Source organism: Rhodopseudomonas pseudopalustris (assembly GCF_900110435.1).
Classification (GTDB): domain Bacteria; phylum Pseudomonadota; class Alphaproteobacteria; order Rhizobiales; family Xanthobacteraceae; genus Rhodopseudomonas; species Rhodopseudomonas pseudopalustris.
The window spans coordinates 1-57,272 of the sequence record NZ_FODT01000006.1 but is presented as its reverse complement, the minus strand read 5'-3'; the positions used below and the strand labels follow the sequence as shown (position 1 = coordinate 57,272).

Sequence of the window (57,272 nt, the reverse complement as noted above, 5' to 3'; positions counted from 1 at the left end):
GTCTCGGCGATGTCGATATGCGCGCCGCCATTGGCACCATTGGCCGGCTTCGCGCCGTTGGTCTGCGCCGCGGCAGCCGGGGACGACGCAAGTCCGGCCATCAGCCCGGCGAAGCCGTTCGCGGCCGGCGCGTTCGAGCTTGCCGCGAGTTCGCTCATGCCGCGCGCGATGGCGTCGAGCGAGGTCTCCCGCGACTTGACCGATTCTTCGTACTGGTGCTGCAGCGCCTCGAGTTCGACGCGGTGGCTTTCGTCCAGCGCGCGGACGTCGAAGCCGCCGAGATATTGCAGCGTGCGCCAATATTTGCGCCGCTCCTCGACCAGCGCGATCACCGACTCGCCGACCGCGAGCTTGACCAGCTTCTTGTCGCCGTCGGTGCCGTAGATGAACGGCGTCTTGCCGGCGCGGGCGTCCGCGTCCAGCGCGACGTATTCATCGACCGGGAGGCCGTCGGCGTCCTTCTTCAGCGGCTTGAACTGCTTGCGGAAGCGGACTTCGCTGTAGGCGAAATCGGCCGGCGTCACCTTGGCCTTGAGCAATTGGGTCGCGCCGTTGTCGTCGACATATTCGATCGACTGCGACGCCCAATCCTGGTCGGGCTCGGGGTTGCCGTCGAGCGAGAACCAGTTGTCGAGCTTGTTGCCCTTGCGCGGATCGTGGACGAACACCGGATTCATCCGGCTCTCCACCGCCTTGCGGGCCTGGCGGTTGGCGACCGCGTCGCCGATGCCGTGCTCGGCCTGGCAGGGGGTGTAGACGTCGAGCACCGCCGGCGAGGAGGTGTGGTTGAGGAACTCCATCACGTTCTTCAGGAAGTGACCCTGCAGCGCGGTCGCGGTCTGCACCACGAACACGTTGGGATGGAACGAGGCGATCAGGCCGAGTTCCTTGCGGGCTTCCTGTTTGCCGTGATTGGCGATGCCGAACCGCGACAGGTCGGAGTCCTGGCCGGTCAAGCTCGCGGTCGAGGTCTGGCCGCCCGTGTTGGAGTACGCGCCGGTGTTCAGCACCACGACCTTGATCGGGGTCTTGGTCGACAACAGCCGCGACAGCGCGCCGAAGCCGATGTCGTAAGTGGCGCCGTCGCCGCCCATGCTCAGCACGGTCGGCAGCAGGCTGCGTTCGTCGGGCGTGAACTGGCCCCATCCGAAGTAGCGGAAGTAACCGTCGTGCTTGGCCGGATCGTAGGCGTCCGCCAATTCCAGTCTGGCGACACGCAGCGCGCGGAAGTCGTCGGAGGCCTGCGCGGTGAGGCCTTCGAAGATGCCTTTCGCGACCGCCGGGGTGTCCTGGAACAGGCTATTCACCCACGGATCGGTGTAGGGGTTGAACGGGAACGTCGAGGCGTAGACGCTCGAACAGCCGGTGGCGTTGGCGATCACCATGCCGGACGGGCCGTTGCCGGTCGGGCCGCTCTCATAGAGATACAGCCGCTTTTCCAGCGTCTTCAGCGTCGCGTCGATCCGCGCGGCGCGCGCCGGGTCGGAGGCGACCTGCGCCCGCTTGGCGGTCAGTTGATCGATGAGACCTTCCAGTTCGCGGGTGTGCTCCTTGCGCCGCTTGTCGTGGATCGCGTGGTTGGTCGAGGTGACCAGACGGATCGCTGTGACTTCGCCACAGCCGCGGCAGGCGCCGTGGCCGCCGGTGGTCGCGTAGTAATTGGCGCGGTCGAGCATCAGCCGTTTGGTTTCGCCGTCGGGCTTGGTCGCGCTTTCAGTGAACCGGGCCGGGGTGTTCGGCGTGCGGCTGAGGAATTCGAACCGGGCCTGCAACTGCTCCAGCAACGGTTCGTCCTGCTCGCGATCGACCAGCGCGCCGGGGCCGCAGACGTCGATGCATTCGAGACAGCCCGAGCACTTCCACGGGTCGACGCTGACCGAATACAGACCGCCGGTGCCCGGCTGGCTCTTTTCCATCGCGTCGAAGAACGGCCGCGTCCGCGACACCGGATACACCGACAGCGCCGCCGACAGCTTGCCGAAATTGCGCTTCAGCGTGGCGTTGCCGACGTCGAGCGCGTCGGCCGCCTGCGTCACGACCTCGTGGAACGGCTTGTCGTCCTTGCCGCTGCGATAGACCTCACGGATCGCCTCGCTCAGGCTCGGCACCTGGCCGCGCAGCGCTTCCTGCTGCGCGGGCGCGATGTCGAGTTGCTGGATCGCGGTGCCGAGCAGTTCATGGATATCGTGCACGGCGTTGGGGATCGCGGCGTCCGGGCAGACCAGCGCGCATTCCATGCAGCCGGTGCAGAGATCGGCCTTGAACTCCGGCACGTTGCGGCGGAACAGGCCCTTGTCCTTCGCGGCGGCGGAGCCCGCCGGCATGAACATGCCGATGCCGGGCAGCACTGGCGCGTCCGCAATGGTGCCGTCGCGGAACGGGCCGGCGAGCACGTCGTCGTAATACTGCGGATCGAGGAAACCCGACGCCGAAGCCGGCGAGGCGGCGCGGCACATCGAGGCCGAGATCGAGGCGTCGGCCTTCTTCTTCGGCGCGGCCTTGATGGCGTCCTCGCTGAACTCCGGCGCGTCGTAGTCGATCTTGTGCGTCGCCTCCAGACCCTCGCGGATCACCGCCATATTGCCTTCGACGATGTCGCCACCCTTGGCGCCGAACTTCTTGGCGATCTGCTGGCGGATCTTGTTCAGCATCGCGTCCTGCGAGGCGTCGGCCACCACGCGGTCGACATTGCCGCACACCGCGCCGATGAAGGCGATGCCCATCATCCGGGTTTCGAGTTCGGCGGTCGGCGCGTGGCGCTTGGCCACCGCGAAGGCGTCGATCAGATAGAACTTGATCTTCTTGTCGCGGATGGTGGCGCGCGCCTTGGCCGGCAGATCACGCCACACTTCCAGCGGTGACAGATTGGTCTGCAGGATGAAGGTGCCGCCTTCGATCAGGCTGCGCAGCGGGTTGGTGTGCACGAACACCTTGTGGTCAGGCGAGATCACGATTTCGACGTCTTCCAGCTCGGCGTTGGTGATCTTCACCGGCTCCGGCGACAGCGTGATATAATAGTTGGTCGGCGCGCCGCTCTTTTCCGAGCCGTATTTCGGCGCCGACTTCGAGTGCATGTCGAGCGCGCCGGCGAGGATGTCGGTCAAGAGCTTGCCGGAAGCGATGGTGCCGTAGCCGCCGATCGAGTGAAAGCGGATGCGGAACGCCGACGGCGGCAGCAGGTTCGGGTTGGTGCCGGTCTGCAGCGCCATGAATTCCGTTTCCGGATAGGCCGCCTTCAACCGGTTCTGCAGCGCCGCCATCCGCGGCGAGGCGTTCTCGGTGAAGAACCTGGTGCCGAGATACACGAACGGCGCGCTGTCGGGCTTCTCCATATTGGCGTAGCAGGCGATCAGGTCGCGCGGCTGCAGATCGTGGCCGCCGAGGCCGAAGATCGCGGTGGTGATCTTCGGCAGCTTGTCGAGCGCCGGGATGCCGGCATGACGCACGCCGGCGTCGCCGTTCTCGCGCGCCTTGCACAGCGCCTGCGTCACCAGGCTGGTGAGCGCGGTGACGTCCGAACGTTCGAGGATGGTGACCGCCTTCTTGCCCTTCAGCGCGGCGACCAGTTCGGCCTCCGGGAACGGCTGCAGCATCTTGACCGAGATCACGCCGACCTTCTTGCCCTGCGAGCGCAAGTAAGCCGCGACCGCCTCGGCGTCGTCGGTGACCGAACCGAGGCCGACCATCACGGTCTCGGCGTCGTCGCACATATAGGTCATCACCGGCTTGTATTCGCGGCCGGTCAGGCTGGCGTATTCGTCCATCGCCTCCCTGACGAAGCGCGGCACCGCGTTGACGAAGTGGGTGCGGTGGTCAACCGCGCCGGCCTGGAAGTCCGGCTGGTTCTGCACGCCGCCGGTGAGGCCCGGATTGTCGATGTCGACCAGCGCCGGCACCAGCTGCCTTGTGCCCTTTTCGGGCGCGTTGATCCACTGCCGCTTCCATTGCGCGCGGAGTTCTTCCGGCACGAATTGCAGCGTCGCGTCGATCAGCCGGGCGTCGCCGTCGGTTTCGATCGCGTCGGCATTGGCGTCGAGATGCGCCTTCAGCGCCGCGAGGTCGGCCGGCACGAAGTCGGCATCGTGCCGCGCCAGATATTGCTTGAGCTGGAACACACGGCCCTTGGCGCCGAACAGCATGTCCTGCGCCACCGTCGGGCACTTGATGCGGCCGGCCGGGTCGCCGAGGAAGTCGCGCAGCAATTCGGGTTCGGGCATCAGCGCTTCGCTGAGCATGTGCGAGGTGGCGAAGCCGTCCATCGCGTTCGCGACCGGGATCAGCGAGGTCGCTGCGACCTTATAGGAGATCGCGGCGAGGTCGGCCGCTTCCTGCGGATTGGAGCCGAACAGGATGGTGTAGCCCGACGACAGCAGCGCATAGACATCATCATGGCCGGCCATCACGTTCAGCGAATGCTTCGACACCACGCGCGCGGCGACCTGCAGCACGAAGCCGCCGACCTTCTTGCCGACGGTGACGTAATGCGACTCCAGCCCGTACAGGATGCCCTGGCTCGACGAAGCGTTGGAGATGAACTTGCCGCCGGTCAGCGCCGCGCCGAGCGCGCCGGACTGCGCTGAGTGCTCGCCCTCGGGCTCGAAGAAGAACGGATGCTTGCCCCAGACATTGCAGCCTCCCGAGGAGCGGAACGCCTCGTAGATTTCGGAGATCTCGGTCGAGGGCGTGATCGGGTAGCCGATGACGCCGCCGCAGACATGACCCATCACCTGCGCGACCGCGCCGTTGCCGTGAATGACAGAGGGAATGCCGGGATATTTTGCGTTCATGGGTCGTTCCATTTCCATTGACTGTTGGCGCAGCGATGCCGCCGCGCGGCCGCGTCTGAGAAAAGCGTTTCCGGGCCGCGGCGGCTGCGCTGGCAGCGGACGGCAAACCTTGTCTCGATCTTCAGAAGTGGCTTCCGACGGTGGTCAGGATCCCAGGGTCGGTAAAGCCGTAGCCATGTGTGCGGTGCACTAGCATGCGAGCCACACCCTCGATTTGATGCGCATCAAAGGAGAAGATTATGCTTCTTTTGGGTAATAAAATTGCGATCAGCCTAGATGCAAGGCAGTTGCAGGTGTCGGGGTGCGGATGTGGCCAAACTGGATGTTGCAGTGCATCCAAAGGTCCAAATTGCTCGAAAAGCGTCGCTTCGCTATATAATCGTCTATACGACGAGGCTGTCTGTTGGACGACCTAGTCGGCTGTTTCTTCAGAACAGGGTCGAAAGTCTAGCGGATGGTCGATGACCTTTGACTCCCAATGTGAAGTGGCCGCGCTGGTCTATGACCGCGGCGATGATCCGGACGGCGTCCTGCAGGCGTTCGCGGCCGATCTCAATGCAAGGGGTTACCGCTCGGTCGGGCTGGTGCAATTCGGGCATCGGCAGGCCGACGCGCCGCGCTTGTCGGCGAGGCTGGTCCACAACGGCGAGGAACTGCCGCTGTATCAGGACCTCGGCTTGCAGGCGACCGGTTGCGCGCTCGATCCCGGCCGCTTGCTCGACGCCGGCGCGCGCGTGGCCCGCGCCATGGAGCAGGGCGCGGATCTTCTGATCATCAATCGCTTCGGCCAGCACGAGAGCGAAGGTCAGGGGTTGTTGTATCTGATCGTCCAGGCGCTGAGCGCAGATATTCCGCTGGTGATCGCGGTGCCGAGCCATCGCTTCGACGCCTGGATCAGATTCGCCGACGGCATGAGCGTGCGGCTGCGCTGCGATCGGCAGGCGTTGGATGTGTGGTGGTCGACGCTGCACGGCCGCGGGCGCCGCGCGGCCCGCGCTCCCGCGACGATGTGCGAAGTCTATAAATAGAGACGCGCCTGTTTCATCGACAATCGCGGAGTCGTCGGTAGTCCGCGCAGCGTCGCCCCATGCATCCATGCAACAGAACTGTTCGGCGCCGGCGTGTTCGGACGGTGACGTACCGGGATGCCGTCTCTCCAGAGATTCGGGTAGCTAACTACCTCGTCATTGCTTCCGATCAAATCTAAAACCCTTCTAACTTACTGATCCTAAAAAACAAAATCTTTGACCGCGTGCCGGCCTCAGTTGCAATTAGTTCCTGGAATTGATTGCGCTGACGATTTCGGGGGGCGGATGTTGTTGCAGTTGGTCGTGGCGCGCGTTCGCCACGCAGGATTTCGTTTCGGGATCGCGATCGGCGCATTGGCGCTTGGCTCGGTTCTATCTAGCAGCGCGGACGCCGGCGACTCGCCGTCATGGCTGTCCACGGCCTCGACCTCGTCGAACAGCGCTGCCGTGCGGGCCATCAAGCCGCGAGCCGAGCTGCTCGACGCGAAGGCTCAGAGCGACGGCGTGGATACCGAGCACATCTTCGGCTTCAGCATGGGCTCCGACATCGGCAAGAAAGGCGAGATCGAACTCGAGATCGAGAATGTCGGCCGCTTCAGCAAGCGATTTGGCTCGTATACCGGCGTCGGCGTGTTGTCTCAGGTCAAGTTCGTCCTGACCGACTCATTTCGTGTAGCGCCGGGCGTCAGTTTCAGTTCCACCCATGTCAGCGGCGTGCCGGACATGATCGACAACCGTCGCACGGCATTGGCGGGTGCATCGTTGGAATTCCGCTACAGGCTGCTCGATCGCGATGTCATGCCGTTCGGCCTGACACTGCACGCCGCGCCGGGGTGGAATCGGGTCGACGAACTGACCGGCTTCGACATCCAAACCTATGGCAGCGAATTTGCCGCGCTGATGGATAAGGAACTGATCCACAACGCGTTGTTCGCGACCGTCAATGTCTGGTTCTCCGGCGGCGCATCGCGCGCACTCAGCAACCAATGGAGTCGTGATTCGGAACTCGCGGTGAACGGTGCGCTGTCCTACAAGGTCGGCCCGGATCTGATCCTCGGCGTCGAGGCGCGCTACGTGCGGGCCTATGAGGGGCTCGGTCTCGACCGCTTCGTCGGTGACGCGGTGTATCTCGGCCCGACCTTCGCGATGCACCTCTCGCACAATTTCGGTGTTTCAGGCACCTGGAGCACGCAGGTCGCGGGCAGGGCGAGTTGCGAAACGCTGCATCTCGACCTCCAGGATTTCGAGCGCCACCAGGCAATGCTGCGCTTCAACTACTTGTTCTGACAGGCAGCTCCGGTCGGCGCGGCGCGCACGCGGCGTCGACGGATCATCGTCGTCAGTCGCCGATGGCGACGAGCACGTCCGAAGCCTTGATCACCGCGGTCGCCGCCTGGCCCTTGGCGAGCTTGAGCTCGTCGACCGCTTCGTTGGTGATCGCTGCGGTAACCACCGCACCAGCGCCGATGTCGATCCGGACATGCGACGTGGTCGCGCCTTTCTGAATGTCGATGATGGTGCCCTTGAGCTGATTGCGGGCGCTGATCTTCATAGCCGAATCTCCTGGTTGCAGATGGTCCCGATCGGGGGTAGCGTTATATATATCCGCTATACAACCACAGGCGAGCCCGTCTTTATGCCGATAGAGGCCACGGTCACCTTAACGCGGAAGGACATTTCCGGCGTCGGCCGAGATCGCATCCGGCTGCTGCAGGCGGTGGCGCGCGAAGGCAGCATCACCGCCGGCGCGAAAGCGGCGGGCCTCAGCTACAAGGCGGCCTGGGATGCGCTCGACGCGATGACCAACGTGTTCGGGCGGCCGCTGCTGGAAACCAGGACCGGCGGCAAGTCCGGGGGCGGCGCGGTGCTGACGCCGACCGGCGTGCGCGTGATCGAGGCGTTCGGCCGACTCGAAGCCGAGATGGCGCGGGTGTTCCGCAGCCTCGAACCGGACCTCGCCGGCACCGGCATTTCCCCGATCAACCTCGTCTCCGGATTCTTCATGAAAACCAGCGCCCGCAACGCCCTTCGCGGCGCGATCACCGATATCAAGTCGGACACGCTGAGCGCCGAAATCGCGGTTGCGGTGTCGACCGACACCACGATCTACGCGCTGCTCACCAGCGAGAGCGTGCGCAGCCTCGGTCTGGTGGTCGGGCGCGACGTGATCGTGCTGATCAAGGCGCCGTTCGTGCTGATCTCGCCGGGCAGCGAGGCGCCGCTGGTGTCGGCGCGCAATTGCGTGCGCGGCGTGGTCCGGCGTAGCGACGTCTCCGCGGTCAACGCCGAGATCGTGCTCGACATCGGCGGCGGCAAGACACTCGCCGCCTCGATCACCGCGCGCAGCGCCGAAGACATGAAGCTTTCCCCCGGCGATCCGGCCTGCGCGTTGTTCGACGCCGCGCATGTCATCGTCGCCATCGATTGACCCCAAGGAGTATCGACGTGAGGACCATCAACATGCTGCGGCTCGTCGCAAAACTCACCGTGCCCGTCGCTCTCGTCGCCTGCCTTTCGGCAGGCCAGGCCTTCGCGGCGTCCGCCACGGTCGCGGTCGCGGCCAATTTCACCGAACCGGTCAAGGAGATCGCCGCGGCCTTCAAGGCCAAGACCGGTCACGAACTGGTGCTGTCGTTCGGTTCGAGCGGCCAGTTCTACACCCAGATCACTCAGGATGCGCCGTTCGAGGTGTTCCTGTCGGCCGACTCCGCGCGTCCGAAAAAGCTCGAGGACGATGGGCTCGTCGTGAAGGGCAGCATCTTCACCTATGCGATCGGCAAGCTCGTGCTGTGGAGCAAGGCGCCCGGCGTGGTGAAGGGCGAGGAAACGCTGAAAGAAGCGAAGTTCGCCAAGGTTTCGATCTGCAATCCGGTCGCCGCGCCCTATGGCGCTGCCGCTGTGGAGACGATGCAGGCGCTGAAGCTCTATGACGATCTCAAGCCGAAGCTGGTCGAGGGCGCCAACATCACCCAGGCCTTCCAGTTCGTGCAGACCGGCAATGCCGAAGTCGGCTTCGTCGCGCTGTCGCAGGTCATCAACGACAAGGAAGGCTCGCGCTGGATGGTGCCGCAGAATCTCTACAAGCCGATCACCCAGGACGCGGTGCTGCTGAAGAAGGGCGAGGCCAACGAGGCCGCGAAGGCGTTCATCGACTTCTTGAAGGGACCGCAGTCGCGGGCGATCATCGAGAAGTTCGGTTATGAACTCGCCGCGCCCGCCAAGGCGAGCTGAGCCTTGAGTCCGCGGTTAGTGCGGTCGCTCGCGGTGGCCCCGTTGCTATGATGTCCGGACTTCCGCCCGACATCTGGCAGCCGGTCAGTCTCACCATCGAATTGGCGGTGATCACCACGGTGATCCTGCTGATCGTGGGAACGCCGGTGGCGTGGTGGCTGTCGCGCTCGAAAGCGCCCTGGAAAGAGGGCGTCGCCGCTGTGGTGGCGATGCCTCTGGTGCTGCCGCCGACCGTGCTCGGCTTCTATCTGCTGGTGCTGATGGGGCCGGACGGTCCGGGCGGCGCGCTCGCTAGCCTGTGGGGCGGGCGGACGCTCGCCTTCACCTTCGGCGGACTGGTGTTCGGTTCGGTGATCTATTCGATGCCGTTCGTGGTGCAGCCGATCCGCAACGCCTTCGATGCGATCGGCGACCGGCCTCTCGAAGTCGCGGCGACGCTGCGCGCCTCGCCGATGAAGGCGTTCTGGACGGTGGCGATGCCATTGGCGCGGCCGGGCTTTCTCGCCGGCGCGGTGCTCGGCTTCGCCCACACCGTCGGCGAATTCGGCATCGTGCTGATGATCGGCGGCAACATTCCCGGTAGCACCAAAGTGCTGTCGGTCGCGATCTACGACTATGTCGAGACCTCGCAATGGCGCGAGGCCAACATCCTCGCCGGCGGCATGGCCGCGTTCGCCTTCGTCGTGATCCTGACCATGATGATTCTTGAAAAGCGCACCGCACGGCTCAGGGGATGAGAGCGATCTTCCCGCGCATGATTCGTGGCGAATTCCGCGGCCGGCTCGGCGGCTTCGCCCTCGATGCGTCGTTCAGTGTTCCGGCGACCGGCATCACCGGCCTGTTCGGCCCGAGCGGCTGCGGCAAGTCCACGGTGCTGCGCTGCCTTGCTGGACTGCAGCATCTGCCGGGCAGCCTGTGCGATGTCGACGGCGACGTCTGGCAGGACGACTCCACCTTTCTGAAGCCGCATCAGCGGCCGATCGGCTACGTCTTCCAGGAAGCAAGCCTGTTCCAGCATCTGTCGGTGAAGGCCAACCTGGTTTACGGCGCGCCGCGCGGCGACGCCGGCGGGGCGGCCGGCGTGATCGCGTTCGACGAAGTGATCGAACTGCTCGGGCTGGCGCGGTTGCTCGATCGCGCGCCGCGCAATCTGTCCGGTGGCGAGCGGCAGCGCGTCGCGATCGGCCGCGCGCTGCTGTCGCAACCCAAATTGCTGCTGATGGACGAGCCGCTGTCGGCGCTCGACCGGCTGACCAAGGACGAGATCCTGCCGTTCCTGGAGCGGCTTCATGCCCGGCTGTCGCTGCCGGTGATCTATGTCAGCCACGACATCACCGAAATCGAGCGGCTCGCCGATCATCTGATCCTGATGCGGGCAGGCCATGTGATCGGCGTCGGGCCGCTGTCCGATCTGCAGAGCGATCCGGCGCTGCCGCTTGCGACCGCGCGCGACGCCGCGGTGAATTTCGCCGCCATCGCCGAGGCGTATGATGCGAATTATGGGCTGCTGACGCTGCGGGTCGATGGTGGCCGCCTGCTGGTGCCGTCGGGGCCGGTCGAGCCCGGCGCGCGCCGGCGGATCAGGATCGCGGCGGGCGATGTCAGCCTCGCGCGCGAGGCGCCGCGCGCGACCTCGATCCTCAATGCGTTGTCCGCCCGGATCGTCTCGACCTCGCCGGTCGGTCCGAACGAAATGCTGGTCGTGATGGGGCTCGGTCCAAACGGCAATGGCGCGCGGCTGCTGGCGCGGGTGACGCGGCGTTCGTGGGATCAGTTGCAGCTCGCCGAGGGCATCGAGGTGTTCGCGCAGGTCAAGGGCGTGGCCCTGGCGTCGGAGCGGGGCGTGAGCGAGGCGACGAAGTAATTTCGGCCGCCATCGCGCGGCGGCTGCATCCGCCGTTCGGCACGGACTTCGCATAGTCCTCAATTCACTGAGACGGCGTCTCGGTCAGCTACGCGATTACCAATCGTGTCTGATCAACGACGCCCTGTGTCTGGTCGTGTTGAAGGGGATTCGACAATGTCGTTTGAAAGCAACCAATCGATCGCGATCGCTGCGGTGCGTGGCGGTCCCGGCACGCCGGCCGCCGACGTGCTGACCGCCTTCGCGCTCCGCCGCAAGGCCGAGGGCGTCGTCATCGTCGGCGTGATCGTGCCGCCGGAAGAGACCGGGCTCCGCCAACACGGCGCAGGACATGGCGCAGGACACGGCGAGAGTCATGGGGAAGGTCACGGCGGCGGCCATGACGGCTGCGAGTGTCGCAGCGAGTTGCTCGACATCGCCACCGGCGATCGCTACGCGATGCATCAGAATCTCGGATCGGGATCGCAGGCCTGCAATCTCAATTCGTCGTCGCTGGCCCTGGCGGCCGGCGCGGTCGAGCGCGCGATCGCGGGGAATCCCGAACTGGTGGTGCTGAGCCGGTTCGGCGGGCAGGAGGCGCAGCACGGTGGTTTGATGTCGGCGTTTCAGGCGGCGGTGGCGGCCGGCGTGCCGGTCGCCTGTGTGGTCACGCCGAAGGCCGAAGTCGTGTGGCAGGATTTCGCACAGGGCCTATCGATCTCGTTGCCGCCGGACGCCGAGGCGCTGGAAGCGTGGTGGCGCGGTCACGCCCGCGGCCGGAACGCTGCGTGATCCGACCATTTCGCGCTCGTCTGGGCGCGATGCCACAGTTGGAACGGCGTCCCCGTGGCGGTGTCGTACATCCCGTCGTTCAGGCGCACCGCGGCGGCTTCGACATTCGCCAGGCCGATCCAAGCGCGGTGGCATTCATACGCCCGCGCCGCCACGCGCGGCGTGGCGGTGCTCAGCATCGCCTCGACCGCCGCGCCGGGATCAAGCGTCCGTCCGGTCTGGCGCTGCGTGCCGAGCAGCAGCCCGGCGATCCCGGCAATCAGCGCGGCCGCGTAGTTCGCGCCGCGACGGCTGTCGATGCCGCCTTGCGGCGCTGCGCCGATCAGATTGGCGCCCGGCACAGCAATGCCGATCTCGTGCAGGCTGGCGTCGCCGCCGTCGATCAGCCGGCCGTGCTGGTCGATTGCGCCGACCGGGAGAAGATTGGTCGCGCCGCAACGGCGCAGCAGGCTGCCGCAACCGTCACGGCCGGCGCCGGCGACGATCAGCGCGTTGTCCGCGTTGCACCGTGCGACTGCATCAAGCAGTTCTGCGGTTGGCTGCCGCGGTCCACCGAACAGGCCGCCGCTGATCTGGATGATATGGGCGCCGTGATCGAGCGCGATCGTGATCGCCTGCGCCAGTTCCGCCTGAGAACAGTCGAGCCGATCGTCGCTGAAGATCGGTGCGATCAATCCGCGGCACAGCGGAGCGACGCCTTCGACCGAACTGCACGGCTGGCCGAAGATCAGGCTGGCAATATGCGTCCCCTGCGCGGTCGCGCGTCCGTCGGAACCCTCAGCCGCCGCGGTGTCGAGCGGGACCAGCCGCGCGCCACGAAAGCAATCATGGGTCCGATCAACCGGTCCATCCAGCACAGCGATGTTGATCTGCGAATCGCCACCGCCCAACGCGAACAGAACTTCCTTCTGGAAATCCGCTCCTGCTACCCTTACCATTTCACCCCGCCCGCACTCACGCCGCCGTTCATTATGCGAGGCACCCGCATATGGTTGCGATTCAGCCCACAACCGGCGGCCTTCCAATTGCGTTCCGCGAATTTCTTCCTGCGGAACGCCAGCTCGACATTTTCCTTATCGCACCCACGTTCGTCTGCTTATCGCGCCGTATCGGGCGTGAAAATCACGTGATAGACACGTGAAAAATGCTATTCTGAGTTGAAGTCGGGTGATCGAGGATATGAAGGCGACGTCAGCGCGTTTCATTCTCAATTTGCTGGGCCCCTTCGGACTGGTCGCGCCGAGCGGGGATCGCATCGAGATTTCCAGCAAGAAGGGTACCGCGGTCATCGCGATCCTTGCGATGTCGCGCGACGGCGAACGCGCGCGCGGCTGGCTGCAGGAACGGCTATGGGGCAGCCGAGGTCATGCCGAAGCAGCGGGAAGCCTGCGCCGCGAACTCTCCAATCTTCGAAAGCTCCTCAACGTCGGCGGCGCCAGCCTGCTGGTCAGCGACCGCGATCGCATTGGTCTGCGGCTCGATTTGATCGAGGTCGATGCGCTCGCTCCGAACGCCGACCCGAAAATTGCGGGCGAGTTTCTCGAAGGCCTCGATATCACCGGCGAAGCGGGCTTTCGCGACTGGCTGCGCGAGCAGCGCGCGACGCTGTTGCGCGGATCACGCGCGCCGTCGCTCCCCGGGCTGCCGGGCGCGCTGCCGAGACACATTCTCGATACCAGCCAGCCGCCGGTCGGCTTCAGCGGCAATCAGGCGATCGCGGTGCTGCCGTTCACCAATGTTACCGGTGACGAGGCGCTGGACTATCTCGCCGAGGGCATCAGCGAAGAGCTGATCGTCGGGCTGTCCCGGATCCGCTGGCTGCCGGTGATCGCGCGCAGTTCGAGCTTTTCCTTTGCGGACACGATCGACCGCAAGGTGATCGGGCAGCGGCTCGGCGCGCATTATCTGATCGAGGGGCATCTCTACCGCGCCTATGATTCCTTCGGCGTCTCCGCCAGCCTGTCGGAGGCAATGACCGGCTACGCAATCTGGTCGCGGCGCTTCACGCTGCAATCACCCGCGATGCGCGGTGAACTCGAGCAGTTCGTCAACGAACTGGTGGCGCAGCTCGAGACCAAGATCGAGCACGCCGAGCAGATTCGCATCCGTAACAAGCGTCAGGACACGCTCGGCGTCAGCGATCTGATCTGGCGCGGGCGCTGGCATCTCAACCGGCTGACCCGCGCCGATTCCGAGATGGCGCAGAAACTTTTCGCTGACGCGCTCGCGCTCGATCCCAAATCGCCGGAGGCGCTGATCCAGACGACCTCGGCGCTGGCCTGGTCGATCTGGGCCGGACGGCAGCCGCAAGAGCAGGTCCTGCGGATGCGCAAGCTGGCGCAGCAGGCCAGCCTGGCCGATCCCGACGACGGCCGCGGCTTCATGCTCGCCGGCATCGCCGAGATGTGGCTGCGCCATCCGCAGGAGGCGAAGAATTTGCTGCAACACGCGATCGCGCTCAATCCGAGCCTGGCGTTGGCACATGCGCAGCTCGGCGGTTGCTACAATCTCGCCGGGGAGCCGGCGAGGGCGATCGATCATCTCCGGGCGTCGATGCGGCTCAGCCTGAACGACCCGAACATCTTCTACGCGCTCGGCGAGATGGCGCTCGCCTACACCATGCTCGGGCGCTGGGCCGAGGCGGCCGAACATGCGTCGCTGTCGCTCGCCCGGCGCCCGGCCTATTGGTACGCGCACGTCCTGAAGATCAACGCGCTCGTGCGCAGCGACAATTTCGCCGCAGCCCGCGTCGCGGCCGATGAACTACTTGCTGTCAAGCCGAATTTTTCCAGGCATTACATCGATTGGCTGCCGTTTGTTGAGCGAACATGGATTGACCATTTCGTGGAAGGCCTGAAAATGGTCCCGGGCCGCGATGCGGACTGGCTGGAGCGCGACAGTCAGGAGAGCCCCGCGCAATTTCTGCCGAACTGATCGGCGAACCGATTTTTTATGTCTTTGTTTGAGGTGACCGATGTTCACGCTCAAGTACTATGACGCGATCAAGAAGGCCCAGTCCGACGCAGCCTCCGCTCCTCCGCCGCCGCTCGTTCCGTTCGATCTCGACGATCTCGGCGCCGACACCACGCTGAAGCGCTGGAGCACCACGGCGTTCAGCTATGTGTTGCGCGGCGCGCTGTATCTGTTCAGGGAATTCTGGCCGAACCCGCAATTCGGACGCCTCGTGATCGTCACCCGCGAAACCGACGTCCGCGAGGTGCTGGCGCAGCCCGGTGTTTTCGAGGTGCCCTACGGGCCGGAGATGACCGAACTCGCCGGCGGCACCAATTTCGTGCTCGGCCTCGAAGGTCCGGAGCATGACCGGCAGAACGCCATCATCCGCAGCGTGCTGCGCCCGACCGATCTCGATCGCATCAAGAATCTCGCCCGCCATTACGCGCAGATCCTGATCGACGGCTCCGGCGGCCGGATCGACGTGATGAAGGACCTGATGACGCGGGTCGCCACCGAGACCTGCTGCGGTTATTTCGGCCTCGCTCCGGAGGACCCGGACGCATTCGCCGAATGGGCGATGTCGATCTCGGCACTGCTGTTCGCCGATCCGTTCGGAAACGCCGCCACCCGTCGCCTTGCGCTGAACGGCGCGGCGCAGGTCCGCGAAGTGATCGATCGCGCGATCGCGCGCGCAAAGGCGGCGCCGGAGACCGACACCGTGGTCGGCCGGCTGGTTGCTCAATCCAGCGACGGCGCCGTGACCGAAGGCGAGATCCGCGCCATTCTGGTCGGGCTCGTCACCGGTTTCATCCCGACCAACACGCTCGCCGCCGGCAAGATTCTCGAAGAGCTGCTGCGCCGGCCCAAGGTGTGGGCGGAAGCGATCGACTGCGCCGGCCGTGACGACAGCGCCGGCCTCGAAGCGATCCTGCTCGAAGCCGGCAGGCTCAATCCCGCTCTGGCGCCGGGGCAGTGGCGCTACGCGACGAAAGACGGCGTCATCGCCCACAACACCTCGCGGCAGCGCAAGGTTCGCGCCGGCTCGGTGCTGATGGTGGCGACGATGTCGGCGCTGCGCGACAAGCGGGCGTTCGTGTCCCCGGGATCGTTCCGCGCCGACCGGCCGAACCCATCGAGCCTGATGTTCGGCGACGGTGTTCATGCCTGCCTCGGGATGCATGTCGCGATCGCGCAGATCACCGAAGTTTTCCGCGTGCTGCTGAGGCAGCCGAATTTGCGCACGGCCTCCGACAGATCGGGCGCGATCGGCTGGGTCGGTCCGTTCCCGCGCCGGCTCGACATGGAGTTCGAGCCGAAGATCGCGCCGCAGACGCAGAACATGATCGTGATCTGCGCGCCGGTTCGTCCCGACACCGATCTCGACGCCCTGCGCGCGCAGATCACCGCGCTCGGCAATCCGGCGCGGCCGGACGTCGTCGCGGCATTGCAGGCGACAGGACTGATCCACTTCGCCTCGATGACGCTGATCGACGCCGGCACGCCGGATCAGCCCGCGCCGCATCTGTTGCTCGAACTCAATGTCGACGGCTCGCCGGAGAGTGCGATCCGCGCCGTCGTGAACGAGGCGGGCGAATGGCTGGCGCCGATCTTCGCGCACGCCGACGAACGCGCCGGCGCCGCGCTCGGCGATATCCTCCGCCGCAACATGCTCGATCTGCAGACGAAGCCATGGGGCGCGATCGGGTTGAACTTCAACGGCACGCCGGAATTCGCCGTCGCCGACATTGTGCGGCAGCGCGAGCTCGCGCGTTTCACCCAGGACGCGCTCGAGGCGTATCTCGAGAACCATGCCGGCCTCGGCAGCCGCGCGATGGTCGCGCTCGGCTATGTCCGCAAGCTGATCCGGCAGGATCCCGCGCTGAAGCGGATCATCGACCAATCGCCGGACTCGACCCGCAAGGCCCGGCTGCAGGCGTTGTTCACGCGCGGCGCTGCATTCACCGACTATCTGATCCGGCCGAGCCGGCGGCGTTTGCAGATCTCCGACTGGGTCCCGCGCTCCGGCGCCGAGTCGCTGCTGGCGATGTTCAACTCGACCACGTTCCGGTGGATTGGCGCGATCGTCATCGGCCTCGTGCTGATCGCGAGCCAGGCGATCTATTTTGCGATCGAGCCGTATTCCGACGCGACCTATATCGGCCGCATCGCGCTGGCGGTGGTCGGCGGTTTGCTGCTGGTGGCGCTGAAGCTCGCCTCGTTGGCCGGCCTGTTCCTGCTGGTGTTGCGTTATTACGAAAACGGCGACGTTCCCGACGACAGCGATCCCGACATCGCCAGGGTTCGCGAGATCGCCGCCAGCGAAAACCATCCCGGCTTCGTGCAGAACCACATCACCGCCGTCACTGCGCTGAAGCCCGGCGCGTTTCGCAAGCTGACGCTTGCGCTGTCGCTGTGGGGTATCAAGGAGCTGGTGACGAATTTCTACCGGCCCGGCTTCGTGCTCAACATGGGCACCATCCACAAGGCCAAATGGTTCAGGCCGCCCGGCGCCGACAAGCTGATCTTCCTCGCCAATTACGATGGAAGCTGGGAGAGCTATCTCGAAGATTTCGTGATGAAGGCCCATGCCGGCCAGTCGGCGGCGTGGAGTAATGGCGTCGGCTTTCCGCGCACCCGCTTCCTGATCTACGACGGCGCGCAGGACGGCGACCGCTTCAAGCGCTGGGTGCGGCGGCAGCAGGTGCCGACGCAGTTCTGGTTCAACCGCTATCCGCGCCTCACTACCGACGAGATCCGCCGCAACGCGCTGATCCATGACGGGCTGGTCCGCGCCTCGACCGACAGCGCGGCGCAGGCGTGGCTCGACTGCTTCGGTTCGATGACGCGCCCGGTCGACGCGATCGAGACGCCGGAGGTGCAGTCGCTGGTGTTCCGCGGGATGGGCCAGCTCGCCTACACGGCGACCGCGCTGCTGCGGCTTCCCGCCGACAAAGCGGCTAGCAAAACATGGCTGCGCGCGATCATGCCGGAAGCGGGGCTGCTGCCGGATTCATCCGGCGATGCGCCGCGACCGGCGGTGGGCGCGGTCACGTTCGGCGATCGTCCGTTCGCCGGCGGCGATGCGCCGCATCATGTCGCGACCTTCGTCGCCTTCTCGGCGTCAGGGCTTGCGAGGCTCGGGATGTCGCGGTCCAACGCCAATGACGGGCTGACGACGTTTCCGACGGCGTTCAACATCGGTATGGCAAATCGCGCCAACATCCTGCGCGACACCGGCGCTTCTGCGCCGGAGCGGTGGGACTGGGTCGACGCCGCGCTCGACGGCCGCGACGACGTCGCCGCCGCTGACGCCGCGTTGTTCGTCTATGGCCGCTCGGCGGAGGACTGCCGCGCTGCGCTCGACAATCACGCCGCGCTGCTCGGCGGCTCCGACGCGCTGCTCTACGTGGTCGAGACCCGACCCGCCACGGTCGAAACCGAGGACGGGCCGAAGACCTCGCTCGACTACGAACATTTCGGTTTCGTCGATGGCATCTCGCAGCCGGTGATCCGCGGCACCCAGCGCTTCGCCAAGGGCGTGGCTGCGCGCGACATCGTCGAGCCGGGCGAATTCATCCTCGGCTATCGCAACAACCAGGGCTACTTTCCGCCGAGCGCGACGGTGCGGAGCAGCTCGGATCCCGCCGATCATCTGCCGATCCTGCCCGACGCGCTGCCGGGTCGCTTCCCGAAGTTCTGCTCGGACACGCCGGCGAAACCGGTGCGCGATTTCGGCCGCAACGGCACCTTCCTGGCGATCCGCCACTTCGTGCAGGATGTCGACGGCTTCCGCAGCTTCACCGAGGCGAAGGCCGCCGAGCTCGGCAGATATCGCGATCTCGCCGCGGTGATCGGCGAGGAACCGACCGCCGAATGGGTCGCGGCGAAGATGATGGGCCGCTGGCGCAACGGCGTGCCGCTGGTCGATCAGCCGAATTCGAAGACGTTCAACAATCGCCGCGGCCCGTCGCGCGACGACGTCGACCGCGCCTATGATCGCGACAATGATTTCAGCTACGGCCAGGATGATCCGCAGGGGCTGCACTGTCCGTTCGGCGCGCATATCCGCCGCGCCAATCCGCGCGACAGCCTGCAGCCCGACGATCCGATGCAGCAGCAATTGACCGCGCGTCACCGGCTGCTGCGCCGTGGCCGCTCGTTCGAAAGCCAGCAGGGCGATGCAGGCAGACCGGAAAAGGGCCTGCTGTTCGTCGCGGTCTGCGCCGACGTCGAACGTCAGTTCGAGCTGGTGCAGCAATCCTGGGTGTCGTCGCCGTCGTTCCACGGCCTCAGCGACGAGCCGGATCCGATCATTTCGGCGACGCCGGACGATCCGGCCGAGCAGCGGGTGTTCACCATCCCGACCGCCGCCGGTCCGCTGACGCTGCATGGCATCCAGAGCTACGTCACGGTGAAAGGCGGCGGCTACTTCTTCATGCCGAGCCGCTCGGCGCTGCAATATCTGATCGATCTGGAGTGACGTGCTGCGCGGAGCGGAGCGCAACAAGGAAGCATGATGTAGCAATACCACAACGGTCATCGCCCGGCTTGACCGGGCGACCCAGTATTCCAGAGCGTTCATGCTCGGCCACAGCATGAGCATACTTGAAGGCGGCCTCGGAACTTGCCGGCGCTCTGGAGTACTGGATTCCCGCTGTTGCGGGGGTGACAGCTGTGCTGGCGGCCCGACGTTCCTGACGTCGGGCCGCCAATGCGAGCAGATCAGGCTCGCGCGTGAGCCCGTTACATCGCGATGATCGCGATGTCCGTCACGGCGCCGCTGACGCCGCTGATCTTCGCGGCTTCGGTCGCCTTGCCGGTCGCCAGGTCGACGCTGTACAGCGTATCGCCCACCATCAGCCAGGCCTCGTTCTTGCCTGCGCCGTCGGACCAGATGTCGAACGCGACGCCGTCCGCCTTGATGCCGAGCTTGCCGATCGCGCCGAGCACGCCGTCATTCGGCGGCGCCTGTTTGATCAGGCCGCCGATCGAGCCGTCGATGTTGAACAACGTAGTCTCCTTCGCGCCCTTCACCGAATTGGTGTAGGCGCCGGCGACGATGTTCGGCTTCTCGCCCTTGTGCATGTCGGCGTCGGCATATTTGTGATCGCCGTCCTTGGTGACCTTGCCGTCGTCGACATTGGCGCGCAGATTGGTGCCGTCGGCGCCCATCACGCGCAGCCGATCCGCCATCGGGTTGAAGTCGACGGTCGCGGCGACGCCCTTGGCGAGCGTGGTATCGAGCTTCGACTTCACGGTGGCCTTGCCGTCCATCGCGATCGTCACCACGCTGCCGTCATCGACCAGCCCGTACAGCAGGCCGTCGGCCGGGCGCACGTCGATGCCGACCAGCGAACCGGAGATGCCGGTTACCTTGACCGAACCGGTCGCTCTTTTTTGCGTTGTATCGACCATCGCGATGGTGTCGCCGCCGATCAGCGCCGCAACCTGCGCGGCATTGGCGGCGGCGGACGACAGCAGCAGAGCCGCCGAAGCGGACAAGATCGCACGTAGTGTCATGGAAGAGTTCCCTCTGTTTCCGGATCCTCATCGGGATCACACAGCGGGTACCGGCGGCGGGGGCCGAACGGATGCACGCGTCGAGAGGATTTTTTCGATCCGACATGCATCCAAATGCCGCACTACGCGGGTAGGCTAACTATGCAAGGGCATAGAGATGACCGGACAAGGGACCGTGGCGACCGACGTGCGCAATCCGGCTGTCGTCGATGACGGACGCGAGCAGCAATTGAGCGCGGCCCTGGCGCGATGCGCGCGCGGCGATCGCGCCGCGCTGCAGATCATCTACGACGCCGAAGCGCCGAGGATGATCGGCGTCGCGCGCCGCATTTTGTTCCGTCAGGATCTTGCCGAGGAGGCGGTCCACGACGCCTTCATCCGGATCTGGCGCGGCGCGGCCGGCTTCGATCCGCAACGCGGCAGCGCCCGCGGCTGGCTCTACGCCGTGGTGCGCAACCGCGCGCTGAGCATTCACCGCGATGAACATCGCTACGACGCTGCCGACGAGACCGCGCTTGATCCGGACGCCGAGGCGCCGCTCTTGCGGATGCCGGAGCAGAGCGCGCTGCGCCGTTGTCTCGAGCGGATCGAGCGACCGCGGCGCGACGTCGTGGTCCTGGCCTATGCGCACGGCATGAGCCACGGCGAACTGGCCGGGCGGTTGAAGGTTCCGCTCGGCACGGTGAAGAGCTGGGTCCGGCGCAGTCTGTTCGCGTTGCAGGAGTGCATGGGATGAGCGGGTCCGACGCCGACGATGCGCTGGCTGCGGATTTCGTGATCGGCCTCCTGGAGGGCGCGGAGCTTGCTGCCGCCGAACAGCGCCTCGCGACCGACGACGGTTTCGCCAAGGCCGTCAACGCATGGCGCGAACGCCTCGCCGAATTCGACGCCACTGCCGAGCTGATGCAGCCGCGCCCCGGGCTGTGGCAGCGCATCGCAGCGTCGACGCAGAGTATGCCGGCCGATCCGCGGCCCGCCGCGCGGCCTAGGGCGGTCGGCCCGCGGCTGTGGGACAACATCCGGTTCTGGCGTGTCGCGGGAATGAGCGGCGCCGTCGCCGCCGCATTGGCCGTGGTGATGATCGTCGGCGCGTTGACGACGACGCGCCAACTCCGCAACGAGATGGCCGCCTTGGCGGAGCGCAAGCCGGTCTATGTCGCGGTGCTGGTCGACGATCAGACCAAAGAGGCCGGCGCGATCGTCAACACCTTCGCGAATGGCCGGGTCGAGCTGATTCCGCTGCGCGCGATCGATGTGCCCGCCGGTCGCACGCTGCAGATCTGGACGCTGTGGGATCGCTCGGTCGGTCCGAAATCGATCGGTCTCACCGACCAGCCGCGAGCGCTGCAGCTCGATCTGAAATCGTTGCCCGAAACCGTGCAGGATCAGCTGTTCGAAATCACCCTGGAGCCCCAAGGCGGTTCGCCAATCGGCCGGCCGACCGGCCCGATCCTGTTCAAGGGCAATGCCGCGCGGGCGCTGTAGGTTCTCTCGGAAAGCTGGTCGCTGCGGTGCGCCCGGAAAAACGCTCCGCGCCCGAACCGTCTTCGCAACTCGCGCCTCGTCATCCTTCGAGGCTCGCCCAAGCGGGCGAGCACCCCGGATCAAGTCCGGGGCAGGCTCTCAGGATGACGCTCGTGAGATAGTTGGCCGTCCGGCAAGCCGCTGCGACAACGACGACGGCCCAGCTCAGCTCAGATCTGCTGGGCGACCTGCTCGAGGCCCATCGCGCGGGCGAGCTTGCGGACTTCCTGCTTCTGGTCTTCGCGGAGCTGGAACAGCAGCGGCATCGCGGCGTATTTCAGCTGCTGCACTTCGGCGCTGTCGGGATCGATCGGCGGCGGGCCGCTATCTGCGACGCGCGTCGCGTGCAGTTTGCGGCCGATCGCGCGCAGCGCCTGCTCGACCGAGGGCCAGAAATACTCCTGCGACGACGACAGGTTGAGGCGGCCCTTGATCTGGGTGATCTGCACATCGCTGAGCAGCGCGGGCGGCTTCGGCTTGGCGGCAGGCTTGGGCTTTTGCGCCGGTGCGGTCGCGATCACCGGGGGAAGCTTGGTCACGGGCGCCGAATTGACGGCCCGGTCGGCCTGATCGGGCATTGCGCCGACCGCGAGGCCACCGACGTCGTCGGTGGCATAAGCGAGCTGCACCGGCTGTTGCGACGCGGCGGGCTCCTCGGCGGCAAGCTGTTGGCCGTCGTCCTGCGCCGGGGCGGCGTCTTCCGTCGCCGATTGCGCGTCGGTCGATGCGGTTGCTGCAGAGGTCCGCGCCAGCCTGTCCGCCTTGCTCTCCCGGTTGGCGACCGGACCCTCGACCGCCGCCATGGCGAAAGCCGGGCCGGCAGCCGGCACGCTCTCGCGCGCCAGAATCGTTGCGGCGGATGCGCCCGCGATCAGGACGCATACCAGGGCCAGAAGGGTCGCTGCTTTCGTCAAGCTGATCTCCGTCGCGGTGACGAACGACTGTCCGTCTCGCCTACAAATGCAGAAGAAATATGGCCCGGCACCGGAACGGGTGTCGGTTGCGGCCGCGCGTGGTCGGCGCAGCGGCGAGTTCCGCAGTGAATTCAGGGGTGTCGGGGCTCAGGCGGCGACGTCGAGTTCGTAGGCTTCCTGGATGTCCGAGACGATCTCGGAGGCTTCCCAAAGCGCGTCGGGCGCCACCGACTGGATGGTGATCGTCCAGTTGCCGCCCTTGCGGGTGCGCGGCGTCGAGACGATCTCGAACCGCACGTCGCGGCACAGCGGATGCCGGTGCAGCGCGTGCGCCACGCGGGTCCGGATCTCATCGAGAGTTGCGGCAGTCTTGTCCGAATGCAACATGGCGGCCTCCACTTCGAAGCTGTGGCGCCGGCGCGGCCGCATCGACATGTCGAGGCCCCGCATCGCGGCAGCCTGATTGTTGGTCCGGGATGGTTAACGGGCGTTTAATACCAATGGCCTTGTACCGAGACCTCCACTCGCGGTCGTTATCCTGAATGCGAGCGTAGCGAGCCTCGATGGATGATGCCGAGTAGGTCGAGAGTTAGGGCCTTTGGTATAAGTCAGAACAGTTTGCGAGCACGCCGCTGGCGTTCAGCGTTGTTCGATCACCAGGTTCTGGATGGCGCGGCCGAAGTAACCCTGGACGTCGGCGAGCCGCGACGAGGCGGTGCCGGCGCCGTCCGGGCCGAGCCACATTTCCGAGTTCAGCAGAATCCAGTCGCCGACCGGCTGGCGCGCCAGGAACACGTTGAGATCGGCATTGATGAAGATCCAGTGCCGGAAATCGAGTACCGCGGAGGTCGCGTTGCTGAAGTCGGAGGCGATCACCGCGCGCATCAGTTGCGAGGTCGGCTGGCCCTCGATCAGCGGCCGGTCGGCGCGATACCAGGTCGCGCCCGGGCCGATCGAGCCGAAGCCGCCATGGACCTTGCGCAGCGACATGCCGCCGACGAACGGATTGCCGATGTAGCTGACATCGAGCGGCGGGCAGTCGTCGGGCAGCGGCACGTCGAGGGCAGGGTGCTCGATATGATCCGGCAGATCCGGCGGCGCGTTGCGGACCTTGAGCACCGTGGCATTCACCACCACCACGCCGTTCGACAACAGCCGGACGGCGCAGAGCTGAATCTTGCGGCCCTCGCGCAGCACCTCGGTGTCGAAGGTCAGCGGCCCGACCGGCACCGGCCGCAGCAGGTCGACCGTCACCCGCACCACATGCATCGGCGCCGGCGCCGGCATCTGTTCGGCGATATGCGCCACCAGCGCCGATGGCGGCGAGCCGTGTTGCATCGACGGATCCCATGGCCCGGCGGCGTGGCCGCTGGTCTCGATTGCATTGCCGTCGATTCGGTAGATCGCGTCCATGGTGATGCCAAACCCAGTAGTCAGCAGCGTGAGTTGACCTTCTCCCACGAGGGGAGAAGGGAAGAGCGTCGCGACGCCGTGTTCGCGTGCGGCGACTACGCCAGCGGCGGATCGATCGCGGCGTCGTATTCCTGCTTGAAGCGGGCGACCATCTCGGCCACCGGAACGACGCCGGTGATGCTGCCGATGCCCTGGCCCGCGCCCCAGATTTCCTTCCACGCCTTCGGCTTGGCGCGCTCGCCGGATTCGTCGGTGCCGAAATTCATCTTCGAGGGATCGGACTGTTCGAGATTGTCCGGGTCCATGCCGGCGGCGACGATCGACGGCTTCAGGTAGTTGCCGTGCACGCCGGTGAACAGATTGGAGTACACGATGTCGTCGGCGCCGGAGGCGGTGATCATGTCCTTGTAGCGCGGCACCGCGTTGGCTTCCTGCGTCGCGATGAAGGCCGAGCCGATATAGGCGAAGTCGGCGCCGAGCACGCGGGCGGCGCGGATCGCGCGGCCATTGCCGATCGCGCCCGACAGCGCGATCGGGCCGTCGAACCAGCTGCGCGTCTCGGTGACGAAGGCGAACGGCGATTGCGTACCGGCATGTCCGCCGGCGCCGGCCGAGACCAGGATCAGGCCGTCGGCGCCCTTCTCGATCGCCTTGCGGGCGAAGCGCTGGTTGATGACGTCGTGGAACACGATGCCGCCCCAGCGATGCGCGGCCTGGTTCAGCTCCTCACGGGCGCCGAGCGAGGTAATGACCATCGGCACCTTGTGCTTCTCACAAAGCGCGAGGTCCTGGTCGAGCCGGTTGTTGGATTTGTGAACGATCTGGTTGACGGCGAACGGCGCCGAGGGGCGATCCGGATGCGCCTTGTCGTGGGCGGCGAGTTCTTCCTTGATGCGATGCAGCCATTCGTCGAGCATCGCCACCGGCCGCGCATTGAGCGCGGGAAACGAGCCGACCACACCCGCTTTGCATTGCGCGATCACCAGATCGGGCCCCGAAATGATGAACAGCGGCGAGCCGATCACCGGGATCGACAGGCGGCCTTTGAACAATGCAGGCATGGACATTCCGGACGTCTCCTCTTTGTTGTGTTTGGCGGTGCAACCGCGGCGACACAAAAGCAAGTGAGGAACCGGCCTGCAAGGCGGTTGATGCGGAAAATCGCAGCTGTTCAACGCAAGCGCGCGGAAATCCCGGTGCGCTACTGGCACCAAGCCCGCGTCACGAAATTTTCCGTACGGCAGTCGCCTGGTTCGCGGGCGCGACCGGGGATCAGCAGCTTGGCCGAGCACTTTTCGGTGGCGTCGACGGCGAGGCTGCGGCCGCTCTGATACCCCCTGCTTCGGCACAGCACGGCGGCCCCGGCGGCACAGTCGGCCCCGCCATTGGCGGACGCCGGACAGATCTCGCGGCCGTTGATGATGGCCGGGATCATCGGTGAAGCCTGCGATGGGGCTGGAGGCGGTGGTGGCGCAGGCGCGATTGCGGCGGGCTGCTTGGGCGGCGGCGCAGAGGCCGGCGGCGGCGCTGGCTGTACTGCTGCGGCGGGTTGCTGGGGCGCCGCGGGCGGCGACGGGGCGGGGTCGGGCGTCTTGTCGGCGCTGCTATCCGGCTTGACGAAGTCGGGCAGCAGTGACGACGGGTCCTTCAGCAGCCTGCCGATTTCGTTGACGAGGCCCGGATTCTCCCGTGGCGCCGGGGCCGCGGCAGGCTGCGGCTGTGGTGCGCCGGGCGGCGGAGCGGCGGTCTGCGCGCCGGCCGATCCGGTCGCAAGCGCCGTTAAGACCGCGACCGCGGTCAGGCCGAAACATCGTCTCCTGAAGCAGGGGCGGATCGGAGCAGCCATTGAGTCAACCTATGCGGTTGCGCTGACGTCGCCGCTCGCCCGGCTAAACCAGTTTGACGGCGATGACGAAGCCGAACACCAGAACGACGGCGCCGATCGTGACCCACATCGTCAGCCGCTTCTCGATCTGCTCGCGGATCACCACGCCGTAGCGGTTGAGCAAGATCGCGACCACGAAGAAGCGGCCGCCGCGGGCGATGATCGAGAACAGGATGAACAGCCAGATGTCATAGCCGGCGAAGCCCGAGGTGATGGTGACGAGCTTGTAGGGGATCGGCGTGAGCCCCTTCAGCAGGATGATCCAGGCGCCCCATTCGGCATAGCCGGCGCGAAAGGTCTCGACCTTGTCGCCATAGCCGTAGAGCTGGATCAGCCAGTGGCCGACCGAGTCGTAAAGCAGCGCACCGATCGCATAGCCGACAATGCCGCCGAGGACCGACGTCACGGTGCACAGCGCCGCGTAGAACCACGCGCGCTCCGGTCGCGCCAGCGACATCGGAATCAGCATCACATCCGGCGGGATCGGGAAGAACGAACTCTCCGCGAAGGAGACCATCGCCAGGATCCAGAGGGCGTAGGGCTTATGGGCGGCGTCGATGCACCAGTCGTAGATTCGTCTCAGCATGGCCGCGATCAACCACCCCGGGGCGGTTTTGTCCATGCCACAGTTCTGACGGAACAGACCCGCGTGGCCGTCATCGCTGCTTGAAGGTTGTGCCGGCTTCCATCGCGGCACGGCCATCGATTGCGGCGATCGGCCGCCGCTCGGGCCGCGACGTCGCGGGCTTAGCGAGTTTCAGCGTGGATTTCGGGAGCTTCTCGGCAATGCCGAACAGCTTCTCGCGCCGGCTCATCTCGTTCCAGACGTCATCGGGATGCACCCCGGCAGACGCCCAAAGCACCGTCAGATTGTAAATCAGATCGGCGCTCTCGCGGATCACCGCTTCGCGGTCGCCATTCACCGCGTCGATCGCCACCTCGATCGCCTCTTCGGCGAGCTTCTTGGCCATCTTGCCGGAGCCGCCACGCAACAACCGGGCGGTCCGCGACGTCCCAGGATCGAGATCGCGCGCCGTCAGCACCGCCTGATAAAGCCGCTCGACCGAATCAGTCATGCGGTCAGCCTAACGCAAATCAATGTCGCCGGCGTTAAGACACCGGGCCTTGGCAAGGGCGAAAGGCCGCACCGCCGGGCGCGGCCTGACCTGTCGGGGATCAGTATCCGTAGTAGCCTCCGCCGTAGCCATAGCCGCCGCCGTAGCCATAGCCGGGATGCCCGCCGATATAGCCCGGGCCGCCGCCATAATAGCCGTACGGACGTGGCCCATAATGATGGCCGTAATAATAGTCGCGGCGAGCCTGACTGGCCGCGATCGCGCCGACGGTGCCGATGATGCCGGCAAAAGCGGCCGCCGCTGCGGCGTTGCCACCGCCGCCGCCGCGCCGCACCGCGCGTCGCTTACGCGCCGCGCTGAAATCGGTGACGTCGTGATGGGTGGAGGCGCCCGGCGCCGCGGCCTGCGGCTTCGGTGCGGCGACGGCCGCCGTTGGCTCGATCGCGGGCAGCGCCAGGGCGGCGATCGTCGCGATGATGATGGCTCGGGCACCGGTCGATCGCAGAATCTTACGTTTCAACATCGGAAAACCTCCGCCTGACAGGTGGCCGCGCACGGCCTACGTGTGAGAACTCTCACCAGGAACGTAAGGTTCCATAGCTGAAATACAAGGTCGGCGATCGTGATCCTGGTCACACCGCCGTCATGCCGTTCTGTCGAGCATGACGGATTCACTGAGCCGACGTTCGGCGTTCAGCCCTTCGAAAGCTGCCGGTCGAGGTCGTGCAGCACCTGGTAGCACGGCAGCACCTGAGCGACGCTGGCGTTCGGCTCGCGACCTTCGCGGATCGCGGCGAAGAACTCGCGGTCCTGCAGCTCGATGCCGTTCATCGAGACATCGACTTTGGAGACGTCGATCTTCTCCTCCTTGCCGTTCACCAGATCGTCGTAGCGGGCGATGTAGGTGCCGGTGTCGCCGATGTAGCGGAAGAAAGTGCCGAGCGGCCCGTCATTGTTGAACGACAGCGACAGCGTGCAGATCGCGCCGCTCTCGGTCTTGAGCTGGATCGACATATCCATGGCGATGCCGAGCGCCGGGTTGATCGGGCCCTGCACCGCGTTGGCCTGAACAATCTTCGAGCCTGTCTGATACGCGAACAGGTCTACGGTGTGGGCGGCGTGGTGCCACAGCAGATGGTCGGTCCAGCTCCGCGGCTGGCCGAGTGCATTCGTGTTGGTGCGGCGGAAGAAATAGGTTTGTACGTCCATCTGCTGGATGTTCAGCTCGCCGGCCGCGATCTTCTTGTGGACGTATTGATGGCTCGGGTTGAAGCGGCGGGTATGGCCGGCCATCGCCACCAGCCCCGTCTTGTTCTGCAGGTCGACCACAGCCTGCGCGTCCTTCAATGAATCCGCGAGTGGAATCTCGATCTGGACATGTTTGCCGGCGTTCAGGCAGGCGATGCCCTGATCGGCGTGCATCTGGGTCGGCGTGCACAGGATGACCGCGTCGATCTGCTTGAGCGCCAGCGCATCGGCGAGCTCGGTCGAGACGTGGCCGATGCCGTATTTGCGGGCGATTTCCTTCGTCGGCTCGAGTCGTCGCCCGATCAGCGACACCACCTCGACGCCGTCGATGTTCTTGATGCCGTCGAGATGTTTGATACCGAACGCGCCCGCACCCGCGAGCGCGACCTTGATCGCTTTGGCCATATCAGGCGTTCTCCAGAATGAGATGTCCGACTGCGGTGTTCGAGGCCGGGACGTGGTAGAAGCGATGCGCGACCTTGGGCTTCGCGCCGCCGGACACGTCGCTCATCGCGCCGCGCGCGATCAGCCACATCACCAGTTCGATGCCTTCGGAGCCCGCCTCGCGGACGTAGTCGATATGCGGCTTCCTCGACAGCGCGTCGGGATCGGCGATCAGCTGGTCGAGAAAGGCATTATCCCATTCGCGGTTGATCAGCCCTGCGCGCGGCCCCTGCAACTGGTGGCTCATGCCGCCGGTGCCCCAGATCTGCACGTTGAGGTCTTCGTCATAGGAGCGGATGGCGCGGCCGATCGCCTGGCCCAGCATGTAGCAGCGCCGGCCCGACGGCGCCGGATATTGCACGACGTTGACCGCGAACGGGATCACCGGGCAGGGCCATGTCTGCGGCTCGCCGCACATCAGGCTGAGCGGCACGGTGAGGCCGTGGTCGACGTCCATCTTGTTGACGATGGTCAGGTCGAAATCGTCCTGAATCACCGACTGCGCGATATGCCCGGCGAGCTTCGGATGGCCGATCACTTGCGGCACCGGGCGCGGACCCCAGCCCTCGTCGGCGGGCGTGTATTCGGCGGCGGTGCCGATCGCAAATGTCGGGATCAGATCGAGGCTGAAGGCGGTGGCGTGATCGTTGAACACCAGGAAGATCACGTCCGGCTTTTCGGTCTTCAGCCACTGCTTGGAGAATTCGTAGCCCTTGAACACCGGCTTCCAGTAATCCTCGCCGGTCTTTTTCAGGTCGATCGCGGCGCCGATCGCGGGGACGTGCGAGGTGTAGACGCTGGCAGTGATGCGGGCCATTACTTCTTCTCCCCGACATAGCGATTGCCTTCGACCGAGCGGCCGCCGCCGACCATCATGTTGCGATATTCCTCTTCGGTCATGCCGGTCATCGAGCCGGCCATCTGCTGAAAACTCTTGCCGTCGGTGGCGCCGATCTTGGCGAGGAAGTAGATGTTGCCGCCGAGCGCGATGCAGCGGTTGAGGTCGCGGGCGAGCACCGCCTGCTTCTGCTCCTCGGTCATCGGCCATTCGTCGAGATAGGCGCGTTCGTCGGCCTTGAAGCGGGCGCGGTTCTCGGCCTTCATCAGCGACATGCAGAACTGGTTCAGGTGATAGCCGAGCCGCGACATGTCGGCGTCGAAGATCGTCGTGCCGGGCACATCGGTGTAGGGCTTGTCGAGGGGCATGGCGTTTCTCCTCTGGAAAAATTTGTTGGCGTCGCGTGCGCTCGCATTGACGGCGGATGCGTCAGCTCTGTTCCTCCGGCCAGTAGAGCCGCATCGGGTTGTCGACCAGCAATTTGCGTTGCAGCTCCGCGGTGGGCGCGATCTGCGGGATGAAGTCGACCAGCAGGCCGTCGTCGGGCATATGGTCCTTCAGGTTCGGGTGCGGCCAGTCGGTTCCCCACAGTACGCGATCGGGGAAACTCTCGACGATGCGGCGGGCGAACGGCACGACGTCGCGATAGGCCCGCTGCTCGCCGTGCAGCGCCGGCGGCCCGCTCACCGACAGCCGCTCCGGGCAGCTGACCTTGGACCAGACATTGCCGTGCTCGCGCATCAATCTGACGAACAGTTCGAACTCCTCGCCGTCGACCGGCTCGGTGACATCCGGCCGCCCCATGTGATCGACCACCACGGTGGTCGGCAGCGCGGTGAAAAAGTCCCATAGTTCCGGCAGGTCGACCGCTTCGAAATAGATCACGACATGCCAGCCGAGCTGTTTGATGCGCTCCGCGATCTCGACCAGCTCGTCTTTCGGCGTGAAGTCGACCAGCCGCTTGACGAAATTGAAGCGCACGCCGCGCACCCCGGAATCGTGCATCGCCTGCAACTCGGCGTCGCTGACGCTGCGCTTCACCGTGGCGACGCCACGGGCGCGGCCGCCGGAACTCACCAGCGCGTCGATCATCGCGCTGTTGTCGGCGCCGTGGCAGGTCGCCTGCACCACGACGTTACGGGCGAAGCCGAGATGGTCGCGCAACGCGGTGAGCTGCCGTTTGGAGGCGTCGCACGGCGTGTATTTGCGCTCCGGCGCGAACGGAAACTCCGCGCCCGGCCCGAACACATGGCAATGCGCATCGACGGCGCCCGCCGGCGCCTTGAAGCGTGGCTTCGAGGGGCCTTGATACCAGTCGAGCCAGCCGGGCGTCTTTTCGAATTGCATGCTCAGCGATCTCTTTCTTCTCCCCTCCCCCTTGCGGGGAGGGGTCGGGGGTGGGGGGCCCCGAGCACTGCGACTCGCGGACCCCACCCCGGCCTCCGCTTCGCTCGGCCGACCCTCCCCGCAAGGGGGAGGGGAAGCCACCAGCGCAGCGGCCTCTAACTCTTCGAACCGTCCTTCACCTTCGCCAGAATCCGGTCTGCCTCGACACGCCAGTCGGGACTGCGGGCGAAGCCCGCGCGCCGCGCGGCCCGAACAAACCTTCATCGCCGAGCTTGAGATCGTAGGCCGCGACGCCGAGGCCTTGCGCGCGAAGATCCTCGGCGAGAATCTTGCCGACCTCGCCATAGCCGACAAGCCCGATTCGCCACTTTGTTGGATCGCTGCTCATCAGTCGATGTACTTCAGTCCGGCTCGTTCCAGCGGCTCGCGCATCTTGTACATGTCGAGGCCGAGCACCCCGCTCGCGAGCTTCTCGCGCTTCTCGGCCTCGTTGGCCTCGCGCGCCGTGGCGGCGTCTGCGACGGCTTGCGCGACCGCGGCCGGCACCACCACCACGCCGTCGTCGTCGGCGATCACCACGTCGCCGGGCACCACATGCGCGCCGGCGCACACCACCGGAATATTCACCGAGCCGAGCGTCGCCTTCACCGTGCCCTTGGCGTGGATCGCCTTGGCGAACACCGGAAACTGCATTTCGGTGAGATCGCGGACGTCGCGCACCCCGCCGTCGATGATCAGGCCTTTGGCGCCGCGGGCGCGAAAACTGGTGGCCAGCAGATCGCCGAAGAAGCCGTCGGTGGTCTCGGTCGTGCAGGCCGCGACCACGATATCGCCCGGCTGGATCTGCTCGGCTGCGACATGCATCATCCAGTTGTCGCCGGGCTGCAGCAGCACGGTGACCGCGGTGCCGCAGGCGCGCGCGCCGGTATAGATCGGCCGCATATAGGGCTGCATCAGTCCGACGCGACCCATCGCCTCGTGCACGGTGGCGACGCCGAACCGCGACAGTATCGAAACCGCCGCCTTGTCGGCGCGGGTGATGTTGCGCTTGACGATGCCGAGGTCGTTGATGCGCGCGGTCATGTTACCTGCCCCTGTCACTTGCCTTTGGCCTTCAGCGCCGCATCCATCCGTGGATACACCCGCCGCGCATTGCTCTCGTAGATCTGTTGCTTCTCGGCCGGCGTCAGCTGGGTCGAGGCTTCGATATAGCGCTTGGTGTCGTCGTAATAGAACCCGGTCTCCGGATCGACGCCGCGCACCGCGCCGATCATCTCCGAGGCGAACAGCACGTTGTCGACCGGAATCACCTTGGTCAGCAGGTCGATGCCGGGCTGGTGGTACACGCAGGTGTCGAAGAAGATATTGTTGAGCAGGTGATCCGTCAGCAGCGGCTTCTTCAGCTCCTGCGCCAATCCGCGAAACCGGCCCCAATGATACGGCACCGCGCCGCCGCCGTGCGGGATCACGAATTTCAGCGTCGGGAAATCCCTGAACAGGTCGCCGGTCAGGCACTGCATGAAGGCGGTGGTGTCGGCGTTGAGATAATGTGCGCCGGTGGTGTGGAAGCAGGCGTTGCAGCTGGTCGAGACATGGATCATCGCGGGAATCTCCAGCTCGACCATTTTCTCGTAGATCGGGTACCACTGCCGATCCGTCAGCGGCGGCGAAGTCCAGTGCCCGCCGGACGGATCGGGATTGAGATTGATGGCGACGAAGCCGTAATCCTTGATGCACTTCTCCAGCTCGGGAATGCAGGTTTTCGGATCGACGCCCGGCGACTGCGGCAGCATCGCCGCGCCGATGAAATGGTCCGGGAACAGCGCGGCGACGCGGGCGCACAGCTCGTTGCAGATCGCCGCCCAGGTCGACGACACGTTGAAGTCGCCGATGTGGTGCGCCATGAACGAGGCGCGCGGCGAGAACACCGTGAGGTCGCTGCCGCGCTCCTGCATCTTCTTGAGCTGGTTGTCGATGATCGAGGCGCGCAGCTCGTCGTCGCTGATCTTCAGCTCCGAGGCCTTCGGCCTCGCGGAGGGGTCCTTGATGCCGGCGATCTGGCGGTTACGCCAGTCTTCCAGCGCCTTCGGCGCGGTGGTGTAGTGGCCGTGAATATCGATGATCATGACGTGTCCCTAGCCCGCGCGGCGCTGCGCCGGGGCGGTTGTTTGCTTGCCGCGCCACACCGAGGACGGCACCATCGCTTCGCCGCGCATCAACAGGCGCGCCGTGCGCAGCAAGGCGGCGCGGGTGACGTTCTGCGGATTGGCCGGATCGACCTCGATCTCGACCGAGAATTCGCCGGTCGGATGTTCGACCGAGATCTGCTTGATGGTGCCGCCCGGGGGCTGCGCGATGCCCTGCGTCACCGAGCCTTTCAACACGCAGGCGGTAGCGACGGTGACGGCGGCGAGCACGCCGATCGCGTCGTGGCAGACATGCGGGATGAAGCTGCGGGTCGCGATGCTGCCGCCGGCGCGCGGCGGCGCGATCAGCGTCATTTTCGGATAGTTCTTTGCGGTGACGTCGCCGAGCTGCATCGCGTGGCCGCAGGCGATCCGCAGTCGTTCCAGCCGCGCCTTCAGCTCAGTGTCGGCGTTGAGCTGCGCGACATCCTCATAGCCGGTGCGGCCGACCGCCTCGGCCTTGAACATCACCAGCGGCATTCCGTTGTCGATGCAGGTCACTTCGACGCCGTCGATGACGTCGCGGACATGGCCGGTCGGCAGCAACGAGGGCGCGACCGAGCCCGCGGTGTCGAGGAAGTTGATCTTGATCGGCGCCGACGTGCCCGGCGCGCCGTCGATCCGCGCGTCGCCCTCATAGGCGACGTGGCCGCCCGGCGTCTGCACGGTGATGTCGCATTGCATGTCGGTGTTGAGCGTCAGCACGCGCAGCGTCGTGGCGTCGCCCTGCGGCTTCACCAGTCCGGTTTCGAGGGCGAACGGCGCCACCGCGGCGAGCATGTTGCCGCAGTTCGGCGTGGTGTCGACGCTGTCCTTGTCGGGCTGCAGCTGCGCGAACAGGAAATCGAGATCGACGCCCGGCCTCGATCCCTTCGAGACGATGCCGACTTTGCTGGTCAGGGGATGCGCGCCGCCGAGCCCGTCGATCTGGCGGCGGTCGGGCGAGCCCATCACTGCGAGCAGCACCTTGTCGCGGGTGGCGATGTCGCCCGGCAGATCGGCTGCGTTGAAAAACGGGCCGCGCGAAGTGCCGCCGCGCATGAACAGGCAGGGGATCGCGGTTTGCATCCGTTTCCTTCCCGGGATTGTTGCATCCATTGTGGCGGCGGCATCGAGGCGACGCCACCGTCGCGTCTCAATAACAGATATCGGCTTACGGCATGGCGATCGCGTGACGTCATGCCGCTCCGGCACGGCCTGCTCGTCGTGCCGGGTTAGTTCGGCAGGCCGCGGGCCAGTTCGCTGAGCAGCCGCATGGCATATTGCGCGAGCGGCGTCGGCCGTCTTGTTGCGGACACTGCGAGACACAGCGCGCTGGTCGCCGCCGGATCGATCAGCTTGCGCACGCTCAGCTCGGCCGCGCGCGGCGAGGCCGCGACGCCGCTCGGGGTCAGCACCGCATGGCCGTAGCCGGCGCAGACCAGCTCGATGATCGAGGGCACGCTCGAGACCTCCCAGGCGATATCGAGCTTGACGCCGGCGAGCGCCGCCTGGGTCTCGAGCAGCCGGCGCATCGCATGGACGCGCTCGGGCACGATCAGCGGATAGTTCGAAAGCTCCTTCAACGGCAGCGTTCCCGCCGCTTTCCCGCGCTTGCCCTTCGGCGCGCGGCTGACGAGGCCGAGCGGCTCCTGCAGCAGCGGCGTGATCTCGATGCCGGATAGCGCCTCCGGATTATAGACGAGGCCGACATCGGCGCGGCCGGTGGTGACCCATTCGACGATGTGCGACGACAGGCCTTCGACGATCGCCAGCCGCGCCGCCGGCAGTTCGCGCTTGAAACGGTCGATCAAGGGCAGCGTGAGCTGGCGTCCGATCGAGGGCGGCAGCCCGATCGTGACCCGGCCGATCGGCGCGTCGCGGCTGGCGCCGAGATCCTCGCGCGCATGGGCCACCATCTGCATGATGCCGACGCTGTGGTCGAACAGCCGGCGTCCTGCTTCGGTCAGCGCCACGCCGCGGCCGTTGCGCAGGAATAATTGCTGCTGGAGCTCGGTCTCCAGCCCGCGCACCTGGCGGCTCAGCGCGGGCTGCGCGATGTCCAGTATCGACGCCGCCTTGCTGAACGAGCCGAGTTCGGCCACCCGCATGAAATATTCGAGCTGCTTGAGATTCATCGGTCGCCTTGCCCGGACGGGCCACTATTGTTTCTCGATCCCGGATGCCTCGATCACGGCCTGCCATTTTTCGATATCCGAGCGCAGCCGCGCGGCGAGCTGGTCCGGCGTGCCGCCGCGCACCTCGACGCCGAGTTCGAGCAGTTGCTTCTTCAGCGCCGGATCGGCGAGGATGTCCTGTAGCGCGCTGTTCAGCGTGCTGATCACCGCCGGCGGCGTGCCGGCCGGCGCAAACAGCGCGTTCCAGGATTCGATGCTCACTTCCAGCCCGTCCTCGCGCAGCGTCGGGACGTCCGGCGTGATCTTCGAGCGCAGCGGCCCCGACGCCGCCAGCGCGCGGATCTTTCCGTCGGCGAGGTTGCCCTTCAGCGCCGAATAGCTGTCGATCGCCAGATCGAGATTGCCCTGCAGCAGCGAGATTTGCAGGTCCGGCGCGCCGCGATGCGGAATGACGACGAAATCGATGCCCGCCGCAGTCCTGAACACACCCGCCGCGAGATTCTGCGTGCTGCCGAGATTGATGGTGCCGACATTGAAGCGGCCGGGACTCTGCTTCGCCGCCTTGATGAAATCGTCCATCGTCTTGAACGGCGCGTCGGCGCGAACAACGAACAGGAAGTCGAAGAAGCCGAGCGTCGAGATCGGCGTGAACTCCTTGACCGGATCGAACGGCAGTTTCTTGAACAGCGAGACGCTGATCGCAGTGCCGTTCGACAGCAGCGCCAAGGTGTAGCCATCGGGCGGCGCCTGGATCACGCTGCGCGCCGCGACGATACCGCCGGCGCCGGGCTGGTTCTCGACGAAGAAGCGGCTGCCGAGCTTGACGCCGAGCCGGTCGGCGACCAGCCGAGCCGTGATGTCGGCGACGCCGCCGGCGGCAAACGGCACGACGATGCGCACCGGGCGGGTCGGATACAGACCCTCGGCGGCGGCGCGAACGACCGGCTGCGGCGCGGTCAGGAGCGCGAGTGCGGCCACCGTGGCGGCCAGACGGACAAAGCGTCGTCGGCGGATTGAGATCATCCTTCGACGATAGTCCAAAAGCGCCGGATGTCACAGTCACGGCAAGCCATTGGCGACGCGGCGCCGAACCAGCATGTTCGACGGGCCTCCAGCCGCGGCGAAGCGCCCGGATTGACGCTGCCGCCGCCGCAGTGCAGACCCTGATACGGCTATACCGGTCAATCGCTCGAAGTTGTGGAGTGTCCGATGTCGCAGCCGCCGTTGTTCCGCCCGATCACCTTGCGCGGCATCACCGCCAGGAACCGCGTCCTGATCTCGCCGATGTGCCAGTATTCGGCGGTCGATGGCGTGGTCAACGACTGGCACCTCGTCCATCTCGGCAAGTTCGCGCAGGGCGGCGCCGGCATCGTGATGGTGGAAGCGACCGCGGTAACCGCGAACGGCCGCATCACCCATGGCGACGTTGGGCTCTGGCACGACGGCCAGATCAAGCCGCTGGAGCGGATCGCCGCCTTCCTGCGCGACAATGGCGCGGTGCCGGCGATCCAGCTCGCCCATGCCGGCCGCAAGGCCAGTATGCAGCGGCCATGGTACGGCAACGCCGCGCTCACTCCGGAGGATCAGACGCGTGGCGATCTGCCTTGGCCGATCGTCGCCCCGAGCCCGATTCCGATGGAGGAAGGCTGGCTGACTCCGCAGGAATTGTCGGAAGACGAATTTGGCGAATTGCTCGATGCGTGGCGCGCCGCGACGCTGCGCGCGGTCGAGGCCGGGTTCGAGATGCTCGAGGTGCATTGCGCCCACGGCTATCTGCTGCACTCGTTCCTGTCGCCCTTGTCCAACAAACGAACCGACGCTTACGGCGGCAATCGTACCGGTCGGATGCGGTTTCCGCTGCAGGTGATCGAGACCGTCCGTGCGGTCTGGCCCGACACGCTGCCGTTGGCGGTGCGGATCTCGTCGGTCGACGGCGTCGACGGCGGCATCGAACTCGCCGACTCGGTGGTGTTCGCGCGGGAAGCCAAGGCGCGCGGCGTCGATCTGATCGATTGTTCGTCGGGCGGGCTGCTCGGCTCCGCCACCGCGGCGGGGATCCCGCGCGGCTACGGCTTCCAGGTTCCGTTCGCCGAGACCATTCGCAAGGAGGCCGAGATTCCGACCATCGCGGTCGGCCTGATCCTGCATCCGGACCAGGCGGAGTCGATCGTCGAGCGGGGCCAGGCCGATCTGGTCGCGATCGGCCGCGAGGCGTTGTTCGATCCGAACTGGACGCTGCACGCCCAGCTCGAACTCACCGAAGAGAAGGAGACGTTCGCCGACTGGCCTAAGCAATATGGCTGGTGGCTGGAGCGCCGCGAATCCGGCCTGCGCAAGCTCGAAGGCTGGAAACTGCCGTTCCGGCGGAATTGAGCCGCCGCCAGGGTCGGCGCTCGCGATTCGGATGCTGTCTCTCAATCGTCATGGCGGGGACAAGCCGGCCATGACGATCTGTCAGATGGTTTGCAGACTTACCAGCCGCAGCCGCCGCAGCGCGGGCGCACCGGCGCGTAGTACACCCGCGCCGGCGCCACCATCTCGACGCGCTCGCGCACCGCGTATTGCGGCGGGACCCGCTCATAGGCGACGCCTTCCGGCTCCACCATGACCGTCTTCGGTACCATCACGGTGCGGTACTGCGCCGGCGTGCGGCGCGCGATGACGCGGCCCGGTTCCACCAGCACGGTTTCCTGTACGGTCTGATACTGCGGCGCAACGTATTGCGGCTGATAGCAGGTCTGACAGGGCGGCGGCGTGTAGCAGCCATAACAGCCGGCGGACGCAGCGGTCGGCAGCGCAACGGCTGCGGCGGAAACGATCAGGGCGGCGGCGAAGCGTGACATGTGAAAATCCTGTGCGGCTGCGAATTAAAACTCACAGGCATCATCAGTTTCACATCCGCGCCCGTCAACGACGGAGCCGAATCAACCTTTACAGAGATCATTAACGGCGCCCTGACGGCGCCGCGCAGTCCGCGCGGCGCCGTCAGCCATGTATCAACCACTGTCGATCAGCCCGCCAGAGCTTCGGTTCTGATACAATCAGAACCGAAGCTCGAACTTGATGTTCTGACGCGCTCTCTTGACGCGAACCGGTATCCACTTCGCTCGAAAACGCTATAGTTATCAGCCGGCTGTCTATCAACTGGCGCGCACCGTGCGCAGGAAGCGGCTGACTTCGTCCTTCAGGCGTGCGCTGTCGTGGGCCAGCGAATGCGCCGCCGTCAGCACCTGCGCAGACGCCGAACCGGTCTCGCTCGCGCCGCGCTGCACTTCGACGATGTTGACCGAAACCTCATGGGTGCCGGCGGCTGCGTGGTGAACGTTGCGTGAGATTTCCTTGGTCGCGGCGCCCTGCTCCTCGACCGCGGAGGCGATCGTCGCGGCGATCTCCGACATCCGCGCAATCGTGCCGCTGATCTCGCGGATCGACGCCACCGACTGGCCGGTCGCGGACTGGATGCCGCCGACCTGCTGGCTGATCTGTTCGGTCGCCTTCGCGGTCTGCTCAGCCAGCGCCTTGACCTCGCTCGCCACCACAGCGAAGCCGCGCCCGGCGTCGCCGGCGCGCGCAGCCTCGATGGTCGCATTCAGCGCCAGAAGGTTGGTCTGGGAGGCGATGGTGTTGATCAAATCAACGACGTCGCCGATCCGCGAGGCAGCCTCCGACAGGTGGCTGACGCGATCGTTGGTCTCCTGCGCCTGCGTCACCGCTTCGCTGGCAATCCGCGCGGACTCCTGCACCTGGCGGCTGATCTCGGTGACCGACGATGCCATCTCCTCGCTGGCGGACGCCACCGACTCCACATTGGTCGAGGCTTCCTCCGACGCTGCTGCGACGAGCGTGGTGAACTGCTGCGCGTGCTGCGCTGTGTCGGTCAGCGTCGTCGCCGATGCTTCGAGTTCAGTCGAGGCGGACGAGACGGTCTCGACGATCTCCCCGACCGCCTCCTCGAACTGATCCGCCAGCTTGTTCATGTCGCGCTTGCGCTGTTCGGCGGCGAGGTGTTCCTGCTGAGCCTTGGCCTCGGCCTCGGCACGGGCCCTGTCCTGCGCCATCACTTTGAAGGATTCCACCGCCTGCGCCATGTCGCCGATCTCGTCGTGACGGTCGAGGCCGGGTAGTACCACGTCGAAATTGCCGGCGCCGAGTTCTCTGAGCCCGGAAGTCAAGCCTTTCAGCGGGCGCGCCACCGAACGGCCGATCAACAGGCCGAGCAGGCTGACGCTGAGGATGATCAGCGCGATCGCGATCTGCATCCGCGACGTCGTCGTCTCGCGCGCCGCGGCGGCTGCAGCCTTCGCCTGTTCCGCGGACTGATTGATAGTCGCTCCGACGCTTTGGAGCACCGGCTCGATCGCGCGGAAGCGGGACACGAGGTTTTTTTCCTCCTGGACCATGACCTGCCCGGTTTCCATCCATCCCTTGAAGTCGCGTTGATAGACGGCGAGCTTCCGGCCGATGTCGGTCTTCGAAGCGGTGGGAAGATCGGCGGCGGCGAGTTGCGCGGAGAATTCCTCGATGCGCTTCTTCATGTCGTCGAGGTACTGCGGATTGCCGCGCAGCATGAAGTCCTTCTCGTGCCGCCGTATCATCAACATCGTCACCATCAGCTTCTGTTCGTCGAGTGTGCTGAGCGCGGTCTCGATTGTTTTCGCCAAAGCGCGTATGTTGCCCTCCAGCCCGAGATCTTCTTTCAGGCCGAGCTTGATCTGGGCGGCGGCGAGTTGCGCGAAATGGCGGTCATAGTCTTCGTAGCCCGCCTGGATGGTCTTCATCTTGCCGCTCAGGTCCGTCTGCCCGGCTGCGTCGGCGCGCTGGGTCATGTCGGCGAGAATTGCCTTCGCCGCCTTGGCGTTGTCCTGGTACTGGCGGAGGTAGCTCTCGTCCTTCCGGATCATAAAGTTCTTTTCAGCGCGGCGCTGCTCCAGCATCGCGATCTGAAGCTTCGCGTTGCTGTCACCGAGCGCCCTTGCACGTTCGTCCTCGATCCGCGCTGCGTCCTGTGACGCGTTGCCGAACGTGAATAGCGCGCCCAGGGCGAGAACGCCGGCGATGCCGACGGCGGCGATGGAATTGATCTTGTGGCTGAGGCGGAGGCGGAACGGCATGGGAGCATCCTGAGTTTGAACATATCAATCGGTCGCAATGGTCGTTCGCCGCGCTGGCGTGCGGCCGCGCTCTTCTCCGGAATTCAAGCGTTCCGAAGGCGATAAACAGTTCGTTTTTCCGAATTCTGGCGTCTGCCCATTGCTTCACTGGCAAGGCAATCTGGGCGGCGATCAGTTTATAGACAGGTAGTGAGCGATCTTCGCTAAGTTTGCCTTAAAATGCGCGCAATACGTGCAGGACCTCGTAGTTGTCCGGGCGGCAGATGAGCAACAGTCGCGAGTCGGTCTTGATAGGAGGCTGATAGTTCGATGCGGTCGACGGCATTGGCGTCATACTACCAGTTTCGCCCTCGCGCAGGTGGCGTTACGGCTCGCAAACTGACGGTCGTCGAGGAGAGGGCCTGCGAGCGAGGGACGTCGTTCACGCCACGGTCGCCGCCCCCCGCGCTATCGCCGACCGCGGACGCCCGAGGATCGATTACGCCGGTGCGCGCGATGCGAACGCCCCCGACCACGGTCGGCGAACGGCCGATGCCGCGTTCGGACCGCGTCGGTTGACGCGCCGCGCCGCCGGCGTCGCCGCGGTCACGTCTCCATCTGTCCGCCCGGCGTTCCTTATGGAGGAACCGATTGGGCCGCGCGCGACGATCAGGGCGGCGGCGAAGCGTGACATGTGAAAATCCTGTGCAGCTGCGAATGAAAATTACTTGCAGCCTCAGTCCTGGATGTACCGCCGTTAACGACGGAGCCGAATCAACCTTTACAGAGATCATTAACGGCGCCCTGCCGCGCGCCGCGCAGTCGGCGCGGCGCCGTCAGCCATGTATCAACCCCTGTCGATCAGCCGGCTAGATATCGCCGGCTGTCTATCAACCCGCGCGAACCGTGCGCAGGAACTGGCTGACTTCGTCCTTCAGGCGGGTGCTGTCGTGCGCCAGCAACTGCGCCGCCGTCAGCACCTGCGCAGACGCCGAACCGGTCTCGCTCGCGCCGCGCTGCACTTCGACGATGTTGGCCGAGACCTGCTGCGTGCCTGCGGCGGCCTGGTGAACGTTGCGCGAGATTTCCTGGGTCGCGGCGCCTTGCTCCTCGACCGCAGAGGCGATCGTCGCGGCGATCTCCGACATCCGCGCGATCGTGCCGCTGATCTCGCGGATCGACGCCACCGACTGGCCGGTCGCGGACTGGATGCCGCCGACCTGCTGGCTGATCTGTTCGGTCGCCTTCGCGGTCTGCTCGGCCAGTGCCTTGACCTCGCTCGCCACCACGGCGAAGCCGCGCCCGGCGTCGCCGGCGCGCGCCGCCTCGATGGTCGCATTCAGCGCCAGCAGGTTGGTCTGCGAGGCGATGGTGTTGATCAGATCGACGACGTCACCGATCCGCGCCGCGGCCTCCGACAGATTGCTGACGCGATCATTGGTCTCCTGCGCCTGCGTCACCGCTTCGCTGGCGATCCGCGCGGATTCCTGCACCTGGCGGCTGATCTCGTTGACCGACGACGCCATCTCCTCGCTCGCGGACGCCACCGACTCGACGTTGGTCGAGGCCTCCTCCGACGCCTCCGCGACGCGCGCGGTGAACTGCTGCGCTCGCTGCGCTGTGGACGTCAGCGTCGTCGCCGATGCTTCCAGCTCGGTCGAGGCCGACGAGACGGTCTCGACGATCTCGCCGACGGCTTCCTCGAAATGATCGGCGAGCCTGTGCATGTCGCGCCTGCGCTGCTCTGAGGCGATGCGGTCCTGCTGCGCCTTGGCCTCGGCTTCGGCGCGGGCTTTTTCCTCCGCCACTACCTTGAACGATTCCACGGCTCGCGCCATGTCGCCGATCTCGTCGTGACGATCGAGCCCGGGCAGCACGACATTGAAATTGCCGGCCCCGAGTTCCTTCAGCCCGGAGGTCAGGCCCTTCAGCGGACGGGACACCGAACGGCCGATCAGGAGGCCGAGCAGGCCGACGCTGAGAATGATCAGTGCGATCGCGATCTCGAGAGTCTTCGTGGTGGTCTCGCGCGCCACGGTGTTGGCGTCCTGCGCCTCCTGAACCAGTCGTTCGACAGATTTCGCGACCTCGCCGATCACCGGTTCGATCGCGGCGAAGGCGGCCGAGGCCGCCTTCTGTTCCTGTTCGAACGAAAGCGCGGTCTCCATCCAGGCGATGAAGTCGCGCTGATAGTCCGCGAGCTTCCGGCCGAGTTCGGCCTTTGCGGACTCGGGCAGGTCGGCTGCCGCCAGTTGCTGCGAAAACTCCGCGGCGCGCTTCTTCATGTCGTCGCCGTAGGTCGGATTGCCTCGCAGCATGAAATCCTTCTCGTGCCGCCGCATCATCAGCATGGTGATCGTCAGCTTCGGCGCGTCGAAGTTCTTCAGCGCCGTTTCGATCGCCCGCACCGAATTGCGTAGGCTGCCCTCGACGCCCAGATCTTCCTTCAGCCCGAGCCGGATCCGCGCCGCCGTCAGTGCCGCGAAATGCCGCGTGTAGTCGCTGTAGCCGGACTGGATGGCTTTCAGGCTGTCGGTAAGGTCGGTGCGGCCCAAGGCTCGGCTCTGCCGCGCGAGTTCGTCGAGGTAGCGAATCGCAGTGGTGCTGAGCTGTTGATGCTGCTTGATGTATTTGTCGTCCTTGCGCAGCAGGAAGTCCTTTTCGGTGCGGCGTTGCTCGAGAAAGGTGACGAACAGCCTGTCGTTGCTGCGGCCGAGGTCTCGCGCCTGCTCGTCGATGCTCCGCGCCGCGTCCTGCGAGGCGTTACCCAGCACGAACAATGCGCCGAGGGCGAGAACGCCGGCGATGCCGACTGCGGCGATGGAATTGATCTTGTGGCTGAGGCGAAGGCGGAACGGCATCGGGACTCCCTGAATTTGAACGTCGTCATTTCGTTGCGACGGTCGCGCGAGGTGACGCGCTCGCGTCCGTTCTTCTCCGCAGCGCGAACGATCCGAAGCCGACGAAACCGGCTGTCTTCCGGGTTCCTGCGCTAGTTATTTGGTTTCGTTGTCGAGGCGATGATGAGTTTACAAATGGCCAATGAGCTATCTTCTCTAAACTTGCCTTAAAGCTGCGCGGCAGGTTGCAGACCTCGTAATTGTCCCGACTGCGGGCGAGCGGCAGTCCGGAGCGAGGGCGATCGCCTGATCGGTCGGTTCGATGTGGTCGGCGCCATCGGCGTCGCGCCGTCCCCCTGTGTCGGCCCAGGCGTTCCTTGTGGAGGAACCGATTGAACCGCGGCGCGACGAAACGCGGTCGGCGGCCTCTCGGCGCCGGATTGTTTCAGTTTGGGACCGCGATGGGCGTCGAGTGCATCCCGCCTGCAACACTCGATTTGAATCTAATTCGAGCGAGGGTTGCGATCTGGACAAACACCCGATCCGAAATCACGCTGACGATGTCCTGAACCAGGATCAGCTGCGTCGCTCGAGATCGGGAGCAGGCGGGGTTGGAATGGGTCGGATTTGGGAGTGGGCGAACTGGGGCGGGCCATGAGATTGCTGACGGGGTTGCTTGCGGCTGTGCTTCTTCTTGCCGGCGTGGCGTCGGGGCACGCCGTCGTCCGGATCGCCGATGATCGCGGCGGCCGGATCGGAACCTACGTCGACAAGTATCAGGGCTTGCGCAGCTCGGGCGAGACCGTGGTGATCGACGGGCTGTGCGCCTCGGCCTGCACCATCGTGCTTGGTGCAGTGCCACACCACAAGATCTGCGTCACCTCGCGAGCCAATCTCGGCTTCCACGCCGCCTGGGACATGGGCACCAACGGCCGGGCGATCACCAACCCGGAAGCAACCCACATGCTGTACACGATGTATCCGGCGGAGATCCGCCGCTGGATCGCCCGGCGCGGCGGCTTGACGCGGCAGATGATCTTCCTGCGCGGCAAGCAGCTGATGTCGATGTACCGCCCGTGCTATATGGACGCGCAAGCGTCGGCCGAAAAATAGCGGAAGCGACGCTCCGGATGACGTGATCCGGCAGGGCGGCGCGGCGCTTGCCCGCCGCCGCAACGCACTCTATGGGTGCGGCAACCGCGGCCGACTGCCGCGAGCCTGCCGGGCGCGGACGTTTCGCTTCGTCGACCGGTGTTCGACGGAAGGACGTTGCAATGGCCGCCGAAGCCCGACCCACCCGCCCGATCGTGATCATCGCGGCGTTCGCCGGCAGCTTGATCGTCGGCCTCGTGGTGCTGCTGTGGCTGCTCGGCGGCCTCGAGAAGGTCGCGGCGCCGGCGACGATCGGCGGGCCGTTCCAGCTCACCGACCAGAACGGGCAGGTCGTCACCGAGCAGAGCCTGAAAGGCAAGCCGACGCTGATCTTCTTCGGCTTCACCCATTGCCCGGACATCTGCCCGACCGCGCTGTTCGAAATCTCGCAGGTGCTGCAGGCGTTGGGCAAGGACGCCGACCGCATCAACGCCTATTTCGTTTCGGTCGATCCCGAGCGCGACACCCCGGCGGCGATGAAGGACTATCTGTCGAGCTTCGACCCGCATCTGAAGGGACTGTCCGGCACGCGCGAAGCCACCGACCAGATCGAGAAGGCGTACCGGGTCTATGCCAAGAAGGTGCCGACCAAGGACGCCGACTACACCATGGACCACACCGCGCTGGTCTATCTGATGGACAAGTCCGGCAGATTCGTCTCGCCGTTCAACATGAAGCGGAAGCCCGAAGAAGCCGCCGCGGATCTGAAACGCTATTTGTAGCTCGGCGTATCGCCGGCCCGGCCGCGACCCCCGGCAACGGCGCCTTGGCTCGCTTTGCGACGCCGTGGACGGTCTTCTCCCAGTAATAAGGCCGCCAGACAAACTGCGCCACCGCGCACCAGGCCGCGATCGACAGGCAGATCCAATAGGCCGGCGTCAGCAGCAGGACGAAGCCCAGCCGCAATTGCCCGCGTCCGGCGAGGCCGCGCAGGCCGACCACGATGGTCGAGGCGTAGCCGGCCGCGATCGCCAGCCAATGCAGCGGCGATGGCGGCGACGGCTGCAGCACGGCCGGCAACTCGAGCCATGCGCCTGCGAGCGAGGCGAGGGCGATGCCGAGGAACAGCGGGTGGACGAGCGCGGTCAGCAGATTGCCGCCGACGATCAGATTCAGCGCGAGCACGCCGCGCGGGCCGATGTCGCGCCACAACCGCAGCGGATGGCGCATATGCACCAGCCAGGTCTGGATGAAGCCCTTCATCCAGCGCGCGCGCTGCCGCCGCCAATTGTCGAAAGTAATCGGTGCTTCCTCATAGGTGGTCGACGCGAAGCTGACCGAGCGGTAGCCGAACCGCGCCAGCCGGAAGCCGAGATCGGCGTCCTCGGTGACGTTGTAGGGGTCCCAGCCGCCGATCGCGCGCAGCACGTCGGTGCGGAAGTGGTTCGAGGTGCCGCCGAGCGGCAGCGGCAGATTCATTTCGGACAGGCCGGGCAGCAACCGGTCGAACTGCCCGGCATATTCGGCGGCGAAGGTGCGCGAAAGCCAGCTATGGGTGATGTTGTCGATGCACAGGCTGGCCTGCGCGCAGGCGGTGGTCGCGCCGTGGCGGTCGAAGGTGTCGAGCGCGGCGCGTAACTGGCCGGGCTCCGGCTGATCCTCGGCGTCGTACACCGCGATGAAGCTGCCGCGCGCGAACGCCAGCGCGCAGTTCAGCGCCTTCGGTTTGGTCTGGGGCGCCACCGGCGGCGCGATCAGGACACGCAGATGGGGCCGCGGTCCGAGCCGGGCGATCGCCGCGCGGGTGGCGAGATCGTTGGGTTCGATGACGAGGATGACGTCGAGCTTCTCGAGCGGATAGTCCAGCGCCTCGATCGCCGCGACCAGCCCTGCGACCGAGCGTTCCTCCCGATGCAGCGCCGCCACCACGGTATAGATCGGCAGCGTCGCGTCGGGCCGCCGCCGCCGCGGCCGCTGCGCCGCGCGCGGCCAGAAGCACGCCGTCAGCCGCAGCGCCGCGAACCCCATGAACCACACCGCCAACAGGTTCGCGACGAGACCGGGCGCGATCATCGCCGGCATCGCCAATCCGAGCAGGCCTGCGAAGCGGCGCAGCCGCTGCCGCCACATGGGACCCGCGGCGTGCCCCGGCGCCGCCGACATCGCCGCAAATCTCTGCTGCAGATCGCAGGTCGCTGCGCCGGCGATCGCGTCGCGGCCCTGCTGCATCAGAAATCGCTGCAGCGCGGCGGCCGAGGTCAGCCGCAGCCGCCCGCGCAGGTTCGGAAGCCGGTCGAGCACCCGGCACAGCGTTCGCGCCGTGTGCCGGATCGTCGGCGCCAGCACCCAGACCAGTTCGCCGTCCTGCCGCAATGGAATGAGTCCGGTTTCCGCCGCTGCCGCAACCTGGCGATCCGAAGATGGGCAGTCGGCGCGGTCGGCGGTCGACAGATCAGCCAGCGGAAGATCGAGATGAAAAGCGAGGCGGCGAAGGTAGGCCTCCTCGTCGATCATCCCCCACTGGATCAGGACACGCTCCGCCCCGACGTCCAGTTCGCGCGCGCGGCATTCGGCGGCCCGCAACAGTGCCGGCGCAAGCACCCCGCGCAAACAGTCCAGCTCGGTCGCAGCGTCGTGGACGCGATGCCTTGCCCCGTCCGCGCAGGCGTGCGGCGTCCGCCAGAATGCGAGAAAGCCCGGCCGTGCCGACCATGACGAAGATCCCCGATCTTCGCTGCGTCGCCGCCCCAACGCATCGCTGTGTCCGCCGCGGCCGCCGACCGCCATGCAACGCCCCTACGCAAACGGCACTCGCGTCTCGCGCCGGATGGTCTATAAGACCGCCGGTGCGGAACCCCTGACAATGCAACCATGGATTGAGTCATTCTTCAACGGCCGATCGGCCGTCTTGCGCGCTTTGGCGCTGGCGATCTTCTGCGCCCTGTTGCCGTTGACGCATGATGCGCGCGCGGCCGAGACCGAGGCGGAAGCGAAGGCCGCCGCGGCTGCGACGGCTCATGCGGTGCCGGGCTTCTGGGATCCGCGACGGCGGCCGGAGCGGCCGGATCTGTCTCGTCTCACCGTGATCCGGTTCCTCACCGAGACCGACTATCCGCCGTTCAACTTCACCGGCGCCGACGGCAATCCGGCCGGCTTCAACGTCGATCTGGCGCGCGCCCTGTGCGAGGAGATCAAGGTCACCTGCACCGTGCAGATGCGACGGTTCGAGACGCTGCTCGACGCGCTGGCGAGCAATCGCGGCGACGCCATCATCGCCTCGCTGGCGGTGACGCCGCAGACCCGCGGCAAGGTCGACTTCACCGATTCGTACTACCGCGCCCCCGGCCGCTTCGCCGCCCGCAAGGATGCGGTGATGCCTGAGATCCGCCCGGAATATCTCGAGGGCAAGAAGGTCGGCGCGATCGCAGGCTCGGCGCATGAGGCCTATCTCAAGGCGATGTTCACCGACGCCGAGCTGCATTCCTACCCGAACGACGAGGCGCTCCGGGCCGCCGTGAAGCGCGGCGAGGTCGATTTCATCTTCGGCGATTCGATCTCGCTGGCGTTCTGGATCAACGGCACCGATTCCGAGAATTGCTGCGCCTTTTCGGGCGGTCCATTCACCGAGAGCCGCTATTTCGGCGAGGGCGTCGGCATCGCGGTCCGCAGAGGCAACGACCTGCTGCGCCAGTCGTTGAACTGGGCGCTGTTTCGGGTTTGGGAAAAAGGCCGCTACACCGATCTCTGGCTGCGCTATTTCTCCGTCAGCCCGTTCTGACAGCTTTGCAAGACCCGCCTTCTCGGCGGTTGGAGACAATGATGACCACGACCGATCTTCCCAGCGCGGCCGACCTGCGCACGCTCGCCGAACAATCCAACGCCTGGCCGTTCGAGCAGGCGCGCGCGATCGTCAATCGTCTGAAGAAGCAGCCCAAGGACGAGGTGCTGTTCGAGACCGGTTACGGTCCGTCCGGCCTGCCGCATATCGGCACCTTCGGCGAGGTCGCCCGCACCACCATGGTGCGCCATGCCTTCCGGGTGCTGACCGACGACAAGATCAAGACCAAGCTGCTCGCCTTTTCCGACGACATGGACGGCCTGCGCAAGGTGCCGGACAACGTACCGAACAAGGAGATGCTGGCGCAGCATCTCGGCAAGTCGCTGACCAGCGTGCCGGATCCGTTCGGCACCCACTCGTCGTTCGGCGCGCACAACAATGCGCGGCTGCGGGCCTTCCTCGACACCTTCGGCTTCGACTACGAATTCGCCTCGGCGACCGAATACTACAAGTCCGGCCGGTTCGACGCGACGCTGCGCACGATGCTGCAGCGGCTCGACAAGGTGATGGCGATCATGCTGCCGAGCCTGCGCGAGGAGCGCGCCGCGAGCTACTCGCCGTTCCTGCCGGTTTGTCCGCGCAGCGGCGTGGTGCTGCAGGTGCCGATCGTCGATCACGACGTCGCCGCCGGCACGGTGTCGTACGACGATCCCGAGACTGCCGAACGCGTCACCGTTCCGGTCACCGGCGGCCATTGTAAATTGCAGTGGAAGCCGGACTGGGCGATGCGCTGGACCGCGCTCGGCGTCGACTACGAAATGGCCGGCAAGGATCTGATCGATTCCGTCAAGCTCTCCGGCAAGATCGCGCAGGCGATCGGCGGCTTGCCGCCGGAGGGCTTCAACTACGAGCTGTTCCTCGACGACAAGGGCCAGAAGATCTCGAAGTCGAAGGGCAACGGGCTCACCATCGACGAATGGCTGCGCTACGCTTCGCCGGAATCGCTGGCGCTGTTCATGTACCGCGAGCCGAAGGCGGCGAAGCGGCTGTATTTCGACGTGATCCCGCGCAATGTCGACGACTACCAGCAGTTCCTCGACGGCTTTGCGCGACAGGATGCCAAGCAGCAGCTCGCCAATCCGGTCTGGCACATCCATTCGGGTCAGCCGCCGAAGATCGACATGCCGGTGACGTTCCAGCTGCTGCTGACGCTGGTGTCGTCGTCGAACGCCGAGAATGCCGAGACGCTGTGGGGCTTCATCGGTCGCTATCGGCCGGGCGTGACGCCGCAGACGCATCCGAAGCTGGACGCGATGGTCGGCTACGCGATCAATTACTATCGCGACTTCGTGGCGCCGACCAAGGTGTTCCGCGATCCGACCGACGCCGAGCGTGCGGCGTTGCAGGACCTGCGCGATGCGCTGTCGCAGCTCGCGCCGGAGTCCACCGCGGAAGCGATCCAGGACGTGGTCTACGAGATCGGTCGACGCGAGCCGTTCCTTGATCACAAGAAGGCGGCGAAGGACGGCAAGCCGGGCGTTTCACTCGACTGGTTCAATATGTTGTACCAGGTGCTGCTCGGCCAGGAAAAAGGCCCGCGCTTCGGCTCGTTCGTCGCGGTCTACGGCCTCGCCAATGCGGTTGCGATGATCGACGGCGCGCTGGCGCGCAGCGCGTAGCTGCGAATAGATCAATGTAGCTCACCCGAGTCGGCGCGCTATTCACGATATGAGTCGTGAACGGCGCGCTGATACCTGTTATCACGCTCGATCTTGGTGGTGAGTTAGTATCCGCGTTGAATTGCCGCGGTTAGTCGCGCTGCACCAATTGATCCAGAACAAAGTTTGTTGCGCTGCGTCCTCCGCAGACTTCATGCAACGATATCCCTCAGCTCATGAGCAGTCCGTGCGACCGTAGCGGTCCAAGGGGGAAAGGCGGTGCCCACCTGCCATAACGCGGAGGACTCACATGTTTACTTTCAGCGGATTGCCCTACGACGCCAACATGCCGGCGATCGTCTGGGCGCTCTATCTCGTGGCTGCGGTGCTGTACTGCAGTCCGATGACGATCGGATTCATCCGAAACGTGGAATACAAATGGCCGCTATATTTCGGCAACCTGCTGGCGGGTTGGACCGGAATCGGCTGGGCCTATTGCCTGTACTACGCGATCTTCGCCGATCGTGAGCACGCGCCGAGCCAGCCAGTGGCCCTCGCCGCATAGCGACGCGGCAGACATGCCGCACCGATCGCGTTTTCGAGCGAAGTGGATACCGGTTCGCGTCAAGAAAATGCGTCAAAACATCAGACTGGAGCTTCGGTTCTGATTCAATCGGAACCGAAGCCTCAAGTCCGCGGCGTGTCGGCCGGATCGATGTCATCAAGCTGTTCGATGTCTATGTTCGATGTCTCCCGGTCGCTTGGCGGCTGACGCCGCCGGCTATTGCTCGGTCGATTGCGCCGCGGCGATCACCGGCCGCACCGTATCGCCCTCGCGTAGCAGCGCGCCGGCGCGGGCGACCACAACGTCGCCCTCCTGCAGGCCCTCGCGGATCTCGACATTGCCGCCGTTCATCAGCCCGATTTCGACGCGCTTGGTCTCGACCGTCTGGCGACGCACCACCTGCACGACGGTGCCCGCGGAGCTGTAGAGCACGGCGGTCAGCGGCACCGAGATGCCGCAGCTCTCGCCGGTCTTGATCATCGCACGGCCGGACGCGTTGGACAGCAGCCGCTTGGTCGAGCTGATTCCGACAAACACGTTGCCGAGCTGGCTGTTCGGCTCGACGGTCGCCGACACGCGCCGCACCCGGCCGGTGATCTCGTCGGGCACGCCGACGATCTTGACCGCGGCGGATTGGTTGGTCGCGAGCTGCGCCAGATTGCGGGTCGGCACCTGGCCGACCAGATCGAATTCGCCGCGCGCGATGATGGTGAACAGCGCGTCCCCCTTGGCCGAGGCCGGCGCTCCGATCACCGCGGTCGAGCTGGAGACGAGGCCGGCGACCGGCGCCTGGATCGTGGTGGAGCCGCCCTCGGGCCCGGCGAGCCTCGCCAGCGTCTGGCCCTGCGCGACGATCTCGCCGGCATCGACCGTCACTTCGGTCACCTTGGCGCCGGGGCGGTCGGGACGGACCGAGACTTCATCGCGCGGGATCAGGAAGCCGGAGACTTCGACGATCGCCGGGAAACACGACTTGGTCGCCTTCAGCACCGTGACCGCCTGTCCCTTGACGGCGTCGGCGTTAGCCTCGTCGGCGGCGCGCGCAGGCAGCGCGGTCGCGCAGATCGCGCCGAGCGCCAACAGGCTCGCGCCGCGCCTGAACAATCTGCGGGAATGGCCGGTCGCGACATCGTGGCTCATCGTGGCATCCTCTGTCCCGTTGCGCGTCGTCCTGCAGCGCCGCCCCGACCGCTCGTCGCGTCAGGCGCTCCCGCGAGTGTAGTCAAGCGCGGCAATTGCGCCAAGCGCCGTCGCCTTGTGGGGCTGTCGTGAATTCGGCGGAACGCCGATCACGAGGCGCGGCCGGCGCTTGCTGCGGCTCGCGTGTCATTGGTATCTGCATCGACGTCCGAGGTTTCACGCCACAGCAGAATTTCCACAGCCGGTATCGGGTGGCTGAAGCCCTTCAGCGTCAACGGCTCGATCGGCCGCGCCTCGGCGCAGTTCTCGACCGTCCCATAGGCGCGCTGGCTCACGACGATCTGTCCCGGCGCCGCCTCCGCGCACAGCCGCGAGGCGAGGTTGGTGACGCTGCCGATCGCGGCGTATTCCAGCCGCTTCTCGAAGCCGACCTGACCGATCGTGGCGTAGCCGAGCGCGATGCCGATGCCGAAGCCGAGGCTGTGGCCGCGGTGACGCCATTTGTCCGTCAGCGCATCGAGCGCGTCGCGCATTTCCACCGCCATCTTCACCGCGCGCCTGGTATGATCCGGCAGCGCGATCGGCGCGTTGAACAGCACCATGACGCCGTCGCCCGCAAAACGGTCGAGCGTGCCCTCGTAGCGAAATACCAGTTCGCCGATCGCCGCGTGATACTCGCGCAGCACCTTCATGGCTTCTTCGGGCTCGGAGGCTTCGGTGAAGGCGGTAAAGCCGCGCAGGTCGCAGAACACCACGGTGACTTCGCGGCGATGGCTGTCGAGCAGCGCATCATGGCCGTCGGAGGCGGCGATCAGTTGCGCCACCTGCGGCGCCAGAAAACGCTCCAGCCGGCGAATCCGCTCGATCTCGCCGAGCTGTTTCTCGACGCGGTCCTCGAGCGAGCGATTCCAGTTCTTGAGCTGATCGGTCTGCTCCTGCAGCTTGGCCGCCTGTTGCTGCACGGTGTCGTGGGCGCTGGCGAGTTCGCGGCCCTTCTGATCGACCTCGTGGAACAGCCGGGCGTTGCGCATCGCCAGTTCCGACTGATGCGCGAAGGTCCGCATCAGCCCGATCAGATTGTCCGGGAAGTCGCCGGCGCTCCGCCGCAGCACCACCAGCGCGCCGAGCGCGCCGTGCTGATCGAGCAGCGGCACCACCAGCACCGAGGCGAAGCCGGCCGCCAGCGCCAGCTCCTTCAAGGGATGGTCCGGCGCGGCGGACAGATCGGGGACTGCGATCGGCTGGCCCGAATTCGCCGCGTCGCCGAGCACGCTGTCGTCGGCGTCGATCGACGCATAGGCCGCGGCGCCGCCGGCCGGCGCGTCGATGCCCTTGGCCTCGGCGAGATCGAACCGCCGCCGCATCGGGTCGTAGCTGAAGATCAGCACCGCGTCGGCGCGGGTGATCTCGAGCGCGCGCGCCGCCACGGTCGGCAGCACCGCGTCGAGATCGAGCGAGGAGGCGACGGCGCGGCCGACCTCCTCGAGCGCTTTCAACTCATTGATCGATTGCTCGAGATCGCGGGTGCGCTCCTCGACCTTGCTCTCGAGCCCCGCATAGGTCTCCTGCAACTGCCCGGCCATGTTGTTGAACTGATCGGACAGGTCCTCCAGCTCGTCGCCGGTGCGGACCTCGATGCGTTGGCCGAAATCGCCGTCACCGAGCCGGCTGGCGCCGGCCCGCAACGCGTCGATCGGCACCAGCATCCGCCGCGCCAGGATCATGCTGGCGACGATCGCGACGATCAGGCCGAGCGCGATCAGGCCGGCGATCCGCAGCAGCAGATCGCCGATCGACGCGAAGGCCTGGCTGCGCGGCTGCTCGAACAGCACGAACCAGCCGAGCCGCGCGACCTGCCGCGACGCCACCAGCACGGGTTCGCCGTCGCCGTCCTGCCCCGACGACACCGCCTGCGGCGGCGTCCGGAGCAGCGCCGCGACCTGACGCAGGCCGGCGACGTCGTCGCCGAGCGTGTCGGCCTCGCGCGAACTCGCCAGCAATCGGCCCTGGGGGTCGATCACAACGGCGGCGCCGACCTTGCCGGTCTGGGCGTCGCCGACCAGGACGGACAGAAACTGCAGATCGATCTCGGCCACGGTCGCCGCCGGCTCGCGCCCGGAATGCGCCACCGCGATCTTCAGGAAGGGCCGCCGGTTGCGAAACGAGACGCCGCCGAACGACACGCCCTTGTCGGCGGTCTGGGCGAGTTGCTGATCGTGCGCGACATCCTCGGCGCCGGTCGCCCCCGTCGCGCGGGTCAGCCGCAGCGCTTCGCGGCCCTGGCCGTCGATCAGGACGAGCTGGCTGATCGCCGGCGCCTGCTGCATCAACAGGGTGTAGTCGGCGCGGCGCTGCTCCAGCGTCGGCACGCTGGCGCGGGTCACCCGGCTGATCTGGCGTTCGAGGTCGGTCATCGCCTGCTCGATCCGCCGCGCCGTCGCCTCGGCCTTCTCCGCCATCGCGCCGATCAGGGCGGTGCGGGTCTGGCGATAACTGAACCAGATTTCCAGCGCGCCGTTGACCGCAAGCACGAACACCACCAGGCCGACCAGCGACGTCACGTATTTGGCGAACAGGCCGCGCCGCCGCACTCGGGTGATGGTCGTGACGCCGGGCATACTAATCCTTTGCAGCCGCGCCGAGGCGCGCTGCGGGAGCCGATGGTGACAAGCGCGGCCCCGCCGCAGACATCCGCCGGACAGCGGCCGGCCGCGCGGGACCAAGCCCGTTCTTATCACAGAAAGCAGGGAAGGCGGGACGGCCGGCCGCTCGGAACCGACGGACGCAGCTGGACTCGGCGCCGGTCGGGTCGGCTCATCGCGCATGATCCCGAAAACTGGACGCCGGGTTTCTGACGGCATCATGCTCGAATTAGCGGCCGAATAATTGCTTCATGATCGCGTTCATGGCCGCGTCGCTATCCGGCCGGTCGGGCGCGGGCGCCGCGCCGGGTTGCTGCGCGGGCGGCTGGGCCGGCTGCGCGCCGCGGGAGGGTGCGGCCGCGCCGCTCTGGAGGCCCTGCTGGATCAGCCGGCCGATGCTCTCGCCGAGCGCCCCGCCGAGCGGGTTGTCCGCGCCCGGGCTGCCGGCCGCGCCGCCGCCGCCGAGCGCGCCGAACAAGCCCTTGCCCATCTCCCTCAGTCGCCCATAGGCGGCATCGGGATTGTCGAGGATGCCGGCGGCGTCGGGGAATATCCGCGGCGAGGCCCACGGCCCCTCGATCACCACCGGAATGCCGAGGCCGACCGGCTCGGCGGCCGCGCCGTTCTGTGGCGCCTGTCCCGCCGCGCTCTGGCCCTGCGTGGTCAGCACCAGCTTCGGCTCGACCTTGAGTGACAGCGTCTTGGCGCCGAGATCGATCGTGCCTGCGCCGGTCATCCGCACCAGCGGGCCGGCGAGCGTGAGATCGGCTGTCGCGGCCTTGCCCTGCTCGATCCGGAACGAGGCGCCGAGCTGGGCCAGGTCGGTGACCTCGGCGCCGTTCTCCTGCCAGCCGGACAGCGTCGTGGTGGTCAGATTGCGGATCATCCGGGCGACGTTGAGCCCGCGGATTTCGCCGTCGCGGACGTTGACGAAGGCGGTGCCGGCGATCGTCGACAGGATGGCGCGTGCGCTGTCGCCGCTGGCGCGTAGCGCCAGCTTCGCCTGCATCTTGCCGTCGATCTTGTCGAACTCGGCCAAGCCGCTGAGCAGTGGCAGCGCCCGGACGCCGTTGAGATCGCCGCGCAGGCTGAACGTCGGCGTGCGCTGCGACGCGTCGATGCCGAGCTGCCCCTCCGCCTCGCCGCCATAGACGCCGATCTGCGCAAACTGCGCGGTGACCGCGCCGCTCACGAGCTTGGCGTCGATCGACGCGGGAGCGAAATGCGCCGCGCCGAGGTTGAGCTCGGCCGCCGACAACCGGATCTCGGCGTCGACATAGTTCAGCCCCGACAGATCGAATCGCGCATCGCTCCAGGGCGCGCCGGGCGCGGTGGGCTTGCGCGGGTTGCCGAGGTCGAGCCGCTGGAAATCGAGGTCGAGCTTGAGCCGCGGTTTGCCGGCGAGATCGGCCGAAGCCCAGCCGTTGAAGGCGCCGTCGCCGAGCGTGCCGGACAGGCCGTTGATCTGCAGCAGCGCGCCGCGCAGCCGAACCTCCGCCTTGGCGGCGAGCGGCCAGCTCAGCAGGTCGGGCGCGTCGAGCTTGAAATCCACCGGCACAGGCTGCGCATCCGCCGCCGGCGGCGCCGCCTTGATCTCGAATTTGGCCGGCTTGCCCGCGAGCTGCGCACCGCCGATCGCATGGATGCGGCGCTCCGGATCGATGGTGATCTCGGCGTTGATGCGGTCGATCCGGTCCTCGACGCGATCGGCCGCATTCGCCATCACGACGACGCCGTCCTTGATCGTGATGCGATCGATCGCGGCGTCGATCGTCTTGCCGCTGCCGCCGGATGAGGAGCCGGCCGGCGCATTGTTGCGGTCGCGGATCAGCGGGACGCGAAGTTCCGGCTTTGTCAGCGTCAGTTCGGTGACGTGCGGCTTGCCCGCGATCACGCTGCCGAGCGCCAGTTCGGCGCGGACGTTGCCGATCGTGAAACGGCTGTCGGGATTGCGATCGTTCGGGTTCTGCACGGTGACGTCGTTCAGCGTGACGGCGAAGCCCGGAAACAGGCTCACTTTGCTCGCGCCGGCGATCGCGATCCGGTAGCCGGTGTCGCGCTCGACGCGCGACTGGATCGCCGAGGTCACGGCGCCCGACGGAATTCCAATGGTGAGCAGCAGCGCCGCTGCGGCGATCAGCACCGCAATCAGGATGCCGGCGATCTTGGTGGGCTTCATGTCGACTTTCCAGGCGCAATCGGCACGGGCGCATGAGCCGCCGCGCAGCGGCGCATCGCGGGTTCAGACCCAGAACCGGTTTGTATGACCGGATCAGGTCCGATCAAATCGCAATTTGGAGCCGGCGGCGAGCCTCGGACAGAACAGCGGGCTCGGCAAAGTACTGCAAAAGAGCTGCAGAGATCTGTGACTCGCGGCACATTTCGTTTGAACCATTGCGAGTTTGGCGCGGCTAAGAAAGGGGTCAATGCCAAACAGGGGGCAATCATCGCGATGAGTACGCAGGCAGAGTTCGCGGTGATCCTGAAGATGAATCCGTTGTTCGCCGATCTCGGTTCCGAGGAACTGCAGCGGATCGCCGGGCTGTGCCACACCCAACAGCTCAATGCCGGCGAGATGCTGTTCCAGAAGGGCGACGAGGGCGGTGCGCTGTTCGGCGTTCGACGCGGCCAGATCCGGATCGAGACCGGCGCGTCTGATGGTAGTCGGCTGACTCTCAATTTCCTCGGCCCCGGCGATCTGTTCGGCGAAGTCGCGGTTCTCGACGGCCAGAGCCGCACCGCCGACGCCACCGCCGGAGAGCCGACCGAATTGTTCGTGCTGCGGCGTGAGGACTTCCTTGGCCATCTCGAACGCGAGCCGACCGTCGCGGTCAAGCTGATTGCGCTGCTGTGTCAGCGAATACGCTGGATGAGCGAGCGGATGGAGGAGTCGGTGCTGCAGCCGCTGCCGGTGCGACTGGCGCGTCGGCTGTGCGCACTGGCGGCCGATTTCGGCGCGGAGGTGCACATCTCGCAGGAGCAACTCGGCGTGTTCGTCGGCGCCGCGCGCGAGAGCGTCAACCGCCAGCTCCAGAGCTGGCGCAAGGACGGCATCCTCGATCTGCACCGCGGCCGCATCATGCTCAAGAACATGGGTCGCCTCACGGCTGTCGCCCGCAATCAGGAGCGGTGAGGGACGCGGTCGGCCACCATGAAATCTGGCGGCGACCTCTTGACAAAAATCCTATAGGATCATATACCCATTGCATCCCGCCCCGATGAGAGGGGCGTTTCGCGATCGTCACGATCCGCGGGGCGGGAGGCGATGGACGCGGCAGCGTCAGGCGCGGATGTGAAGGCAGGGCGGGTCTCCTCCGAT

At 66.1% G+C, this 57,272-nt stretch carries 46 protein-coding genes and 1 pseudogene (1 of these 47 running past the window's edge); 18 read left to right on the top strand and 29 right to left on the bottom strand.

What is annotated here, in order from left to right; translation table 11 throughout:
• On the bottom strand, positions 1-4,787 hold the 5' portion of the coding sequence (locus tag BMY71_RS13185) for a 2-oxoacid:acceptor oxidoreductase family protein (protein WP_092684302.1). The gene continues 205 nt to the left of window position 1, outside the view; 4,787 of the gene's 4,992 nt are visible here — the first part of the coding sequence; it begins with the start codon at positions 4,785-4,787; the stop codon falls past the left edge of the window.
• 461 nt (positions 4,788-5,248) lie between these two features.
• Here BMY71_RS13185 and BMY71_RS13180 point away from each other — a divergent pair, with 461 nt between their 5' ends.
• Together BMY71_RS13180 and BMY71_RS13175 are read left to right on the top strand one after the other, a co-directional pair.
• A complete protein-coding gene (locus tag BMY71_RS13180; RefSeq protein WP_092684300.1) occupies positions 5,249-5,815 on the top strand; it encodes a DUF2478 domain-containing protein in 567 nt (188 codons plus the stop codon).
• 285 nt (positions 5,816-6,100) lie between these two features.
• Positions 6,101-7,102, top strand: a complete 1,002-nt coding sequence (locus BMY71_RS13175) for a DUF6662 family protein (protein WP_092684298.1) — start codon at positions 6,101-6,103, stop codon at positions 7,100-7,102.
• Between the two features lie 52 nt (positions 7,103-7,154).
• On the opposite strand, the gene BMY71_RS13170 is transcribed toward BMY71_RS13175, so the two are convergent.
• Positions 7,155-7,367, bottom strand: coding sequence for a TOBE domain-containing protein (locus BMY71_RS13170; RefSeq protein WP_041805143.1), 213 nt, complete (start codon positions 7,365-7,367; stop codon positions 7,155-7,157).
• An 84-nt stretch (positions 7,368-7,451) separates the two neighbouring features.
• Between BMY71_RS13170 and BMY71_RS13165 the strand changes: the two genes are divergently transcribed.
• The 5 genes from BMY71_RS13165 (at position 7,452) to BMY71_RS13145 (ending at position 11,681) form a co-directional block, all read left to right on the top strand.
• Complete coding sequence (locus BMY71_RS13165) at positions 7,452-8,243, top strand: TOBE domain-containing protein (RefSeq protein ID WP_092684296.1); 792 nt, start codon at positions 7,452-7,454, stop codon at positions 8,241-8,243.
• Between the two features lie 32 nt (positions 8,244-8,275).
• Positions 8,276-9,046 carry a molybdate ABC transporter substrate-binding protein gene (gene modA, locus BMY71_RS13160; RefSeq protein ID WP_092684294.1) on the top strand — a complete coding sequence of 257 codons (771 nt, stop codon included), beginning with the start codon at positions 8,276-8,278 and terminating at the stop codon, positions 9,044-9,046.
• A 50-nt stretch (positions 9,047-9,096) separates the two neighbouring features.
• On the top strand, positions 9,097-9,783 hold the full coding sequence (gene modB / locus BMY71_RS13155) for a molybdate ABC transporter permease subunit (RefSeq protein ID WP_092684585.1): 687 nt from the start codon (positions 9,097-9,099) through the stop codon (positions 9,781-9,783).
• On the top strand, positions 9,780-10,910 hold the full coding sequence (modC, locus tag BMY71_RS13150; protein WP_092684292.1) for a molybdenum ABC transporter ATP-binding protein: 1,131 nt from the start codon (positions 9,780-9,782) through the stop codon (positions 10,908-10,910). Before modB ends, modC begins: the two co-directional genes overlap by 4 nt.
• A gap of 156 nt (positions 10,911-11,066) precedes the next feature.
• Entirely contained in the window at positions 11,067-11,681 is a 615-nt protein-coding gene (locus tag BMY71_RS13145; protein WP_092684290.1) for a DUF2478 domain-containing protein, read from the top strand.
• Here the strand turns inward: BMY71_RS13145 and BMY71_RS13140 are convergent.
• Positions 11,654-12,619, bottom strand: a complete 966-nt coding sequence (locus BMY71_RS13140) for a S8 family serine peptidase (RefSeq protein WP_092684288.1) — start codon at positions 12,617-12,619, stop codon at positions 11,654-11,656. The genes BMY71_RS13145 and BMY71_RS13140 overlap by 28 nt on opposite strands.
• A gap of 241 nt (positions 12,620-12,860) precedes the next feature.
• Here BMY71_RS13140 and BMY71_RS13135 point away from each other — a divergent pair, with 241 nt between their 5' ends.
• Both BMY71_RS13135 and BMY71_RS13130 read left to right on the top strand, forming a co-directional pair.
• Positions 12,861-14,615 carry a hypothetical protein gene (locus tag BMY71_RS13135; RefSeq protein ID WP_092684287.1) on the top strand — a complete coding sequence of 585 codons (1,755 nt, stop codon included), beginning with the start codon at positions 12,861-12,863 and terminating at the stop codon, positions 14,613-14,615.
• A gap of 40 nt (positions 14,616-14,655) precedes the next feature.
• Complete coding sequence (locus BMY71_RS13130; RefSeq protein ID WP_092684285.1) at positions 14,656-19,116, top strand: cytochrome P450; 4,461 nt, start codon at positions 14,656-14,658, stop codon at positions 19,114-19,116.
• 263 nt (positions 19,117-19,379) lie between these two features.
• On the opposite strand, the gene BMY71_RS13125 is transcribed toward BMY71_RS13130, so the two are convergent.
• Positions 19,380-20,156: a DUF4394 domain-containing protein gene (locus tag BMY71_RS13125; protein ID WP_092684283.1), complete on the bottom strand. Its 777-nt coding sequence runs from the start codon at positions 20,154-20,156 to the stop codon at positions 19,380-19,382.
• A gap of 157 nt (positions 20,157-20,313) precedes the next feature.
• Here BMY71_RS13125 and BMY71_RS13120 point away from each other — a divergent pair, with 157 nt between their 5' ends.
• Together BMY71_RS13120 and BMY71_RS13115 are read left to right on the top strand one after the other, a co-directional pair.
• On the top strand, positions 20,314-20,892 hold the full coding sequence (locus tag BMY71_RS13120) for a sigma-70 family RNA polymerase sigma factor (protein ID WP_092684282.1): 579 nt from the start codon (positions 20,314-20,316) through the stop codon (positions 20,890-20,892).
• A complete protein-coding gene (locus BMY71_RS13115; protein ID WP_092684280.1) occupies positions 20,889-21,641 on the top strand; it encodes an anti-sigma factor in 753 nt (250 codons plus the stop codon). Before BMY71_RS13120 ends, BMY71_RS13115 begins: the two co-directional genes overlap by 4 nt.
• A 209-nt stretch (positions 21,642-21,850) precedes the next feature.
• On the opposite strand, the gene BMY71_RS13110 is transcribed toward BMY71_RS13115, so the two are convergent.
• The 18 genes and pseudogenes from BMY71_RS13110 to BMY71_RS13025 form a co-directional block, all read right to left on the bottom strand.
• Positions 21,851-22,594 carry a hypothetical protein gene (locus BMY71_RS13110; protein WP_092684278.1) on the bottom strand — a complete coding sequence of 248 codons (744 nt, stop codon included), beginning with the start codon at positions 22,592-22,594 and terminating at the stop codon, positions 21,851-21,853.
• A 147-nt stretch (positions 22,595-22,741) separates the two neighbouring features.
• On the bottom strand, positions 22,742-22,981 hold the full coding sequence (locus BMY71_RS13105; RefSeq protein ID WP_041805694.1) for a hypothetical protein: 240 nt from the start codon (positions 22,979-22,981) through the stop codon (positions 22,742-22,744).
• A gap of 252 nt (positions 22,982-23,233) precedes the next feature.
• Positions 23,234-24,007, bottom strand: coding sequence for a thioesterase family protein (locus BMY71_RS13100; RefSeq protein WP_092684276.1), 774 nt, complete (start codon positions 24,005-24,007; stop codon positions 23,234-23,236).
• 95 nt (positions 24,008-24,102) lie between these two features.
• Positions 24,103-25,074, bottom strand: a complete 972-nt coding sequence (locus tag BMY71_RS13095; protein ID WP_092684274.1) for an NAD(P)H-dependent flavin oxidoreductase — start codon at positions 25,072-25,074, stop codon at positions 24,103-24,105.
• A gap of 134 nt (positions 25,075-25,208) precedes the next feature.
• Positions 25,209-25,853 (bottom strand): hypothetical protein, encoded by a 645-nt coding sequence (locus BMY71_RS13090; protein WP_092684272.1) that lies wholly within the window; start codon positions 25,851-25,853, stop codon positions 25,209-25,211.
• 43 nt (positions 25,854-25,896) lie between these two features.
• Positions 25,897-26,478, bottom strand: coding sequence for a YqaA family protein (locus tag BMY71_RS13085; protein WP_011501401.1), 582 nt, complete (start codon positions 26,476-26,478; stop codon positions 25,897-25,899).
• Between the two features lie 70 nt (positions 26,479-26,548).
• Positions 26,549-26,968 (bottom strand): phosphoribosyl-ATP diphosphatase, encoded by a 420-nt coding sequence (gene hisE, locus BMY71_RS13080; RefSeq protein ID WP_011501402.1) that lies wholly within the window; start codon positions 26,966-26,968, stop codon positions 26,549-26,551.
• A gap of 100 nt (positions 26,969-27,068) precedes the next feature.
• Positions 27,069-27,491 (bottom strand): hypothetical protein, encoded by a 423-nt coding sequence (locus BMY71_RS13075; RefSeq protein WP_092684270.1) that lies wholly within the window; start codon positions 27,489-27,491, stop codon positions 27,069-27,071.
• 170 nt (positions 27,492-27,661) lie between these two features.
• Complete coding sequence (locus BMY71_RS13070) at positions 27,662-28,621, bottom strand: Gfo/Idh/MocA family oxidoreductase (protein WP_092684268.1); 960 nt, start codon at positions 28,619-28,621, stop codon at positions 27,662-27,664.
• 1 nt (position 28,622) lies between these two features.
• Positions 28,623-29,477, bottom strand: a complete 855-nt coding sequence (locus tag BMY71_RS13065) for a class III extradiol dioxygenase subunit beta (RefSeq protein ID WP_092684266.1) — start codon at positions 29,475-29,477, stop codon at positions 28,623-28,625.
• Positions 29,477-29,866 (bottom strand): protocatechuate 4,5-dioxygenase subunit alpha, encoded by a 390-nt coding sequence (gene ligA, locus BMY71_RS13060; RefSeq protein ID WP_092684264.1) that lies wholly within the window; start codon positions 29,864-29,866, stop codon positions 29,477-29,479. The genes BMY71_RS13065 and ligA overlap by 1 nt, the downstream gene beginning before the upstream one ends.
• A gap of 61 nt (positions 29,867-29,927) precedes the next feature.
• Positions 29,928-30,845, bottom strand: coding sequence for an amidohydrolase family protein (locus BMY71_RS13055; protein WP_092684263.1), 918 nt, complete (start codon positions 30,843-30,845; stop codon positions 29,928-29,930).
• Between the two features lie 259 nt (positions 30,846-31,104).
• A pseudogene (locus BMY71_RS24405) lies at positions 31,105-31,233 on the bottom strand (NAD(P)-dependent oxidoreductase); the annotation flags it as partial.
• Positions 31,233-31,928, bottom strand: coding sequence for a 4-carboxy-4-hydroxy-2-oxoadipate aldolase/oxaloacetate decarboxylase (gene ligK, locus BMY71_RS13045; RefSeq protein ID WP_092684259.1), 696 nt, complete (start codon positions 31,926-31,928; stop codon positions 31,233-31,235). The pseudogene BMY71_RS24405 and the gene ligK, both read right to left, overlap by 1 nt.
• A 14-nt stretch (positions 31,929-31,942) precedes the next feature.
• On the bottom strand, positions 31,943-32,971 hold the full coding sequence (locus BMY71_RS13040) for an amidohydrolase family protein (protein ID WP_092684257.1): 1,029 nt from the start codon (positions 32,969-32,971) through the stop codon (positions 31,943-31,945).
• 9 nt (positions 32,972-32,980) lie between these two features.
• Complete coding sequence (locus BMY71_RS13035) at positions 32,981-34,099, bottom strand: 4-oxalomesaconate tautomerase (protein ID WP_092684255.1); 1,119 nt, start codon at positions 34,097-34,099, stop codon at positions 32,981-32,983.
• 146 nt (positions 34,100-34,245) lie between these two features.
• On the bottom strand, positions 34,246-35,148 hold the full coding sequence (locus tag BMY71_RS13030) for a LysR substrate-binding domain-containing protein (RefSeq protein WP_092684253.1): 903 nt from the start codon (positions 35,146-35,148) through the stop codon (positions 34,246-34,248).
• Between the two features lie 24 nt (positions 35,149-35,172).
• Positions 35,173-36,171 carry a Bug family tripartite tricarboxylate transporter substrate binding protein gene (locus tag BMY71_RS13025; protein ID WP_011501413.1) on the bottom strand — a complete coding sequence of 333 codons (999 nt, stop codon included), beginning with the start codon at positions 36,169-36,171 and terminating at the stop codon, positions 35,173-35,175.
• Between the two features lie 186 nt (positions 36,172-36,357).
• Between BMY71_RS13025 and BMY71_RS13020 the strand changes: the two genes are divergently transcribed.
• A complete protein-coding gene (locus BMY71_RS13020; protein WP_092684251.1) occupies positions 36,358-37,521 on the top strand; it encodes an NADH:flavin oxidoreductase/NADH oxidase in 1,164 nt (387 codons plus the stop codon).
• Positions 37,522-37,619: 98 nt separating this feature from the next.
• On the opposite strand, the gene BMY71_RS13015 is transcribed toward BMY71_RS13020, so the two are convergent.
• The 3 genes from BMY71_RS13015 to BMY71_RS13005 form a co-directional block, all read right to left on the bottom strand.
• Positions 37,620-37,991 (bottom strand): hypothetical protein, encoded by a 372-nt coding sequence (locus BMY71_RS13015; RefSeq protein ID WP_092684249.1) that lies wholly within the window; start codon positions 37,989-37,991, stop codon positions 37,620-37,622.
• A 297-nt stretch (positions 37,992-38,288) separates the two neighbouring features.
• Positions 38,289-40,259: a methyl-accepting chemotaxis protein gene (locus BMY71_RS13010; protein ID WP_092684247.1), complete on the bottom strand. Its 1,971-nt coding sequence runs from the start codon at positions 40,257-40,259 to the stop codon at positions 38,289-38,291.
• A gap of 869 nt (positions 40,260-41,128) precedes the next feature.
• On the bottom strand, positions 41,129-43,099 hold the full coding sequence (locus BMY71_RS13005) for a methyl-accepting chemotaxis protein (protein ID WP_092684245.1): 1,971 nt from the start codon (positions 43,097-43,099) through the stop codon (positions 41,129-41,131).
• Positions 43,100-43,732: 633 nt separating this feature from the next.
• Here BMY71_RS13005 and BMY71_RS13000 point away from each other — a divergent pair.
• Both BMY71_RS13000 and BMY71_RS12995 read left to right on the top strand, forming a co-directional pair.
• Entirely contained in the window at positions 43,733-44,191 is a 459-nt protein-coding gene (locus BMY71_RS13000) for a hypothetical protein (protein ID WP_092684243.1), read from the top strand.
• A gap of 161 nt (positions 44,192-44,352) precedes the next feature.
• Positions 44,353-44,952, top strand: coding sequence for an SCO family protein (locus BMY71_RS12995; RefSeq protein ID WP_011501420.1), 600 nt, complete (start codon positions 44,353-44,355; stop codon positions 44,950-44,952).
• On the opposite strand, the gene BMY71_RS12990 is transcribed toward BMY71_RS12995, so the two are convergent.
• Positions 44,897-46,957 carry a glycosyltransferase gene (locus BMY71_RS12990; RefSeq protein WP_092684241.1) on the bottom strand — a complete coding sequence of 687 codons (2,061 nt, stop codon included), beginning with the start codon at positions 46,955-46,957 and terminating at the stop codon, positions 44,897-44,899. The two genes, BMY71_RS12995 and BMY71_RS12990, sit on opposite strands and share 56 nt — an antisense overlap.
• A 76-nt stretch (positions 46,958-47,033) precedes the next feature.
• Between BMY71_RS12990 and BMY71_RS12985 the strand changes: the two genes are divergently transcribed.
• The 3 genes from BMY71_RS12985 (at position 47,034) to BMY71_RS12975 (ending at position 50,171) form a co-directional block, all read left to right on the top strand.
• Complete coding sequence (locus tag BMY71_RS12985) at positions 47,034-47,948, top strand: transporter substrate-binding domain-containing protein (protein ID WP_011501422.1); 915 nt, start codon at positions 47,034-47,036, stop codon at positions 47,946-47,948.
• Positions 47,949-47,989: 41 nt separating this feature from the next.
• Positions 47,990-49,627: a lysine--tRNA ligase gene (locus BMY71_RS12980; RefSeq protein WP_092684583.1), complete on the top strand. Its 1,638-nt coding sequence runs from the start codon at positions 47,990-47,992 to the stop codon at positions 49,625-49,627.
• Positions 49,628-49,916: 289 nt separating this feature from the next.
• Positions 49,917-50,171 carry a superinfection immunity protein gene (locus tag BMY71_RS12975; RefSeq protein ID WP_011501424.1) on the top strand — a complete coding sequence of 85 codons (255 nt, stop codon included), beginning with the start codon at positions 49,917-49,919 and terminating at the stop codon, positions 50,169-50,171.
• A 216-nt stretch (positions 50,172-50,387) separates the two neighbouring features.
• Here BMY71_RS12975 and BMY71_RS12970 read toward each other — a convergent pair whose 3' ends face one another.
• From BMY71_RS12970 to BMY71_RS12960, 3 genes are all read right to left on the bottom strand, one after another.
• The gene (locus tag BMY71_RS12970; protein ID WP_092684239.1) at positions 50,388-51,311 is read right to left on the bottom strand and encodes an efflux RND transporter periplasmic adaptor subunit; all 924 of its coding nucleotides are present in this window, start codon (positions 51,309-51,311) and stop codon (positions 50,388-50,390) included.
• 149 nt (positions 51,312-51,460) lie between these two features.
• Positions 51,461-53,929, bottom strand: coding sequence for an adenylate/guanylate cyclase domain-containing protein (locus BMY71_RS12965; protein ID WP_092684237.1), 2,469 nt, complete (start codon positions 53,927-53,929; stop codon positions 51,461-51,463).
• Positions 53,930-54,182: 253 nt separating this feature from the next.
• Positions 54,183-56,132, bottom strand: coding sequence for an AsmA family protein (locus tag BMY71_RS12960; RefSeq protein WP_092684235.1), 1,950 nt, complete (start codon positions 56,130-56,132; stop codon positions 54,183-54,185).
• A 273-nt stretch (positions 56,133-56,405) separates the two neighbouring features.
• Here BMY71_RS12960 and BMY71_RS12955 point away from each other — a divergent pair, with 273 nt between their 5' ends.
• Positions 56,406-57,086, top strand: coding sequence for a Crp/Fnr family transcriptional regulator (locus BMY71_RS12955; RefSeq protein WP_011501428.1), 681 nt, complete (start codon positions 56,406-56,408; stop codon positions 57,084-57,086).
• Positions 57,087-57,272 lie beyond the last annotated feature (186 nt).

Excerpts from the sequence above, each read along its gene's own strand:
- BMY71_RS12970 (WP_092684239.1), bottom strand. The coding sequence starts at position 51,311 with ATGAGCCACGATGTCGCGACCGGCCATTCCCGCAGATTGTTCAGGCGC.
- BMY71_RS13175 (WP_092684298.1), top strand. The coding sequence starts at position 6,101 with ATGTTGTTGCAGTTGGTCGTGGCGCGCGTTCGCCACGCAGGATTTCGT.
- BMY71_RS13020 (WP_092684251.1), top strand. The coding sequence starts at position 36,358 with ATGTCGCAGCCGCCGTTGTTCCGCCCGATCACCTTGCGCGGCATCACC.
- BMY71_RS13115 (WP_092684280.1), top strand. The coding sequence starts at position 20,889 with ATGAGCGGGTCCGACGCCGACGATGCGCTGGCTGCGGATTTCGTGATC.
- BMY71_RS13145 (WP_092684290.1), top strand. The coding sequence starts at position 11,067 with ATGTCGTTTGAAAGCAACCAATCGATCGCGATCGCTGCGGTGCGTGGC.
- BMY71_RS13170 (WP_041805143.1), bottom strand. The coding sequence starts at position 7,367 with ATGAAGATCAGCGCCCGCAATCAGCTCAAGGGCACCATCATCGACATT.
- BMY71_RS13075 (WP_092684270.1), bottom strand. The coding sequence starts at position 27,491 with ATGTTGAAACGTAAGATTCTGCGATCGACCGGTGCCCGAGCCATCATC.
- ligK (WP_092684259.1), bottom strand. The coding sequence starts at position 31,928 with ATGACCGCGCGCATCAACGACCTCGGCATCGTCAAGCGCAACATCACC.
- ligA (WP_092684264.1), bottom strand. The coding sequence starts at position 29,866 with ATGCCCCTCGACAAGCCCTACACCGATGTGCCCGGCACGACGATCTTC.
- BMY71_RS13025 (WP_011501413.1), bottom strand. The coding sequence starts at position 36,171 with ATGATCTCAATCCGCCGACGACGCTTTGTCCGTCTGGCCGCCACGGTG.
- BMY71_RS13055 (WP_092684263.1), bottom strand. The coding sequence starts at position 30,845 with ATGCAATTCGAAAAGACGCCCGGCTGGCTCGACTGGTATCAAGGCCCC.
- BMY71_RS13005 (WP_092684245.1), bottom strand. The coding sequence starts at position 43,099 with ATGCCGTTCCGCCTTCGCCTCAGCCACAAGATCAATTCCATCGCCGCA.
- BMY71_RS13030 (WP_092684253.1), bottom strand. The coding sequence starts at position 35,148 with ATGAATCTCAAGCAGCTCGAATATTTCATGCGGGTGGCCGAACTCGGC.
- BMY71_RS13070 (WP_092684268.1), bottom strand. The coding sequence starts at position 28,621 with ATGGCCAAAGCGATCAAGGTCGCGCTCGCGGGTGCGGGCGCGTTCGGT.
- BMY71_RS13035 (WP_092684255.1), bottom strand. The coding sequence starts at position 34,099 with ATGCAAACCGCGATCCCCTGCCTGTTCATGCGCGGCGGCACTTCGCGC.
- BMY71_RS13140 (WP_092684288.1), bottom strand. The coding sequence starts at position 12,619 with ATGGTAAGGGTAGCAGGAGCGGATTTCCAGAAGGAAGTTCTGTTCGCG.
- BMY71_RS13065 (WP_092684266.1), bottom strand. The coding sequence starts at position 29,477 with ATGGCCCGCATCACTGCCAGCGTCTACACCTCGCACGTCCCCGCGATC.
- BMY71_RS12975 (WP_011501424.1), top strand. The coding sequence starts at position 49,917 with ATGTTTACTTTCAGCGGATTGCCCTACGACGCCAACATGCCGGCGATC.
- modA (WP_092684294.1), top strand. The coding sequence starts at position 8,276 with ATGCTGCGGCTCGTCGCAAAACTCACCGTGCCCGTCGCTCTCGTCGCC.
- BMY71_RS12990 (WP_092684241.1), bottom strand. The coding sequence starts at position 46,957 with ATGGCGGTCGGCGGCCGCGGCGGACACAGCGATGCGTTGGGGCGGCGA.
- BMY71_RS12995 (WP_011501420.1), top strand. The coding sequence starts at position 44,353 with ATGGCCGCCGAAGCCCGACCCACCCGCCCGATCGTGATCATCGCGGCG.
- BMY71_RS13095 (WP_092684274.1), bottom strand. The coding sequence starts at position 25,074 with ATGTCCATGCCTGCATTGTTCAAAGGCCGCCTGTCGATCCCGGTGATC.
- modB (WP_092684585.1), top strand. The coding sequence starts at position 9,097 with ATGTCCGGACTTCCGCCCGACATCTGGCAGCCGGTCAGTCTCACCATC.
- BMY71_RS13015 (WP_092684249.1), bottom strand. The coding sequence starts at position 37,991 with ATGTCACGCTTCGCCGCCGCCCTGATCGTTTCCGCCGCAGCCGTTGCG.
- BMY71_RS12980 (WP_092684583.1), top strand. The coding sequence starts at position 47,990 with ATGACCACGACCGATCTTCCCAGCGCGGCCGACCTGCGCACGCTCGCC.
- BMY71_RS13100 (WP_092684276.1), bottom strand. The coding sequence starts at position 24,007 with ATGGACGCGATCTACCGAATCGACGGCAATGCAATCGAGACCAGCGGC.
- BMY71_RS13090 (WP_092684272.1), bottom strand. The coding sequence starts at position 25,853 with ATGGCTGCTCCGATCCGCCCCTGCTTCAGGAGACGATGTTTCGGCCTG.
- BMY71_RS13180 (WP_092684300.1), top strand. The coding sequence starts at position 5,249 with ATGACCTTTGACTCCCAATGTGAAGTGGCCGCGCTGGTCTATGACCGC.
- BMY71_RS13130 (WP_092684285.1), top strand. The coding sequence starts at position 14,656 with ATGTTCACGCTCAAGTACTATGACGCGATCAAGAAGGCCCAGTCCGAC.
- BMY71_RS13165 (WP_092684296.1), top strand. The coding sequence starts at position 7,452 with ATGCCGATAGAGGCCACGGTCACCTTAACGCGGAAGGACATTTCCGGC.
- BMY71_RS13125 (WP_092684283.1), bottom strand. The coding sequence starts at position 20,156 with ATGACACTACGTGCGATCTTGTCCGCTTCGGCGGCTCTGCTGCTGTCG.
- hisE (WP_011501402.1), bottom strand. The coding sequence starts at position 26,968 with ATGACTGATTCGGTCGAGCGGCTTTATCAGGCGGTGCTGACGGCGCGC.
- BMY71_RS13135 (WP_092684287.1), top strand. The coding sequence starts at position 12,861 with ATGAAGGCGACGTCAGCGCGTTTCATTCTCAATTTGCTGGGCCCCTTC.
- BMY71_RS13085 (WP_011501401.1), bottom strand. The coding sequence starts at position 26,478 with ATGCTGAGACGAATCTACGACTGGTGCATCGACGCCGCCCATAAGCCC.
- BMY71_RS12965 (WP_092684237.1), bottom strand. The coding sequence starts at position 53,929 with ATGCCCGGCGTCACGACCATCACCCGAGTGCGGCGGCGCGGCCTGTTC.
- BMY71_RS12985 (WP_011501422.1), top strand. The coding sequence starts at position 47,034 with ATGCAACCATGGATTGAGTCATTCTTCAACGGCCGATCGGCCGTCTTG.
- BMY71_RS13120 (WP_092684282.1), top strand. The coding sequence starts at position 20,314 with ATGACCGGACAAGGGACCGTGGCGACCGACGTGCGCAATCCGGCTGTC.
- modC (WP_092684292.1), top strand. The coding sequence starts at position 9,780 with ATGAGAGCGATCTTCCCGCGCATGATTCGTGGCGAATTCCGCGGCCGG.
- BMY71_RS13010 (WP_092684247.1), bottom strand. The coding sequence starts at position 40,259 with ATGCCGTTCCGCCTCCGCCTCAGCCACAAGATCAATTCCATCGCCGCC.
- BMY71_RS13000 (WP_092684243.1), top strand. The coding sequence starts at position 43,733 with ATGAGATTGCTGACGGGGTTGCTTGCGGCTGTGCTTCTTCTTGCCGGC.
- BMY71_RS13040 (WP_092684257.1), bottom strand. The coding sequence starts at position 32,971 with ATGATCATCGATATTCACGGCCACTACACCACCGCGCCGAAGGCGCTG.
- BMY71_RS13105 (WP_041805694.1), bottom strand. The coding sequence starts at position 22,981 with ATGTTGCATTCGGACAAGACTGCCGCAACTCTCGATGAGATCCGGACC.
- BMY71_RS12960 (WP_092684235.1), bottom strand. The coding sequence starts at position 56,132 with ATGAAGCCCACCAAGATCGCCGGCATCCTGATTGCGGTGCTGATCGCC.
- BMY71_RS12955 (WP_011501428.1), top strand. The coding sequence starts at position 56,406 with ATGAGTACGCAGGCAGAGTTCGCGGTGATCCTGAAGATGAATCCGTTG.